Consider the following 57,671-nt stretch of genomic DNA (forward strand, 5'->3'; position numbering starts at 1 on the left):
GGCATTTCGGCGTCTATGGCGGACGGCATGTGCCGGAAGCTCTCATGGCGGTTATCGAGGAAGTCACTGCGGAGTACGAAAAGGCTCGCGCGGACGACACGTTCTTGAACGAACTCGATCGCTTGCAGCGCGATTACACCGGGCGTCCGTCGCCGATTTTCGAGGCAACGCGAATGAGCGAGTTCGCCGGCGGCGCGCGCATCATTCTCAAGCGTGAAGATCTGAACCACACCGGTTCTCACAAGATCAACAACGTTCTCGGTCAGGTTCTGCTGGCGAAGCGTATGGGCAAGACCCGCATCATCGCCGAGACCGGAGCGGGACAGCACGGTGTGGCATCGGCCACCGCCTGTGCACTGCTCGGTCTCGAGTGCGTCATCTACATGGGTGCTGTCGACACCGAACGTCAAGCACTGAACGTCGCACGCATGCGCCTGCTCGGCGCGGAGGTCGTCTCGGTCGAGACCGGTTCGCGCACGCTCAAGGACGCGATCAACGAAGCCTTGCGCGACTGGGTTTCCCACGCGGACAACACCTATTACTGCTTCGGTACCGCGGCAGGCCCGCACCCCTTCCCCACCATCGTTCGCGACTTCCAGCGAGTGGTCGGCCTCGAAACACGCGTCCAGGTTCAGGCACTGACCGGCCGCCTGCCCGATGCAGTCACAGCCTGCGTCGGAGGCGGCTCCAACGCAATCGGAATCTTCCACCCGTTCATCGACGATCTGTCGGTACGGCTGGTTGGCTACGAAGCAGCCGGCGACGGTGTCGAAACCGGAAGGCATGCAGCAACGTTCGCCGGCGGTACCCCTGGCGCATTCCAGGGTGCCTACTCCTACCTGCTCCAGGACGAAGACGGTCAGACCATCGAATCGCACTCGATCTCTGCTGGTCTGGACTACCCGGGCGTCGGACCCGAGCACGCTTACCTGAGCGATATCGGGCGTGCCACCTACGAACCCGTCACCGACAGCGAAGCGATGGATGCTCTACTGCTGCTCTCGCGCCGCGAAGGCATCATCCCGGCCATCGAATCCGCCCACGCCGTTGCCGGCGCGCTCCGACTGGGCAAGGAACTCGGCGAGGGCGCGATCATCGTCGTCAATCTCTCCGGTCGCGGTGACAAGGACATGGACACCGCCGCAAGCTGGTTCGGTCTCTTCGACGGCGCCTCGAGTCAGGCAACCGCTCCGGCTGATGCAGCAGACCAGAACGACAACACGGAAGGCTCGGACAAGTGAGCGAACGACCATCACGCCTCGCACCCACCTTTGCAGCGTGCAAGGCTGACAAGCGTGCCGCCCTCGTCGGTTACCTGCCTGCCGGTTATCCGACCGTTCCCGAATCGATCGACGTGTTCAAGGCGATGGTCGACGGTGGCTGCGACATCATCGAAGTCGGTGTCGCGTATTCCGATCCGGTCATGGACGGTCCGACCATCCAGCGTGCAGCCGAAACCGCACTCACCAACGGCGTTCGCCTTCGCGACATCTTCACCGTGATCGAGCAGATCAGTTCGGTCGGCGGCAAGGCCGTCGTGATGACCTACTGGAACCCGGTACTGCAGTACGGCGTCGACAAGTTCGCACGAGACCTCGCTTCCGCCGGCGGGCTCGGACTCATCACCCCCAACCTCATTCCGGAAGAAGCAGGCGCCTGGATGGAAGCATCCGAGGAGCACCACCTCGACCGGATCTTCCTTGTCGCCCCGTCCTCGACGGAAGAACGGCTCGCGATGACACTCGACGCGAGTAGTGGATTCATCTACGCGGCCTCGACAATGGGTGTCACCGGCGCTCGCGACGCCGTGTCGTCGATGGCTCCGGAACTGACCGCACGAATCCGCGCGCATTCCGACATTCCCGTCGGCGTCGGATTGGGTGTTCGGTCCGGCGCACAAGCTGCCGAAATCGCGGCATACGCCGATGCCGTCATCGTCGGCTCGGCTCTGGTCTCCGCGGTCGAGAACGGCTTGGGAGCGGTTCGCTCGCTCACCGAAGAACTCGCCGAGGGCGTCCGCTCGGCTACCGTGGCGTCGTGACCTCAACTGTGGACCTACTGGCCTATATCCCCAGCCCGCCCCAAGGCGTCTGGTACGTCGGACCGGTAGCGCTGCGCGCCTACGCGCTCTTCATCATCCTCGGCATCATCGTCGCGATCGTGTGGGGAGATCGTCGTTGGGTCGCCCGCGGCGGCGAGAAGGGGACCGTTCTCGACATCGCGATCTGGGCTGTTCCGTTCGGTCTGATCGGTGGCAGGCTCTATCACGTATTGACCGACTGGCCCGCCTATTTCGGCGAGAACGGTCAGCCTCTCGATGCACTCAAGGTGTGGCAGGGAGGCCTCGGAATCTGGGGAGCTGTGTTCCTCGGCGGCATCGGTGCGTGGATCGGCTGCCGTCGACGCGGCATTCCGGTTTCCGCGCTCGGTGATGCGATTGCGCCCGGAATCCTGCTCGCGCAGGCCATCGGTCGTATCGGCAACTACTTCAACCAGGAGTTGTACGGTCGCGAGACCACCGTCCCATGGGGCCTCGAGATCTTCGAGCGTGTGAACTCCTCCGGCCAGCTCGATCAACTGGCAGGTGTCTCCAACGGAGAAGTCATTCGGGTCGTTCACCCGACGTTCCTCTACGAAGCTGTGTGGAACGTCCTGATCGTGATCCTGCTGGTCCTCGTCGACCGCCGATTCAAGATCGGTCACGGACGCCTGTTTGCTCTGTACGTCGCGGGTTATTGCCTGGGCCGGTTTGTCGTCGAACTGATGCGCGACGATTTCGCATACGAGATCGCCGGCATTCGAGTCAACACATTCACTTCGGGGATCGTGTTCTTCGCCGCACTGGCCTACTTCTTCCTGGCGAAGAAGGGTCGTGAGGATCCGGCTGATTTGAAGTCGAAGGACTACGTCGCTGCGGTAGCTGCCGGCGAAGCAGGAGTCGCGGCGCCAGTTACCGAAACTGATTCGGCGAAGGCCGACGCGAAAGGCGCCGACGCTGAAGATTCTGAATCCGATGCTGCTGAATCCGCTTCCAGTGAGGCAAGCGCCTCCACGGCAGCGTCGGATGAGTCGTCGGACGCGGTGAAGCTGTCGAAGAAAGACAAGCCGTGACAGGTCCCTATTCGCAAGGGGGATTCCCCGAGGATCAGGGACCGGTCTACGGCGCGCCCAATCCGTACGGATATCAGCAGCCACTGCCCGCTCCATCGATGTACGGGTTCGGAGATCCCTATGCGCCGTACGGTCGGCACCCGGTAACGGGGGAACCGTATTCCGACAAGTCGAAAGCTACAGCTGGACTGTTGCAGATCTTGCTGGGCTTCTTCGGAATCTGTGGAGTCGGTCGTCTTTACATCGGGAGCGTCGGCATTGGACTGTGCCAACTGCTCGGCATGTTCTTCGCGCTGTTCATGTCCGCGTTCCTCATCGGAATTCCATTTGCCATCGGAATTTGGATCTGGGCGTTCGTCGACGGCATCGTGATACTTTCGGGCAATGCGCGGGACGGTGTTCGCCGGCCGTTACGAGGATGATCCGGGAGCACGAACCGAGGAAAGATCTGTGGGGGACCGGCCACGCGAAGGCCGAACCCGTCTCGTGGCCCGATAACAAAAGCTATTACGTACCGTCGTCGAATCGAAGGAAAGTACGTTGCCTAACTTGAACAAGAATCCGGAACCGTCCGAGTCGGGGGACTCGTCAGGATCGCAGCCGCCGGTTCCACCCCAGTTCGGGTCGCCGTTCGACTACGACGCGACGGCAGATGCGTCGTTGACGGAAACCTCGGCGCCAACGGAAAAGACTCCGTCGACGGAGACCACCGGCACCGGTCCAGGCTGGGACACGTATTCGGGAGTCGGGAACGGCCCGGGCTGGGGAAACCACCCCATCTACCCGCCGCCGACCGGAACCGAATCGACTACAGCGTTCCCCACTGCCGATTCTGATTCCACCCCGAATCAGCCCACGGCGCCGTACACGTCGCAGGAAAGCTACGCCGCCCAGAACTATCCGGCGACCGACTATCCGGCGCCGGACTACTCGAGGCCGACCCAAACCCCGACGGACGGTCCCGTTTACGGTGCGCCGGCAGATCAGACTCCGAATCCCTACGCGGCTCCGCCGCAGGGCTACCCCGCCGCTCCGCCGCAGGGAAGCCAGAATTACGGTCAGCAGCAGGGCTACCCCCAGCCTGGATATTCGCAGCCCGGTTACGGTCAGGCGCAGGGATACCCGCAAGGTCAGGGTTATCCTCAGCCTGGCTTCGGCCTTGTCGACCCGTCCGCACCGTACGGACGTGACCCGATGACCGGCGAACCGTATTCGGACAAGTCGAAGACGACCGCCGGATTGCTGGGCATTCTGCTCGGCGGTTTCGGAGCAGGACGTTTTTACCTCAACCAGCCCGGCATGGCTGTCGCACAGATCGCGGTCACTTGGTTGACGTGTGGAATCGGTGGCGTCTGGCCGCTCATCGACGGCATCATGATGTTGACCGGCAGTGTGCGCGATCAGTACAACCGACCTTTGCGTAGCTGATCGAAAACGATGTTCGGAACTGTGGCCCCCTGACGCTCGTCGTCAGGGGGCCACAGTTTTACTCTCGCGACCTGCGGTTATGTGCTGATAAACTAGCGAACGTCGGCTGCATGACCGTGTGGAGGTCGCCGAGTGCCGTTTTCTCGAATACCTGATCCTCGAGGCCTGTACGACCCCGATCAGGAAACCGATTCATGTGGTGTAGCCGTGGTAGCAGACACCTCTGGACGTCACCTGCATTCCATTGTCGACGAGGCGCTCGCGGTCCTGGCCAATCTCACCCACCGTGGCGCGGTCGGGCGCGAGTGCAACAGTGGTGACGGCGCGGGCATCCTTCTTCAGCTGCCGACGGAATTCTTCGATGCGGTGACCGCGTTCGAGCTTCCACCACCCAACGCGATGGGTGAGAACACCTACGCAGCCGGAAACTGCTTTCTCCCGGTGGATCAGGAAGCACGTCGGCGCGCGGTAGTTCGGATACACCGGTACGCAGCGGCAGAAGGACTGCGGATTATCGGGTGGCGGGCGGTCCCAGTCGACCGTGACTGCGTCGGAACCGTTGCCGCGCAGTGCGCTCCGTACATCAGTCAATGTTTTGTGACGTGCGCCGAGCCAAGAGATCGCAGTGTGGGCGGAATTGCCTTGGACCGACGAGTGTTTGCGCTCAGGAGACAAGTCGAGCGAATTCATTCGGCCGATGATGCGGTGTATTTCCCCTCGTTGTCCGCCCGAACCATCGTGTACAAGGGCATGCTCACGCCGACGCAGTTACCCGGTTACTTCACCGACCTACGCGATGCCAGAATGCGAACTGCCTTGGCGGTCGTGCACAGTCGGTACTCCACGAACACTTTTCCGTCGTGGTCACTTGCTCAGCCGTATCGCTGCATCGCTCACAACGGCGAGATCAATACGATTGTGGGAAACAGGAATTGGATGCGCGCTCGCGAGCCGATGTTGCGGAGCGCACTTTTAGGTGGGGACATCGATCGCATGTATCCGATCTGTACACCGGGTGGATCCGACTCTTCGTCGTTCGACGAAGTGCTCGAGTTTCTGACGCTCGGGGGCCGCAGTGTGCAGCACGCCATCGCGATGATGATTCCCGGTGCCTGGGAGAACGATTCTTCGATGCCAGACGAGATGAGGGCCTTCTACCAATTTCACGCTTGCCTGATGGAACCATGGGACGGTCCGGCGTCGGTGACGTTCAGCGACGGCACTGTTGTCGGGGCGGTGTTGGATCGCAACGGTCTTCGCCCAGGGCGATGGTGGCGGATGAGGAACGGCCGTATCGTGTTGGCGAGTGAGAGCGGTGTGTTCGACGCTCCGACGTCCGAGGTGTTGGAGAAGGGGCGCCTCGAACCGGGTCGAATGTTCCTCGTCGACACCGCTCGCCGTGGCATCGTTTCCGATGCGGAGATCAAATCCGAACTCGCGAGCACAGCCCCCTACCGGGAATGGGTCGACGGGGGATTGGTCGATCTCGAGGAAATCCCGGAGTCGGCGCCTGCCCGAGGCGATCCGGCTCCGCTGTTGCAAAGGCAGCTGCTCTTCGGATACCAGGCAGAGGACTTGCAGGAAGTTCTCCTTCCAATGGCTCGCTCAGGATCGGAGCCGTTGGGATCGATGGGAGTCGACACACCTATCGCCGTTCTCTCGGATCGGCCGAAGGTGTTGTACGACTACTTCGTCCAGCTCTTTGCTCAGGTGACGAACCCGCCTTTGGACGCGATTCGCGAGGAAGTCGTCACTACGCTTGGTGTCACCCTCGGCGCTGAGCAGAACTTGTTCGAGGCGTCGGCGCTGTCGTGCCGAAGGATTGTTCTCGATAAACCGGTGATCGGACCGGGGAAGATGGCGAAGGTCGCCGAACTATGCGACGCAAGAACTCCGAGAAGCGCTGTCCTACGGGGAGGTTTCGATCCGAGAGGCAGTCTCGCCGAAGGCGTCGAGAGGCTTCGTGAGTGCGCCCGAACGGCCGCCGCAGCCGGAATCGAGATTCTGGTGATCTCCGACCGTGGATCGGGCCCTGAGCAGGCTCCCATTCCGTCATTGCTCGCAGTATCTGCCGTGCACCACGATCTGGTTCGTCATGGCCTGCGAACCAAGGTTTCCCTCGTCGTCGAGTCGGGTGACGCGCGCGAAGTTCATCACATCGCGCTGCTGATCGGCTACGGTGCGGCGGCTGTCCACCCGTATCTTGCTCTCGAATCGGTAGAAGCACTCAGCGAGCAAGACGAACTTCCCGGGATAGATTCGAAAATGGCATCGGACAACTATCTGAGAGCGGCAAATTCCGGCGTGCTCAAAGTGATGTCGAAGATGGGAATCGCTACGGTTCACTCCTACACGGGCGCACAGGTATTCGAGGCCGTGGGCTTGGGCCGAGGATTGGTCGACGAATACTTCTGCAACACACGAAGCCGGATCGGCGGGATCGGTATCACCGAAGTCGCGCGAGAAGTTCTGATGCGTCACGCGGCCACGTATCGTACGGTGCGGCATCGTCAGTTGAGCAGCAGTGGAGAGTTCCGGTATCGCCGCGGTGGTGAATTGCATGTGTTCACACCCGAGTCCGTGTTCTTCCTTCAGCATGCGACCCGGACGGGGCGAAGTGAGATGTTTCGTCGCTACAGCGATGAAGTCGATCGACTGAGTGCGCAGGGCGGAACACTTCGGGGGCTGTTTCGATTTCGGCGTGGGATTCGTCCGCCGATTCCGCTCCGTCAGGTCGAACCCGTCGAGTTGATTCTCGCTCGATTCAACACCGGTGCGATGAGCTACGGCTCCCTCTCTGCCGAGGCTCACGAGACGATGGCGGTTGCGATGAATGCTCTCGGCGGACGTTCCAACACCGGTGAGGGCGGAGAGTCACCGGAGCGGTTGCGCGACAACAAGCGTCGAAGCGCAGTCAAGCAGGTCGCGAGTGGGCGCTTCGGGGTGACCAGCGATTACCTGGTCAACGCCACCGACATTCAGATCAAGATGGCCCAGGGTGCCAAGCCCGGTGAAGGAGGGCAGCTTCCGGGGTCCAAGGTGTACCCGTGGATCGCGGAAACCCGGTACTCGACACCTGGAGTCGGGCTCATTTCTCCGCCCCCGCACCACGACATCTATTCGATCGAGGATCTCGCCCAATTGATCTACGACCTCAGATGCGCAAACGATCGTGCGCGGATACACGTGAAGTTGGTCAGCGCAGTCGGAGTCGGGACTGTTGCGGCAGGTGTGGCCAAAGCGCACGCCGACGTGGTGCTGATCTCCGGTCACGACGGCGGGACGGGGGCGGCGGCACTCTCGTCCATCCACCACGCTGGTACGCCCTGGGAGATCGGGCTGGCCGAAACTCAGCAGACCTTGGTGCTCAACGGGTTACGCGATCGGATCGTCGTCCAGTGTGATGGGGGTCTGCGCACGGCGCGGGACGTCGTCGTCGCCGCGTTGCTGGGGGCGCAGGAGTACGGGTTTTCCACGGCGCCACTGATCGCGGCCGGCTGCGTCATGATGCGGGTATGTCACCTCGACACCTGCCCCGTCGGAGTAGCGACGCAGAATCCCGAACTGCGAGAGCGATTCACCGGCCGGCCGGAGTACGTCGAGAACTTCTTTCGCTTCATCGCCGACGACGTACGACGTTTGTTGGCAGAACTGGGGTTTCGAAGTATCGACGACGCTCTGGGCCACGCAGACGTATTGGAAATGTCTCCGGCGGTGGCGCATTGGAAGAGTCGCACGTTGGACCTCTCACCACTCTTCGACGTTCCGGCCGCGCCGACCGGCGCGGCCTACCCGCCGTGTGTACCTGTTTCGAGCGAACTCGAACGCACCCTGATCGAGTGCGCCGCGAACTCACTCGAGGACGCTCGACCCGTGCATATCGAACTGCCAGTACACAATACGGATCGGGCGGTGGGAACGAGGCTGGGCGCAGAGGTGACCAGACGTTACGGCGCCGTCGGGCTACCTCAAGGCACCATCGAGGTCGTGCTCAGTGGAACGGCAGGCCAGTCACTCGGTGCGTTCCTGCCGCCCGGCATCTCGCTGGTCGTCGTCGGCGATGCAAACGACTACGTGGGGAAGGGGCTCTCCGGTGGACGAATCGCGCTTCGGCCGAGTGAGGACGCGCCCTTCGTAGCGGAGGATCAGGTGATTGCCGGCAATACGCTGCTGTACGGAGCTACGAGCGGTGCGCTCTATGCCAGGGGGCGTGTCGGGGAACGATTCGCGGTGCGCAACTCGGGCGCGGTCGCTGTGGTGGAAGGCGTCGGAGACCATGCGTGCGAGTACATGACCGGGGGTCGCGTCGTCATCATCGGCCCAACTGGTAGGAACCTTGCTGCGGGAATGTCGGGCGGAATTGCCTTCGTACTCGACGTGAAGGCAGAGAAGGTCAACGGCGACATGGTCGTTCTGGAGCGACCTTCGGCGGAAGATTGCAGTCAGCTGGTCGAAATTCTCGGCGAGCATTTGGCTGCGACCGGCTCGCCGGTGGCGGCAAAACTGCTCGACGACTGGGTTGGCCAGAGTCCGAGATTCACCAAAGTTTTGCCTGTCGACTACCGGAAGGTCGTGGAACAGAACGAACTGGTGGAGCCGGCTCATGCCTGACGCACGCGGGTTCCTCAACGTGAAACGATCCGGCTCACCGACCAGATCGACCGATGTGCGTGTCGGTGACTGGGCGTCGGTATACGAGTCGCTGGATCCCGTCGTGCGAAATCGAGACGTATCTGCACAGGCCTCGCGTTGCATGGACTGCGCTGTGCCGTACTGCCATTCGGCCGACGTGGGGTGTCCGCTCGGCAATCTCATTCCGGAATGGAACGACCTGGTTCGGCGTGGACGGTGGTCCGAAGCCTCGGAGAATTTGCATTCCACCAACAATTTCCCCGAGTTCACCGGACATCTGTGCCCCGCACCGTGCGAAACGGCGTGCGTTCTCGCACTCGACGACGAGCACACGTCGGGGGGTGTCACCATCAAGCGCATCGAACAGGCAATCGTCGACAACGCCTGGGAGTCGGGTTGGTTGGGGCCGCAGGCACCGGTAGTTCACAGCGGAAACCGTGTTGCGGTTGTCGGTTCGGGACCGGCGGGACTGGCCGCGGCTCAACAACTGACACGAGCCGGACACAGTGTCACGGTGTTCGAGCGGAGCGATCGGATCGGGGGACTGCTTCGCTACGGAATTCCGGAATTCAAGTTGCCCAAGGCCCTCATCAACCGGCGGCTGGAACAACTGACCGCCGAGGGGACCAGATTCGTCACCGACTGCGCCGTCGGAGTGAACGTGAGCGCGCACGACCTCTCGACGGAATTCGAGGCGGTAGTCCTGGCGGTCGGGGCTGACCGTGCCAGAGACACAGACGTACCGGGTCGTAGTCTTCGCGGAATCCATCGTGCGATGACGTACCTGCGTGCGGCCAACCACGAATGCGAGGGTGACGGAGCCTCGAGCATCTCGGCGCGAGGTAAGAACGTCGTGATCATCGGTGGCGGCGACACGGCCGCCGACTGCCTCGGCACGGTGCATCGCCAAGGCGCCCTCTCGGTGACGGAATTGGATTACCACGTCCCACCTCCGGCACGCCGCGATCGAGATCGCGACCCATGGCCGTTGTGGCCGCGGGTCCTACGCAGCTCGCCGGCAGACGAGGAGGGCAGTGACAAACGATTCCGATGGGCGGCGCAGGAATTTCTCGACGACGGTGGGGGTGCGGTCCGCGCAATCCGGATGGTTCCGGTAGCCGTGTCACGAGCGAAGGACGGACAACGGACCCTGGTGGAGACCGGCGACGCGACGGATCTGGTGTGCGAGATGGTCCTGCTCGCTCTGGGTTTCGACGGCGTCGAAACCGCCCCACTGCTCACCGACCTTGATGTCGGCACCGATCCACTCGGCAGAATCGAGTGTGATGTCGGGTGGCAGACCCGGACACCCGGCGTATTCGTCTGCGGCGACGCGCATCGCGGGGCGTCGCTGGTCGTTTGGGCGATTGCCGAGGGACGGTCGGCCGCACGTGCCGTCGACGTGTTTCTCACAGGCGAGTCGGCGCTTCCGGCTCCGGTTCATCCAAAGGCATTTCCGCTGTTCGTGAGCTGACCAACTGAATCGAGTAAGTACAGAAAGTGCAGGTCGCAAATGCCGGATAGAAGTGCGGTGGGGTAGCGACTAGGCTCGAGCCGTGAACCGACGGACAAAAATTGTATGCACACTTGGACCTGCGACAGCTTCTGGCGACCGCATCCGTGAGCTCGTGGAGAGCGGCATGGACGTGGCGCGCCTCAACTTCAGCCACGGCGAGCATGCCGATCACGAAGAAAACTACATTCGCGTCCGCGCCGCGTCGGACGCCACCGGAAAGGCCGTCGGTGTTCTCGCCGACCTTCAGGGGCCCAAGATTCGCCTCGGCCGATTCAAGGACGAGCGGACCACCTGGGCCAACGGTGAAGAGGTTCGTATCACCGTCGACGACGTCGAGGGAACGCACGATCGCGTCGGGACCACGTACAAGGAATTGGCGCGCGACGCCAAGGCCGGCGATCGACTGCTGGTCGACGACGGAAAGGTCGGCCTGGTCGTCACGTCCATCGACGGCAACGACGTCGTCTGTCGGGTCACCGAAGGCGGTCCGGTCAGCAACAACAAGGGCCTCTCACTGCCCGGTATGAACGTCTCCGTTCCAGCCCTGTCGGGCAAGGACATCGCCGACCTCGAGTTCGCACTCAAGCTGGGTGTCGACTTCATTGCACTCTCCTTCGTTCGCTCACCGGCGGACGTCGAATTGGTTCACGCCATCATGGATCGAGTCGGGCGCCGCGTTCCCGTCATCGCGAAGCTCGAGAAGCCCGAGGCCATCGACAATCTCGAAGCCATCGTGCTCGCGTTCGACGCCGTCATGGTCGCCCGCGGTGACCTCGGTGTCGAGTTGCCGCTCGAGCAGGTCCCGCTCGTTCAGAAGCGCGCAATCCAGATTGCTCGTGAGAACGCGAAGCCGGTCATCGTCGCGACGCAGATGCTCGAGTCGATGATCGAGAACTCACGTCCCACTCGCGCAGAGGCATCCGATGTCGCCAACGCCGTTCTCGACGGCGCCGACGCAGTCATGCTCTCGGGCGAGACTTCGGTGGGCAAGTACGTCATGGAAACCGTTCGCACAATGGCCCGCATCGTCGAGGCCGTCGAGAACGAATCAACCCGTGTCCCACCGTTGACCCACGTCCCGCGCACCAAGCGCGGAGTCATCTCGTACGCAGCACGCGACATCGGCGAACGTCTCGACGCCAAGGCCTTGGTTGCGTTCACGCAGTCCGGTGACACGGTGCGTCGACTGGCTCGTCTGCACACGCCGCTGCCGTTGCTCGCCTTCACACCGCTGCCTGCGGTGCGCAGTCAGCTGACGCTGACGTGGGGAACCGAGACGTTCCTGGTCGATGCGGTGGCCACCACTGACGAGATGGTGCGTCAGGTGGACAGTGCGTTGCTCTCCCTCGGGCGGTACGTCAAGGGAGACCTCGTGGTCATCGTTGCCGGATCCCCTCCGGGAACTGTCGGTTCCACCAACCTCATTCACGTCCACCGTATCGGCGAAGAGGACCACTGAGTGACCCACGCGAACGCGTCCACCGACCTCGGTACTCTTCTCGGTCTGTTGGATCTGGAGCAGATCGGTGACGACGCGTTCCGTGGATACCACCCGAAACAGGTAGGTTCGCGGACGTTCGGCGGTCAATTGGTGTCTCAGGCACTGATGGCCGCCGGACGGACTGTCGACGGTGATCGCCCCATCCATGCCGTGAACGCCCATTTCATTCGGGGCGGAGATGTGAAGGCGCCTATCGAGTACCGGGTGGAGCGTCATCGTGACGGGAGGGCATTCGCCAACCGTCAGGTGACTGCCTATCAGGGTGAGAACGAATTGTTCGTGATGCTCGCGGCGTTCCAGGACTCCGGCAAGGGGCTCGACCATGCTGTCGAGATCCCGGATGTTCCACTTCCGGAGTCGTTGCCTCCCATCGGCGATCATCTGGTGGGGTACGAGGAAAAACTGCCGCATTTCAGTGCGGCGCTCAAGCCGATCGACATGCGGTACGCCAACGATCCGGCGTGGATCCTCAAGGGCACCGGCGAGAAACTCAACCACAATCGGGTGTGGATGCGCCCCGACGGTGATCTGCCGGACGATTCGCTCATTCACGCTGCGACGCTGGCATATTCGTCCGACACCACCGTGCTCGATTCGATTCTGACCACTCATGGTTTGTCCTGGGGTCATGATCGTATCGTCGCGGCGACGGTCAATCATTCGATCTGGTTCCATCGCCCGTTCCGGTTCACCGACTGGGTTCTGTACGCCACCGAATCGCCGGTCGCCGCAGGATCGCGCGGTCTGGCAACCGGACGGTACTTCTCGGTGGAAGGACTGCTGTTGGCGACGGTGGTCCAAGAAGGAATGATCAGGCATTTCCCGCGTAAAGGGGAATGAGATGCGGGCCCGAGACTGAACTCGGGCCCAGAATCAAGCAGACTTGCGATATTGCGGTGAGAGTTCGTCGGCGCGGTCCCACGGAGACCAGTCGACTTCGCGTCCATCGAGTTGGGCCGCAACAACTTCCAAGCCCGCGTGCCAGCCGGCGGCGTGGGCGTACGCGGACTCTTCGTCTTCCATCGTGTGGGTGAGGGTCAGCCAGCAACCGCCGGTGCCGTCCGGTGCCAGTTCCCAATGCAGAGTATCTGCGTCCCAGAGGAATTCGAGAATTCGGTGCGGGTGGACGCTGATGACCGTCCCGCGCGTCACGTGATCTGCGGGCAGTCCGAATCGCTCGACTTGTTCCGGGGTCACCTTGAACAGCAGATCCGCGCCTGGAGTGAGATTGAAATCGACGTCCGCCGGGAACCAGGCGTCGAGGTACTCGCGTTCCGTTATCACTTTCCAGACCTTGTCCGGTGCGTGCGGAATTGCCAGTTGGAAGCTCAGTGACACCCGACCGTCATAGGTCAGGTTTATCTTGCCGTTGTCCATCGGTGCCTCCAATGCTTGGTGCCCGTGCGGTTGCCCCCATCGTGCCATCTAATTGCTTAGGATGGAATAACTGCAGGTCAGATCGTTACCTATTGATAGGTTATGTCGATTTGTCTCGTTTTGAGAGCGGCGTTCCGGATGTGTTTCGTGGCAGTGAGACAAACGCGCGGTACGCTGACCACGCACGACTGGCGCGGGTGGGAATCACCACCGGGGAGTGCACATCGCGAGGCATCGACCGCCTGGGTGCTTCACACATCTTGTGTGAAGGGGGATTCATGTCTACCGAAAATCTGCCCAGCCAGAACGTGGCCGCTCGAATAATCAACGGACGCGCAATTGCCGATGCTGCGCTCGCCGACCTGTCAGTGCGCACCAGGCAGTTTCGTGATGAGACGGGGCACGTTCCTTGCCTGGCCGCCGTCATCGTGGGAGCGGACCCGGCCTCGAAGGCGTATGTACAGATGAAGGCCAAACGATCTGTCGCCGTCGGAATGACGTCGCGGACGGTCGAACTCCCGGTGAGTACAACCACCGAAGAACTAGTCGACGTGCTGAGAGCGCTGTCGGCGGACCCTTCGATCGACGGCATACTGCTGCAGCACCCGGTGCCAGGCCACATCGACGAACGGGCTGCGTTCGATGCCATCTCGGCCGACAAAGACGTTGACGGCGTTACCTCGGCAGCGTTCGCGGCAATGGCGTTGACCGGTGGGGGATTCGAATCATGTACACCGAGTGGCATCCTGCGCCTGCTCGACGCCACAGGCGTCGAACTCTCCGGGAAGCATGCTGTCGTGGTCGGCCGAAGCCCGATACTCGGATTGCCGATGGGAATGCTCCTCCTGCGTCGAGGCGCAACGGTGACGTACTGCCATTCGCGAACCGTCGACCTGGCCGCCCACGTCGCCTCGGCAGACGTCGTCATCGCGGCCGTCGGTGTTCCGGAACTGATCAAAGGGGCGTGGATCAAGCCTGGGGCAGTGGTGATCGATGCGGGGTACAACGAGGGCAACGTCGGAGACGTGGAGTACGCCGCTGCGCTCCCACATGCCGGTGCGATCACACCGGTGCCGGGTGGCGTCGGCCCCATGACGGTTGCCGTCCTGCTGGAACAAACACTGGCAGCAGCAGTTCGAGCAGCGGAAGTTCGGGCATGGAGTGAGAATCATGACAGTCGTGTTGGACCGGACCCAGCAATCGCCTCGGATCGATTGTGAGACCTCGGTTTCGAGACGGAGTATTCATCCGCCCCTCGATAACCGAATTACCGCGTCGAGCACCGCTGCGCTGGAATGGCTGAGCTGAGCGCGCAATTGGGTATTCGACAGTCAGCTGTCTGCCGTGGGGATGTCGATCATCAACTGGGACGGTGAATCGGATGTCGATACGGTGCATGCCGGACGGATGTCGACCGTGCCGACAAACGACTGCAGGATCGCACTGTTCCTGGCCGCACTGTCTATGCGCGTGATGTTTTCGCCCTCGTGAGATACGGAGTTGAGCGACGAATCCGATTGGACTCCCATCAGGTCGACTTGAAGTATCGATCGACTTCCGACGTCCACGACTGTGCTGTCACCCGCTCGGATTGCTTCGCTGACATATTCGGTTTTCCAGAACACTGATCCATTTCCGTCGAATCGGTAGGTGATTCGGGTGAAACCATCGTGATCGGTCACTTCGATCTCGGTCACGTCGACGCGCGGATTCGGTGAAGGGATCTCCGTGTTGTTCGGGAACGGAGCAAGCGTGGAGATCTCGGTTGGTGGGGCATCGATCGGGGGAGTGCCGACCTGAAGGGTGCCTGTCTGTGTTGCAGCATCGAGGACGGTCTGGGTGGAAGATTCGCCGGCAGTGTTGGATTCGCCGGCAGTGTCGGATTGGTCGTCAGTCTGACACCCGGTGAGCAGCGCGAAAACAGATATGGCTCCGAGCAGAGCAATCAGGCGACGACCGTTCATGGATCGAATCTAACTGCGGTCGATCTGGGGTACAGCCGAATGCCGAAACCTTGCGGTACGGCCAACTGCGGCAGGTGGTGCCCTCGGTGAGACTCGAACTCACACTGGACGGGTTTTGAATCCGTTTCCTCTGCCAATTGGGATACGAGGGCTTGTTGCGATGACTACATTAGAAGATGCGATTTCAATGTCAAACACCGGTACCCTCTAATCGTTCGCGTCTCGTGTCGGGGCGGTTCGATGGAGGAGGATGGTGGCCATGAATTCGCCGCAGCCGCAAGGCAATCAGCTCGCACCCCGTCGTGTTGTCGTCGCTGAAGACGAGGCGTTGATCCGCATGGATCTGGTCGAGATGCTCCGCGAAGAGGGCTACGACGTCGTCGGTGAGGCCGGTGACGGGCAGGTTGCGGTGGAGTTGGCCGAGTCGCTCAAGCCTGATCTGGTCATCATGGACGTGAAGATGCCCAGGAGAGACGGCATCGACGCCGCTTCGGAGATTGCCGCCAAGCGGATCGCTCCTGTTGTCATTCTCACAGCGTTCAGTCAGCGCGAGTTGGTCGAGCGCGCACGCGATGCCGGCGCCATGGCTTACTTGGTCAAGCCGTTCTCGATCAGTGACCTCGTTCCCGCTGTCGAATTGGCGGTCAGTCGTTTCCGCGAGGTGACGGCGCTCGAGCGTGAGGTCGCTGATCTTTCCGACCGGCTCGAAGCACGCAAGCTGATCGAGCGAGCCAAGAGTGTTCTGATGGTTCGCCAAGCGCTCACCGAACCTGAGGCGTTCAAGTGGATTCAGCGCGCCGCGATGGATCGGCGCTCCACGATGAAGGCGGTCGCACAGGTCGTACTGGAAACTCTGGGCGGTGAACCGGACGCTTGAGCAAAGTGTCCGGGTTATCCGGCTGCACTGAGTGGCTGCGTCGACCGTCGAAACGTCGCGCAGCGCTACAGCCGTGTAAACACTGTGCGCCTTCAGATAACAGTCAGGTCACAGGGCTTTCTTGAAGGATCGCGAAACGGTTCCAAGGTCTAGCGTCTGATCCCACAGCGAGCGCCAGTTCGGGTGGCGCGAGCACCGGCTGATCTTAGGAGCGTGGGATGGCTAGACGAACACTTGTGCGTACTGCTGCAGTTCTCGGCGCGGCATCACTGGCACTTGCAGGCTGTAGCTCGGACAAGTCGGATGACTCGTCTTCGAGTGGCTCTACGTCCGGCGCTTCCGCCGCGACGACATCCGTCACGACTGATTGCACCCCGGAGCAGGCCAAGGCCGGCGCCACCCCGTCCACGGAAGCGCTGCGTATCGGTACGCTTCTTCCCGATACAGGCAGCTTGTCGTTCCTCGGGCCGCCGATGGTCGCGGGCACCCAGCTGGGAGTCAACGACGTCAATGCTGCCGGAGGCGTTCTCGGCCAACCGGTCCAGCTGATTCCCGGCGATTCGGGTGACACCACAACGGACACCGCCAACACCACCGTCGACCGTGAATTGGCTGCAGGCACTCAGGTCATCGTCGGCGCCGCGTCGTCTTCGGTCTCGCTCAAGGTGATCGACAAGATCGCCAGCGCAGGCGTCGTGATGTTCTCGCCTGCCAACACCTCGGACCAATTCGTCTGCTACCCCGACAAGGGCATGTACTTCCGCACCGCTCCGACGGACGTACTGCAGGCTCAGGCCGTCGCACAGCTCATTTCGGACGACGGTGGTCAGCGCGTAGCGATCATGGCCCTCAACGACCCGTACGGGACGGGTCTGGCGGACAACATCGAAAAGAATCTGATCGATTCGGGCGTCCCCTCCGATCAGATCGAGAAGATCATCTACGACCCGAACGCGCAGTCGTTCAACTCCGAAGTCGATCAAGTCAAGAACTTCAATCCGGATGCAGTGGCATTGGTGGGCTTCGAGGAGTCGGCGAAGATCATCACGCGCATGCACGAAGTGGGCATCGGCCCGTCGGACGGAATGGCGATGTACGGCGTCGACGGCAACATGGGTAACGCGCTCGGCGAATCCGTGGCGAAGCCGTTGCTCGACACCATGCAGGGAACCACGCCCCTGACGGACGTCGGAGCTGCCTTCCAGGATCGTCTGAAGGCTGTGAACCCCTCTCTGATCGACTTCAACTACGCCGGAGAGTCGTACGACGCGGTGGTGATCTCAGCGCTCGCTGCCGAGCAGGCGAAGTCGACGGCCGGTACCGACATTGCAGCCAACATCAACAGCGTCACCGAAGGTGGCACCAAGTGCACGTCCTATGTCGAGTGCCTGCCGTTGGTGAAGGCGGGAACCGACATCGACTACGACGGCATCACCGGTGAGTTGGACTTCAACGATTCGGGAGAACCGTCCATCGGTTCGTACGGAAAGCTCAAGTTCGGCCCTGAGAACACGCTGACCACAGAAGGATTCGTGGTCGTGGGCAAGTAAGCAGCCAACGAGAATGGGCCAGGGTCGAGAGACCCTGGCCCATTCTCGTGTCTGTTCTACTTCTCTTTGCTGCCAGCGAGCGTTCCCAAGTACAACTCGATCACCTTGGGGTCGTTCATCAGATTGGCGCCGGTGTCGGTGTACGCGTTCTTACCCTGATCGAGTACGTAGCCGCGGTCGCAGATCTGAAGGCAGCGGCGCGCGTTCTGCTCGACCATGATGACCGAGACACCCGCAGCATTGATCTTCTTGCAGCGGATGAACACCTCGTCCTGGAACATGGGGGACAGGCCCGCGGACGGTTCGTCGAGCAGCAGCACCGACGGATCCATCATCAGGGCCCGGCCCATCGCGACCATCTGGCGTTCGCCGCCGGAGAGTGCGCCGGCCTTCACCTTTCGTCGTTCACTCAGAAGAGGGAACAGTTCACTCACGAAGGCGAATCGTTCCGCGAATGCCTTGGGCCGCAGATAAATGCCCATTTCGAGGTTTTCTTCGATGGTCAGAGTCTGAAAGACGTTCTGTGTCTGAGGGACGTACCCGACTCCCTTCTGAACGAGGACGTGAGCGGGCGCAGACGTGATGTTGTCCTCGCGTAAGGTGACCGACCCTTCGCGTACCGGTATCAGTCCGAACAGTGATTTCAGGAGTGTCGATTTGCCTGCGCCGTTCGGTCCGATGATCCCGACGATTTCCCCTTCCTTCAGGAAGAAGTTGCATTCACGCAGGATGTTGACGCCGGGAATGTAGCCCGCGACGAGGTTGTCGGCGCGGAGCAGGGCACCTGCCGACAGTCGCTGATGCTCCTCGGCCGTCGCGGCGAACTCTGCAGGCGTGAGTGAACGTGCGTGGTTCTCGCTCATGGCTTCTCGTGCCTTCCGCGCGGTTCCTCGGGACTCGATTCCAGCGTCGCGGCGAGATCGGCCGGAAGGTTGTCGACGTCGGGTTCCGACAGGTCCCCGCCCGACTCGAGGGTTTCGACCTCGGCTTCAGCCAGGGCGGCGGCCAGAACGGCCGTCTCGCCCACCGGATTTCCGTTGTCGTCGAACTCGAGGGCCTGGTCATGGTGGCTGCCCAGATATGCGTCGACGACGGCTGTGTTGGACGAGAGTTCGTCCGGGGTGGATTCGGCGATGACGCTGCCCTGCGCCATGACCACCACCCAATCGCTGATATCTCGGATCACGTCCATGTCGTGCTCGACGAACACGACCGTCATTCCGTCGTCGCGCAATGATTTGATGTGTCCGAGCAGGCTTTGCGTCAGAGCAGGATTGACCCCCGCCATCGGTTCGTCGAGCATCACCACCGAGGGCGAGGTCATGAGTGCGCGAGCCATTTCGAGCAATTTGCGCTGCCCACCGGAGAGTGAACCGGCGAGGTCGTCTGCCTTGGTGTCGAGTTTGAATCGTGCGAGGAGTTCGTTGGCGCGTTCGGTGATCTCGCGTTCCTGCCCTTTCCAGATCCACGGAACGAGGGATGCAAAAATGCGTTCACCTCGTTGGCCGGTGGCGCCGAGTCGTACGTTGTCCAGCACGGTGAGTTTGGAGAGCGCCTTGGTCAACTGGAACGTCCGTACCACTCCCTTCCTGGCTACCTGGTGGGGATACATGCGGCCCAGCGATTGACCGTCCATCGACCACGTACCGGTGTCCGGCCGGTCGAAACCGGTAAGAAGGTTGAAGAGCGTCGTTTTTCCGGCACCGTTCGGACCGATCAGACCCGTGATGCACCCTCGTTGAATCTCGAGGTGATCGACGTCGACGGCCTTGAGACCGCCGAACGTCCGCGAGACGTTGTCAGCGACCAACACCGGGTCGGGTTTCGCCGATCCGGGAAGGTGAGGAACGTCGGCAAAGATCTGTGCTCTGGTATCGGCGTCAAGCATTGAGTTGCACCTCCCGCTTGTTACCCAGTATTCCCTGCGGTCTGAAGACCATCAGGAGAGCAATCATCAATCCGAGCAGGACATACCTGGTGGCCCCGACTTGCTGTTCCGTGAGTGAAAGCAGCGGATTTTCGCCGGAGATCGCCTGACGCAGCAAGGCATCAGGTATGGCGAGGAGGAACCAGAACAACATTGCGCCGACCACCGGGCCGAATACCGTTGCCGCCCCGCCCAGAATCAGTGCGCCGAACGCGAAGAACGTCTGCGCGGTCGAGTAGAAGTCCGGGTTGATGGACTTGGTCTGCAAAGCGTTGAACACACCGGCCAGACCACCGATCACGCCGCCGAGAACCAGCGCCTGCATCTTGTACACGAAGACGTTCTTGCCCAACGATCGCGCTGCGTCCTCGTCTTCGCGAACCGCCTTGAGGACGCGCCCCCACGGACTGTGCGTCAACAAGTAGACAAATCCGCACAAGATCAAGACCAGCGTCCACCCCACGACCATCGACCAGAGGTCGTCTCCGTAGAACTTCACGCCGAGAAATGAGTACTGCTTGGCCGAGTCGAAGGGGCTCAGTGCGGTGAACGGGTCTGCGAAACCGAACAGGCCATTGGTGGAACCGGTCACCGAATCCGACGCGGTCGAGCGGAAGATCAGACGCAGGATCTCCGACGCGGCGATGGTCACGATGGCGAGATAGTCGGCGCGCAGACGCAGCGTCGGGATACCCAGCACGAGCGCGAGGAGCCCGGCTGCGGTAAGACCGACGAGGATGCCGAGCCACAACGGCTGGTCGTAGGTCACGGTCATGATGCCGACGCCGTAGCCGCCGAGGAGGGCAAAACCGATCTGACCGAAGTTGAGCAGTCCGGCGTAGCCGAAGTGCAGGTTCAGCCCGATTGCCAGCAGTGCGTAGAAGATTGCCGACGGCCCGATCAACTGGGCGAAGGAAACCTGGAAAGCTCCCATGATGTCCATGTTCGTCACCCGATCCTTTGTCTGGATCCGAGGATGCCCTGGGGGCGAACCACGAGGATCACGATCAAGACGAGAAGTCCGCCGATGTATTTGAGATCGGGGTTGATGATGAGCGTCGAGAGTTGGACCAGAAGTCCCACGATGACGCAGCCGAGTAGCGCCCCGTACGCGGTTCCCAGACCACCGAGGGTGATTCCGGCGAACATGAGCAGCAACAGTTTGAAGCCCATTTCCCACTGGACGCGTCCGCCGAGTTCGGAGATACCGAACAGCACACCGCCGAGGGCGGCCAATCCGCCGCCGAGCCCCCAGACGAACATGATCACGCGCTCGACGTTGATACCGGACGAAGCGGCGAGGTCACGATTGTCGGAGACGGCACGCATGGCCTTTCCGATGCGAGTCTTCTGCAGAAGCAGTGCGACGCCGACCAGGACGACCAGACTGACGATCATGACTATCGCGTTGGCGTCGGTCAGTGCGATCGGGCCCCAGTTCTTCTCGACCTGGCCCTGGTAGTCGTCGAACGGTTCGGCGCGGTCGGAGAAGAAGATCAGGATCAAGTAGCGCAATGAAATCGCGAGACCGATCGAGACCACCAATTGCGCGATCAACCCGGTCTTGCGCTTACGCAGTGGTTTCCAGACGATTCCGTTGGTCAGCAGGCCGATGCCGATGCCGACGAAGATCGCGAGGATCGTGGCGGGAATCAGCGGAACGCCGAAGGACGTGTTGATCACCCAGGCAGCTACGGCTCCTAACGTCACCATCTCGCCGTGAGCGAAGTTGGTCAGGCCAGTGGTGCCGTAGATCAGGCTCAAACCCACACCGGCGATCGCGATCACGAGGCCGAACCGCAGACCGTCGACCGTCGTGCGGATCAGCTTCTCGCCGAAGCTGACATTCGAGGCGGTACGTACCTCGCCGAACGAGAAGATCACGGTGTTCGCGCGGCCGGCCACCACCTCGCGTTCGACAGCGGCTTGCACACTGACCCCGTCGGGAAGTGTGTCGGCAACGATCTCGAAGGTGTAGGTGCCCGGTGCCACGGCCAGTTCCCAACGGCCGTTCGATGCCGATTCTCCGGTGGCGACTTCTGTACCGGAAGAATCGAGCGCACGGACGGTGACGCCCTCGAGGCGTGTGCCGCCGTTGTTGAGATTGCCGCTGACGGGGACAGCGTTGTCGGGAACCGGTGCTGTCGGTGTTGCGGATGCTGTCGGGGTCGGCGGTGTAGGGGAAGTGGTCGGTTCCTGAGCCGAAGCAGTTCCGGCCAGGCTGAGTAATGCGAAGAACGTCAGTAATGCAAAGGCCAGTAGTCGGCTGAGTGTCGCGAGGGTCTGCCGTTTCACTACGGGTGGGGCCACGTACGTCCTCCGAGCGGGTCGGGAATAGCGCGTCTGGACAAAGGTGCCGCGCAGCACAGGGATTGTTTCGTTGCTGCGATTTCCGGACTCTAACGGCTCCGTTCACTTCAGATGGGGTTCTGAGATTTCCGGGATGTTTCGGTTCCGTATCGAAGGCCGAAGGCTGCATCAATTGTCCGATTCTTGTGTCTGTTCCTGCGTAAACAACGGCGAAGGCGTCGATGTCGGTCGCGATCCCTAGACTGATGAACCGTGAGCCCCGCAACCACAACTCGGTCCAGCACGTCCACCGCTTCAGCCGGCACCGCCGGCAAGGCGGACGATCGCCCTCTTCTGATGCTTCTCGACGGGCATTCGTTGGCATTTCGCGCCTTCTATGCGCTGCCTGCAGAGAACTTCAAGACACACAGTGGGCAGGCCACCAACGCGGTGTACGGCTTCACGTCGATGTTGATCAACCTTCTTCGTGACGAGCAGCCCACCCACTTGGCCGCGGCTTTCGACGTGTCGCGTCAGACGTTTCGCGCCGACCTGTTCCCCGAATACAAGGCGCAGCGCGCGAAGGCTCCGGACGAATTCAAGGGCCAGATCGACATCACCAAGGACGTTCTCGGCGCGCTGGGCATCCCGGTCATGGCCGAGGAAGGTTTCGAGGCCGACGACGTGATTGCCACGTTGACCACGCAGGCGGAGGCACTCGGATACCGGGTTCTCGTCGTGACCGGCGACCGCGACTCGCTGCAGCTGGTGACCGACAACGTCACTGTGCTCTACCCGAAGAAGGGTGTCTCGGAGCTCACCCGATTCACGCCGACGGCAGTCGAGGAGAAGTACAGCCTCACTCCGTCGCAGTATCCGGATTTTGCTGCCCTGCGCGGCGACCCGAGTGACAACCTCCCCGGTATCCCCGGCGTCGGCGAGAAAACCGCTACCAAGTGGATCCGTGAGTACGGCGACCTGCAGGGACTGGTAGACAACGTGGACAAGGTCCGCGGCAAGGTAGGCGACTCGCTACGCGAGAACCTTGCAAACGTCCTGCTCAATCGTCAGCTCACCGAGATGGTTCGCGACGTTCCGTTGCCGTACACGCCCGAGCAGTTGGTGTTGGCCCCGTGGGACCGCGAGAAGATTCATGCGTTGTTCGACGATCTCGAGTTCAAGGTTCTCCGCGATCGACTGTTCGCGACCCTGTCGTCGTCCGAGCCCGAAGCAGAGGAAGGGTTCGAGGTCAGCGGCGACGCACTTGCCCCGGGTGCGGTTGCCGCGTGGCTCGACGCCCACGCGCGAACCGGTGAGCGTCACGGCGTCACGGTGCTCGGAACCAGAACTCCGTTTGCCGGCGACGTCACTGCACTCGCGATCGCGGCCTCCGACGGTGAATGTGCATACATCGCGGCGTCGACGGCAACACCGGAAGACGAAGCAGCTCTCGGTGATTGGCTCGCCGATGCATCGCAGCCGAAGGCGCTGCACGAAGCCAAGTGGGCGATCCATGCTCTGCGTGGGCGTGGTTGGACGCTCGGTGGACTGACCAGCGACACTGCTCTGGCCGCATATCTCGTCCGGCCGGGCCAGCGCAGCTTCAATCTCGACGACCTCTCGCTCCGCTACCTCAAGCGTGAACTGCGCGCCGAAACATCCGGCCAGGAACAGCTTTCACTGCTCGACGACACCGAACAGCTCGATGCCGAAGCAGCCGAGACCGCGATGCTCAGCGCTCAGGCCGTTCTCGACTTGGCAGCTGCACTGGACACCGAGTTGGAGTCGATCGAGTCCAAGTCGCTCCTCTCCGACATGGAACTGCCGTTGACGATCGAGCTCGCTCAGATCGAGGCCACCGGCATCGCCGTCGACAGCGCGCATCTGCACGATCTTCAGAGCCGTTTCGCCTCCCAGGTCGCCGACGCCGCAAACTCCGCGTATGAGGTGATCGACAAGCAGATCAACCTGGGTTCGCCGAAGCAGCTGCAGGTGGTCTTGTTCGAAGAACTCGACATGCCCAAGACGAAGAAGACGAAGACGGGCTACACCACCGACGCCGAGGCGTTGCAGGGTCTGTTCGACAAGACAGGACACCCGTTCCTCGAACACCTTCTCGCGCACCGTGATGCGACGCGTATGAAGGTGACCGTCGACGGTCTTCTCAAGGCCGTGGCCGAAGACGGTCGCATCCACACGACGTTCAACCAGACGGTTGCCGCGACCGGGCGTCTGTCGTCGACCGATCCGAACTTGCAGAACATCCCGGTGCGAAACGACGCGGGGCGCGAGATTCGCGACGGATTCGTAGTCGGGCAAGGTTTCGACGTTCTGCTCACTGCCGACTACAGCCAGATCGAAATGCGCATCATGGCGCACGTGTCAGGCGACGAGGGACTGATCGAGGCATTCAACACCGGTGAGGACCTGCACAGCTTTGTCGGCTCGCGCGCATTCGGAGTTCCGATCGAAGAGGTCACTCCTGAACTGCGTCGCCGGGTCAAGGCGATGTCCTACGGTCTGGCCTACGGGCTCAGTGCCTACGGATTGGCGTCGCAGCTGAAGATTTCGACCGAAGAAGCGAAGCAGCAGATGGATGCGTACTTCGCTCGTTTCGGCGGCGTGCGGGATTACCTCCACGCGGTGGTCGAGCAGGCACGTAAGGACGGCTACACCTCGACGCTCTACGGCCGTCGTCGCTACCTGCCGGACCTCAACAGCGACAACCGTCAGCGTCGTGAGGTGGCCGAACGTGCTGCCCTGAATGCGCCGATCCAGGGCACCGCAGCCGACATCATCAAGGTCGCGATGATCAATGTTCAGAAGGCTCTCGCCGAAGCCGGATTGAAGTCGCGCATGCTGCTGCAGGTGCACGACGAATTGGTGCTCGAAGTGGTCGCCTCCGAGTTGGAGGAAGTCACCGCACTGGTCAAGGACAAGATGGCCACAGCCATCGAGTTGTCGGTACCCCTGGACGTTTCGGTGGGAACCGGTCGAAGCTGGGACAGCGCGGCTCACTGAGTCGGCGCCAAGGCAGCCTGGCTACGAAAAGAGCGCGCTCCGAATCGAATTCGATTCGGAGCGCGCTCTCTTTCGCTATTCAGCTGAAGCGGTCTGCTCTGCGATCTGCTTGCGGACCTCGTCCATGTCGAGTGCCTTGACCTGAGTGACGAGCTCTTCGAGCTGAGCGGCGGGAAGAGCGCCGGCCTGGTTGAACACGAGTACGCCTTCGCGGAAGGCCATGATCGTGGGGATGGAGCGGATGTTGGCGGCCGCTGCGATTCCCTGCTCGGCCTCGGTGTCGACCTTGGCGTGAACGACGTCGGCGTGCTTCTCCGAAGAGGCTTCGAACGTCGGTGCGAACTGGCGGCACGGGCCGCACCAGGAGGCCCAGAAGTCCACGAGGACGACGTCGCTGCCGTTGATCGTTTCGTCGAAGTTCTGCTGGGTGAGTGTCTGGGTGGCCACAGGGGTCCTTTCCATTGTGCGGGCTGTTGGTGTGTGCAACGCCCCGGAACCGCTGATTCTTCCCTGAGCCGATTTCAGCTTGCGTTCTCGGTCGCCCGAAACGTCCGGCGGTAGGCCTGGGGCGTGGTGCAGCGAAGCCGGATGAAGTGCTGGCGAAGCACGGCGCCGCCGCCGAAACCGACGCGTTCCGCGATGACATCGACGGAGAGGTCCGAATTCTCCAGGAGTTGCTGGGCGGCCAGTACTCGCTGATCGCTGAGCCAGCGGGCGGGAGTTGTTCCCGTTTCCGCTTGGAAACGGCGGGCAAATGTGCGAGCGGACATGTTCGCTCGGGCCGCGACCATTCCGACAGTGAGGTCGAGGGCGAGATGCTCCGTCATCCAGTCGAGGAGTGGGGCAAGGGTTGCACTCGGCGTCGAGGTGAGGGGAGTGGCGACGTACTGGGCCTGCCCACCGTCACGGTGGGGTGGCACCACCATCCTTCTCGCGATGCCGTTGGCGACACGAGAACCCTGTTCCTTTCGCACGATGTGCAGGCACAGATCGATTCCTGCCGCGGTGCCTGCGCTGGTGAACACCGGATCTTCGTCCACGTACAACACGTCCGGATCGACCTTGGCTTCCGGATACGTCTGGGCAAGCCTCTCTGCGTGCCGCCAATGCGTCGTGCATCGCCTTCCGTCCAGTAGGCCAGCCGCGCCGAGGACAAACGCTCCGGTGCACAGGCTCGCCACCTTGGCGCCCCGAACTACGGCCTCGTTGAGTTTGACCAGCAGGGGATCGACACTCGAGTCGGGACTCGGTGAGCACATGTACGCGTCGCCGGCGTCGTAGGTTCCGCCGGCGGAAACGACGATGAGGTCGGCGTCGTCGAGAGAATCGAGGTTGTACGGAACATCGATGTTGTAACCGAACCGCGTTCGGATCGGGCCCGGAACTGCGGCGATCAGCGAGAAGTCGTACGTGGGGAGGCCGTCGTCGGATCGGTCGAAGCCGAAGACTTCACATGCCACGCCGAGTTCGAACGCCTCGGTCATCGGCATCAGTGGGACCACCACTTTCGCGAGCATCTTTCGAGTGTGACAGAAAAACGGGAAAGTGGCAGAAAATCGTCCAAGTCTGGCTTTTCTGCCACTACTGCCACGTGGGACATTCCGTCAGGCTGGACACATGGCAATCATCGTCGTCAGCCTCTTGGTCCTACTGGTCCTGAACGTACTAGCTCTTGCCGGCCGAACGCCCGACACTCGTCACGACGTCAGTCCGCACGGAGACTTCACCCTTTGAGGGCAAGTCTGGCCTTTCAATACACCGCAGCTGCGGTGGTGTGGGGAGCCAGTTTCCTCTTCATGAAGATCGGGCTCGAAGGTCTGTCCTTCACGCAGGTAGTTCTGTGGCGCTTGGTCTTCGGTGCGCTCGCGCTGGTTCTCGTGTCAGCGGTCAGCCGGATCGGCCTACCGAGGGAATTTCGTGTCTGGAAGCACCTGGCTTTTCTCGCAGCGACGCAATGCATCGTTCCGTGGCTGCTGTTCAGTTGGGCGGAGCAGGACATGTCCTCGGGACTCGCGAGCATCTACAACGCCACCACGCCACTGATGACTATGGCTGTCTCCCTTGCCTTTCTGCCGGGGGAGACGCTGACGCGATACAAGTCGCTGGGGTTGCTTCTCGGATTCGGTGGAGTGCTGATCGTGTTGGCGCCGTGGAATCTCGGCGTTGGCGGAACCCTCAGTGCGCAGGTGGCTTGCCTGGGAGCGACTGCGTCGTACGGTATTTCGTTTGTCTACCTCAGGCGTTTCGTGCTTCCTCTCGGCATCGACACTCGTACGGTCGCGCTTGTGCAGATCAGTATCGGTGCTTTCGTGATGGTTCTGGCCTCTCCGGTCGTCGCAAACACGCCGATGCACCTCACGCCGGCAGTTGTCCTGTCGATGATCGCTCTGGGCGCACTGGGGACCGGGCTCGCATTCATCTGGAACACCAATGTCGTTCAGGGGTGGGGGCCGACTGCGGCGTCCACCGTCACTTATCTCAGTCCAGTGGTGGGCGTCGCTCTCGGCGCAATAGTCTTGGACGAAAGCGTTGGCTGGAATCAGCCGGTTGGTGCGCTGGCGGTGATCGCGGGAATCCTGGTGACCCGACGTGCAACCCGCTCTGTCACACCGGCGGTGTCAGTAACCATTCCGTCTTCTGTTCGCCGTCCCAGCGCCTGATCCCGCCGCTGCGCCCTTGAATCACGTCGGTGCCCAGCAGGGCGATGGCTTCACCCAGACGTGCAGGTTCGACGCGTCGGGCGAGCGTCACATGAGGCGTCCACGCGCCGGGCTCGACGTGGGCGGGAAGTGCCGTCGAGCCAATTGTTGACTCGGCTATTTCTCGGTGCAGGTGAAGGAGTGCACGCGAAGGAACAACCGAGCGCGCCAAGACCATCTGCTTGCCGCCGAACACGACGTAGCCACCCAGCCGGACCTCGAAGTCCGGGGCCGAGAAGCGCCGCACCAACAGTTCGTCGATCTCCGCGGGGATCTCACGGGCGACGAACAGCGTGATGTGCGGACGGTTGGACGGGCTGTGATGAGAGGCCTGACTCGGTAATCCGGCGTCGGCGAGTAGCTGCCATTGTGCTCGCACTGCCGACTCACTCACCGGATCGAGGAGCAATTCCACCGACTGGACCATGGTGAGCAATGATTGCCTGATGACAGGTGCGAGCGCAATCGGTACTCCGGCCATGCGGCTGGGACTCATGCACGGCGACGGAATCGGCCACGAAATCGTCCCGGCGACACGGCAGATCGTGGATGCGGCGCTGTCATCGGTTCACGCTCCACCCGTCGAGTGGGTCGAGCTTCCGCTCGGGAGTACGGCCATCGACACTCACGGCACGCCGATTCCCGACGAAACCATCGATGCGTTGGGGCAGCTGCAAGGCTGGATCCTCGGACCCCATGACAGCGCGTCGTATCCCGAGAGGTTTCGCGGACAACTCACCCCCGGCGGCGTCATCCGGAAAAAGTTCGAGTTATTCGCGAACATCCGACCGGCAGCAGCGTTCCCCGGCGTCAAGGCGATGGTCCCCGACATGGATCTGGTGATCGTCCGCGAGAACACCGAGGGGTTGTACGCGGATCGGAACATGGCAGTGGGCAGCGGCGAATTCATGCCGACGCCAGACATCGCCCTGGCCGTCGGTGTGTTCACCCGCGCTGCATGCGAACGGATCGCACGCACTGCCTTCGCATTGGCGTCGCGTCGGCGCAATCACGTCACGATCGTCCACAAGGCCAACGTCCTGACACTGACCACCGGCCTCTTCCGCGACGCCTGCCGAACCGTCGCCGCGGAGTACCCCCACGTAGTCGTCGACGACGAGCACGTCGACGCGATGGCGGCGCACCTCGTTCGACGCGGCGGAGACTTCGACGTCGTGGTGACCGAAAACATGTTCGGCGACATTTTGTCGGATCTGGCGGGCGAGCTGTCCGGTTCACTCGGAACCGCGCCGTCGATCAACGCTTCCGAGACGCAGGTCATGGCTCAGGCTGCGCACGGTGCAGCACCCGACATCGCCGGGAAGAACCGGGCGAACCCGACGGCACTGTTCCTCTCGAGTGCGATGATGCTCGACTGGCTCGGTGATGCGCGCGGAGATCGGTTGTTGTCTGCGGCGGCACGCCGCATTTCAGACGCGGTTCGCACGACCATCGCGTCGGGTATCGCGACCGCCGACCTCGGCGGTTTGGCATCGACCAGCGAATTTTCCGAAGTCGTGTACGCACACACTCTGCGTCGCTGATTCTTGTACGACAGGCCGGAATCTTGCGAAGTCGGCGACGGTGGAACTCCTGCCGTAACCTACCGTTCGACTGAATTTCGGATGGACGTTGCAAGTGCGGCGATCGACGAGTGGAGAGCAGAGTCGTGGTCGATGAAAACGCACGGGCACCAAGGCCACGTGGCGTGGGTTATGGCTCGAGCAGTGGCGGGCGTATCCGCACCAACGTGGTGCGAGTCCTGTTGGTGGGCTTGATCGTCGCACTGTGCGGCGGATGTGTCACCAACAACGAGGGTCTCGTTCCGGAAGGGCCGCCACTTGATGTCCAGAAGGTGCCCGAGATCGCCGCACTTCTGCCGTCCAAGGTCACGGATTCGGGCAAGCTGCAGGTCGGCGTCAACATTCCGTACGCGCCAAACGAATTCAAGGACGCGGACGGCAACATCGTCGGTTTCGACGTCGACCTGATGAATGCCGTTGCCGCCGTGCTCGGTGTCGAAGCTGTCTTCAACCAAGCCGACTTCGACAAGATCATCCCCGCTATCCAGTCGGGAAGCTACGACCTCGGCATGTCTTCGTTCACCGACTCCAAGGAACGCGAGAAGACGGTCGACTTCGTCACGTACTACAGCGCAGGTATCCAGTGGGCGCAACGGCCGGACAAGCCAGTCGATCCGAACAACGCATGCGGGCTTCGGGTGGCGGTGCAGACCACGACCACCGAGGACATCGACGAGGTGCCTGCCAAGAGCGAGGTATGCGTGGCCGAGGGCAAGCCCCCGATCGACAAGATCAAGTACGACAGCCAGGACGACGCGGCCAACGCGCTCATCCTCGGTCGAGTCGACGCGCTGTCCGCTGATTCGCCAGTGACCGGCTATGCGATCAAACGGAGCAAGGGCCGGATGGAAGCTGCCGGAGAACCCTTTGATTCGGCGCCGTACGGCTGGCCGATCGTGAAGGGTTCCGCCCTTGGGCCCGCTCTGCAGCAAGCAATGCAGTACCTGATCGACAACGGCGTCTATCAACAGATCGCGCAGACCTGGAGTGTCGAGGCCGGCGTCATCGAAGTATCCAAGATCAACGGCGCGGAAAGCTGATGAACATGACAACAACTGAGACCGGCGATCCGGTGCCGATCAAGGCGATTCCACTACGCAGACCTGGTCGTTGGATTGCCGCGGTCGTCGTCGTGGTCCTCTTCGGACTGTTCGTTTACGGCGCGGCGACCAACGAAGCCTTTGCATGGGGGACTTACGGTCAGTATCTGTTCGACAAACGGATCTCCGCTGGTGCGTGGACAACGATCCAGCTGACGGTGCTGGCAATGGTGATCGCGATCGTCCTCGGTGTGATTTTGGCAGTCATGCGACTTTCTCCCAACCCGGTGCTTCGTGCCGCGGCCTGGGGCTATCTGTGGATCTTTCGAGGAACCCCTGTCTACGTGCAGTTGGTCTTCTGGGGCCTGTTCCCGTCGATCTACAAGAGCATCGATCTCGGTATTCCCTTCGTACATCAGTTTGCGCACATCAATCTCCAAGACTTGCAGGCAGCGTTTCTGTTTGCGGTGATCGGTTTGGCACTGAACGAGGCTGCATACATGGCCGAGATCGTCCGTGCCGGCGTGAGTTCGGTCAACGAGGGCCAGACCGAAGCATCTGTTGCATTGGGTATGACGTGGAGTCAGACGATGCGCCGAACCGTTCTACCGCAGGCGATGCGCGTCATCATTCCGCCGACCGGTAACGAAGTCATCAGCATGCTCAAGACCACCTCGCTCGTGACGGCGGTCCCTTACAGCTTCGAGTTGTACGGTCGAGCGCGCGATATCTCGGGCGCCAACTTCGAGCCGATTCCCCTGTTGATGGTGGCGGCAACGTGGTACCTCGCGATCACGAGTCTGCTCATGATCGGGCAGTACTACGTCGAGCGTCACTATTCGAAGGGCGCAACCCGAGCACTGACCACACGCCAGCTTCAGGCACTGGCCGACGCGCAAGGAAAAGCTACGGTAGTGGAAACGCTTCCGGATACCCCCGGAGGAGAACGCAAATGACACCCATGGTGAAAGCAGACCGAGTTTGTAAGAACTTCGGCGCACTGGAGGTCCTGAAAGGGATTTCGCTCGAAATCGACCCTGGCCAGGTCCTCTGCCTGGTCGGTCCGTCCGGGTCGGGCAAGTCGACGTTCTTGCGCTGCATCAATCACCTCGAGCAGGTCAACGCCGGCCGACTGTACGTCGACGGCGACCTGGTGGGTTACTCGGAGAAGAACGGCAAACTGTACGAACTCCACCCGCGAGCAGCGGCCAAACAACGCCGCGACATCGGGATGGTGTTTCAGCACTTCAACCTGTTCCCGCACCGCACCGCTCTCGAGAACATCATCGAAGCGCCGACGCAGGTGAAGCGCGTCAGTAAGAAGAAGGCTGTCGAACGAGCGAAGGACCTCCTCGATCAGGTCGGGTTGAGCGCCAAAGCCAACGCCTACCCGGCCCAGTTGTCGGGTGGTCAGCAGCAAAGAGTTGCCATTGCCCGCGCTCTCGCGATGGACCCGAAGCTCATGCTGTTCGACGAGCCGACATCCGCGCTCGACCCCGAACTCGTCGGTGAAGTTCTCACCGTGATGAAGCAATTGGCCAAAGAAGGCATGACGATGGTGGTCGTCACCCACGAGATGGGTTTCGCCCGCGAGGTCGCAGATCAATTGGTGTTCATGGACGGCGGAGTTGTGGTCGAGGCAGGCGAGCCCCGGGAACTCCTGGCCAATCCGCAGCACGATCGCACCAAGGCGTTCCTGTCGAAGCTGCTGTAGCCGTCAGGGTTTGACCGCGCTGAAAATTGCAGTGCCCGGAAAGAGTTGGCCGCGCAGGGGACTCCACTGTCCCCATTCGCGGTCCAACCACTCCGGCCATTCGGGCTCGATGATGTCGCGCACCTGAAGTCCGGCCGCGACGATCTCACGAACCCGGTCGCCGATGGTGCGGTGATGCTCGACGTAGGTGGGGACTCCGTTGTCATCGACCTCGACATACGGGGTGCGGTCGAAGTATGGGAGGGTCGCGGTCAAGCCCTTCGGCCCGGGATCGTCGGGGAAGATCCATCGGATCGGATGGTTGACGGCAAAGACCCACGATCCGCCGGGACGCAGAACCCGGGCGACTTCGTTCATCACTCGCTGCGAATCGGCAACGAACGGGACGGCGCCGAACGCGGAACAGACGATGTCGAAACTCTCGTCGGCAAACGGCAGGAGTTCCGCACTTGCCTGAATCAACGGGACTGCCGGTCCGCCGGCATTCATCGCGTCCTGCCCGCGGGCGAGCATCCCCATCGAGATGTCGAGACCGACGGCCCGGGCACCGTGTCCGGCGAGCCATCGGGCACACGGCGCCGAGCCGCAACCCACTTCCAATATGTCTTTGTCGACTATGTCGCCGAGCAAGTGGTGATCGCCCTCGTGCAGCCCTTCGGGGCACCAGACGAATTCACCTTCCGCGCTGTTCACGCCCAGAAACTCGCCGTGGGTTCGGTGGTAATCGTCGGCGTCGGCGTCCCACCACGCACGGCTGGCACGGTCGCTGGCACTGGAATCGACACGGACCCGGCCGACACCGCTGGTGCCGAGAATGGAATTGGCGGCGGCATGGCGCTCGTCAGACATGAACAACACAGTAGAACGGGCGATGCGGGCGCAGGGTACCCGGGTTTGCCCGGCAAGATAGCCGACGCGTAGTCTTACTCACGCGAGTGTCTGTCATCCGACCGATTGTCTATACGGGATCTTTACCAAGGTCTCGGAATCAGTTGGACCGAGGGAGCTCGCGGTGCGCTTCCGTGGTGTGGAATGTGATCCGGTATTCGGTTGTTCGTTATTGATGCAGCTGGGTACTTCGATCTAGTACTTCACAAAAGTACTTCCAACATTTGTACGCCACAGTTGCGCATCTCGTCCGACAAAATCCATCAACCGACCACAACTCGTCCGGAGCAATTCAACATATGCCCTCCACAACCGTCACCTCGCCGCAGGTTGCCATTAACGACATTGGCTCCGCCGAGGACTTCCTCGCCGCCATCGATGCCACGATCAAGTACTTCAACGATGGTGACATCGTCGAAGGAACCATCGTCAAGGTCGACCGCGACGAGGTTCTGCTCGACATCGGTTACAAGACCGAAGGTGTCATCCCTTCTCGTGAGCTCTCCATCAAGCACGACGTCGACCCCAACGAGGTCGTCTCCGTGGGAGATGCGGTCGAGGCTCTCGTCCTCACCAAGGAGGACAAAGAAGGTCGACTGATCCTGTCGAAGAAGCGCGCTCAGTACGAGCGTGCCTGGGGCACCATCGAGGAGCTCAAGGAGAAGGACGAGGCCGTCAAGGGCACCGTCATCGAGGTCGTCAAGGGCGGCCTCATCCTTGACATCGGTCTTCGTGGCTTCCTCCCCGCTTCGCTCGTCGAAATGCGGCGCGTCCGCGACCTCCAGCCGTACGTCGGCAAGGAGATCGAGGCCAAGATCATCGAGCTCGACAAGAACCGCAACAACGTGGTCCTGTCGCGCCGCGCATGGCTCGAGCAGACTCAGTCCGAGGTTCGCAGCGAATTCCTGCACCAGCTCCAGAAGGGCCAGGTCCGCAAGGGCGTCGTGTCCTCCATCGTCAACTTCGGTGCATTCGTGGACCTGGGCGGCGTAGACGGTCTGGTTCACGTTTCCGAGCTGTCTTGGAAGCACATCGATCACCCGTCCGAGGTTGTCGAGGTCGGCACCGAGGTCACCGTCGAGGTTCTCGACGTCGACCTGGACCGCGAGCGCGTCTCCCTGTCGCTCAAGGCAACGCAGGAAGATCCGTGGCGTCAGTTCGCCCGCACGCACGCCATCGGCCAGATCGTGCCCGGCAAGGTCACGAAGCTGGTTCCGTTCGGTGCATTCGTGCGAGTCGAAGAGGGAATCGAAGGCCTCGTTCACATCTCGGAGCTCGCTGAGCGCCACGTCGAGGTTCCGGACCAGGTTGTCGGCGTCGGCGACGATGCACTCGTCAAGGTCATCGACATCGACCTCGAGCGTCGTCGTATCTCGCTGTCGCTGAAGCAGGCCAACGAGGATTACAACGCCGAGTTCGATCCGTCCAAGTACGGCATGGCCGACTCGTACGACGAGCAGGGCAACTACATCTTCCCCGAGGGCTTCGATCCCGAGACCAACGAATGGCTCGAGGGCTTCGACAAGCAGCGCGAAGAGTGGGAGAACCGCTACGCCGAGGCTGAGCGTCGCCACAAGATGCACACCACTCAGATGGAGAAGACCGCTGCAGACGAGGCCGCTGAGGCTGCCACCGCTGCTGCCGGCTACTCCTCGGAGACGGCTGCTGCAGACGATGCTGAGGCTCCGGCTGCTGCCGGCTCCGCTCCGGCAGAGTCCGCTGGCGGATCGCTTGCCAGCGATGCGCAGCTCGCCGCACTTCGCGAGAAGCTGTCGGGCAACGCATAAGGATTACCGCTTGATCTGATCAAGCGAGATCTGTGAAGAACCCCGTCCCTGCACTTGCAGGGGCGGGGTTCTTTCTCGGTCAGGTATCAGTGGCACGCGAAGAATTCAGTGAGTGAACGCAAAAATGACCGGCACCGTAGGGTTGCCGGTCATTTTTTACTTCGTGAAAAAACTCAGTTTGCGGGAGCAGGCACCCAGTAGGTGGCGGTCGCTTCGGCTGTGCGCTTACGCATCGATGCGAAGCTGTGTCGGCCTTGGCTCACGAGCATCGTGAACCACGTACGACGGTGCTCTGCCAGGGCAAAAGCAACTTCGGGAAACTCTATGCAGTGCACGCCGTTCGGCATTCCGAGGCGGTGCTGACCGTGATGGTCGCGATCTGCTCGCATGGCGTCCACTTTCTCGAGAAGGTGCAGGTACAGGTGCGTTCGCTAGAACATAACCGCACGGTCACCGAAATTGTGGTATTTGAGCCTCGAACGCCCCGGCGTGTTCGATCGGTAGGCGTGTCTCAATCTCTCGGGCGCGGAGATGAGAGACTGTCGAGTGTGTTGAGAGTAGGCCTCACTGGAGGCATCGGAGCCGGTAAGTCGACAGTGTCGAAAATCCTCAGCGAACTGGGAGCCGTCATCGTCGACGCCGACCTGATCGCCCGAGAAGTGGTCGAGCCCGGTACTCCTGGCCTGGCCGCTCTGGTCGATGCATTCGGCGACGGGATTCTGTCCGAGGACGGCAGCCTCAACCGCCCCGCGCTGGCCTCGTTGGCGTTTGCCGACGACACGTCACGCGGAACTCTCAATGGCATCCTCCATCCACTTATCGGTGCGCGGACGATGGAGCAGATCTCGTCTGCGCCGTCGGATGGAGTGCTCGTTCAAGACATTCCGCTGTTGGTCGAGGGTTCGATGGCGCCGGCGTTCAACCTGGTCGTCATCGTCTACGTCGACGAGGAGGAACGAGTTCGACGCTTGGTGGGCTCACGCGGTATGCCGGAATCCGACGCTCGTGCGCGCATCGCAGCGCAGGCTCATGACGATCAGCGTCGTGCGGTTGCCGACGTGTGGCTCGACAACAGCGGAGAGCCGGGTTCACTCGACGACGTGGTCCGCGACCTGTGGGCGAATCGACTTGTACCTTTCGAGAAGAACCTCCGCGAGCGCACGGTAGTACGTGCACTGCCGGAGCTGGCTCCAGCTGACCCGTCGTGGCCGGCACAGGCCGAACGGATCATCGGCCGGTTGTCGCTGGCGTCCGGCGACCGCGCGCGCCGTATCGATCACATCGGATCGACCGCGGTGCCTGGTCTCGATGCCAAGGACGTGATCGACATTCAGATCACTGTCGAGCACCTCGGCGTTGCCGACGACCTCGCGGAAGATCTGGCCGCTGCCGGGTTCCCCCGGATCGAGCACATCGTCGCCGACGACCCGAAACCGTCGTACCTCGGTGGTGAAACCGATCCGGCGGTGTGGGCAAAGCGGATTCACGGCAGTGCCGATCCAGGGCGCCGCGCGAACATTCACATTCGGGTGGACGGTTGGCCCGGTCAGCAGTTCGCGATCCTCTTCCGCGACTGGCTTCGCGCCGATGCGTCGGCGCGTGCCGAGTATGCAGAACTCAAGGTCAAGGCAGCCGAGAGTGCCGCAGGCATCGACGACTACGCCGCTGCGATCGACGCCTACCTGGGAGTCAAGACGCCGTGGTTCGACGCCGCTTTCCACCGGGCGTGGGAGTGGGCCGAGAAATCAGGCTGGTCCCTCTAACCGCTCAGCGCCACGTGACCGGCATGCCCACAGAGGTGAGCCAGGCGTCGAGATCGTGACCGTGGGCGGCGATGCCGTCGATAGCGCGGGCCGCGTTCAGCATCGCGCGCTCTGACGTCTTCGGGTCGAGAATCCCGGCGGTGTTCGCCTCGAGCAATTCGTCGACGTCGAGCAATTCGATGCTGCGTCCGGTCTGCACGATCAGGTCGAGGTAGTGGTCCTCGGATGTCCAGACCTGCTCACCGCGGGTGAAGTCGCCGATGTCGACATAGAAATCCCAGTCGCGGACATGCTCTGGTGTGAAGTGGAAAATCGATGCTCGAATTCCGAGTTCGGGAATGATCCAGGACTCCAGGTAGTGAAACCGGGGATGGTCGGCGTGGCGCGCCATGTACAGCCCCCACGGTTCTTCGCGGTAGTGCTCGACCGGGCGAACGAAACCCTTGGGATCGACGTTGGTGCGAGCTGCGATGTCGAAGGTTTCGACCTTCGGCCGGTGAATGTGGGGACGTTCCTCGCTCATGGTCGAAGAACCTACCGCCGAACTGCATTTTCGGCTGAACGCGGACGAGCAGGCATTGTGTCGGTGGGTGCGCCTACCCTGGTTTCATGGCGTTTGCTTCCGAACATCCCGTGGTCGCGCATTCCGAGTTTCGGCCGGTTGGTGACATCGAGCGCTCAGACGCGCGCTTCGAGGTCGTCAGCCCGTACGAACCGGCAGGCGATCAGCCGGCAGCTATCGCCGAGCTTGAAAAACGGATCAATGAGGGAGAGAAGGACGTTGTCCTCCTCGGTGCGACCGGTACCGGTAAGTCCGCGACAACAGCGTGGTTGATCGAAAAGCTGCAGCGCCCGGCTTTGGTGATGGCTCCGAACAAGACCTTGGCGGCTCAGCTCGCGAACGAGCTTCGGGAAATGCTTCCCAACAACGCGGTCGAGTACTTCGTCTCGTACTACGACTACTACCAACCCGAGGCGTACATCGCCCAGACGGACACTTACATCGAGAAGGATTCGTCGGTCAATGACGACGTCGAGCGGCTTCGCCACTCGGCAACGTCCAGCCTTCTGTCACGACGGGATGTGGTCGTGGTGGCCTCGGTGTCGTGCATCTACGGCCTCGGTACACCGCAGTCGTATCTCGATCGCTCGATTCAGCTCGACGTCGGTGTCGAGGTACCGCGCGACGCGTTCCTCCGTCTGCTCGTCGACGTTCAGTACAACCGCAACGACATGGCGTTCACGCGAGGTTCGTTCCGCGTGCGCGGCGACACGGTCGAGATCATTCCTTCCTACGAAGAGCTGGCGGTCCGCATCGAATTCTTCGGTGACGAGATCGAGGCGCTGTACTACCTACATCCACTGACCGGGGACATCGTTCGCCAGGTCGACACGGTTCGCATCTTCCCGGCGACGCACTACGTCGCCGGTCCTGAACGCATGGAGCGTGCAGCCAAGGACATCGAGGCGGAACTGGAAGAGCGGCTCGCGGAACTCGAGGGCAAGGGCAAGCTTCTCGAAGCTCAGCGTCTGCGCATGCGAACGCAGTACGACCTAGAGATGATCAAGCAGGTCGGATTCTGCTCCGGTATCGAGAACTACTCGCGCCACATCGACGGCCGTGGCCCCGGGACTGCCCCCGCAACTTTGATCGACTATTTCCCCGAAGATTTCCTACTGGTCATCGACGAGTCACATGTGACCGTTCCGCAGATCGGCGCCATGTACGAGGGCGACATGTCGCGCAAGCGCAACCTGGTCGAATTCGGATTCCGGCTACCGTCGGCAACCGATAACCGCCCTCTGACTTGGGAAGAATTCAGTAAGCGGATCGGTCAGACCGTCTACCTGTCGGCGACGCCCGGTAAGTACGAGTTGGGTCAGTCCGGCGGTGAGTTCGTCGAGCAGGTGATTCGCCCGACCGGATTGATCGATCCCGAGGTCATCGTCAAACCCACCAAGGGGCAGATCGACGATCTCGTTCACGAGATCCGTGAGCGTGCCGAACGTGACGAGCGCGTGCTGGTCACGACGTTGACCAAGAAGATGTCGGAAGACCTGACCGACTACCTTCTCGAACTCGGAATTCGCGTCCGGTATCTGCACTCGGATATCGATACGCTCCGGCGAGTCGAGCTGCTCCGGCAGCTCCGCCTGGGCGAGTACGACGTGTTGGTCGGCATCAACCTCCTGCGTGAGGGACTCGACCTCCCCGAGGTGTCGCTGGTCGCGATCCTCGATGCCGACAAGGAAGGCTTCCTCCGTAGCTCCACCAGCCTTATTCAGACGATTGGTCGAGCGGCTCGAAATGTGTCCGGTCAAGTGCACATGTATGCGGACAAGATCACCGCATCCATGGCGCAGGCCATCGAGGAAACCGAGCGGCGGCGCGAGAAGCAGGTCGCCTACAACGAGAAGATGGGCGTCGACCCACAACCTCTACGCAAGAAGATCGCGGACATTCTCGATCAGGTGTACGAGGAGGCAGAGGACACTGCGGCGTCCGTGGACGTCGGTGGTTCGGGTCGCAATGCGACGCGTGGTCGGCGTGCGCAGGGTGAGGCCGGTCGTGCGGTCAGTGCCGGTGTGTACGAGGGGCGCGACACCAAATCGATGCCTCGGGCCGAATTGGCAGATCTGGTCAAGGAACTCACCGATCAGATGATGAACGCTGCACGCGACCTTCAGTTCGAGTTGGCTGGGCGATTGCGAGACGAAATCTCGGATTTGAAGAAGGAGCTCCGAGGGATGGACGCCGCGGGTCTCAAGTAGGTCGCCTCGCGTGGGTTCGTGCTCTCGACCGCTACGGTTTCAGGTATGGATGCACAGACTGCAGGCAAGACCGCGCGGACTCTCGAACTTCTCCACTCGTTGGCGTACTTCGTCCCGGAGACGGAGAAGGAGCTTGTCGGCGTCGGGTTGGAGCCCGGCCGAATGGTGTACTTCGCGGGGCGATCAGCACCGCTCGGCGCTCCACCCGCGACTGTCGTCACGGCCATCTTCTTCAACTTCAATCCCGAACTGATCGCCAGCGTCATCCCACGTGCCTGGGAATTGGCAAGGCCCACAGAGGTTGTCGCCGCGCGGTATCGGGCAATCGACGCGGCGTACGTCCGCCTGTTCGGTGCGGACATGACAGGATCGGCAGACATGGCCGAGGCCGCCGAACTCGTGTCGATCGCGGCTCAGAACATCCCCGGAGTGGACGGCCGCCCCCTGTACGCGGGTTGGGCGTCGCTCGACTGGCCGACCGAACCGCACCTGCGTTTCTGGCACGCGCTGACACTGCTGCGTGAGTATCGCGGCGACGGCCACATTGCGGCTCTTCAGACCGCGGGATTGAACGGCCTGGACGCGTTGATCACGCACACCGCGACGGGAATCGGGTTTCAGCGCAAGTTCGCGCAGACTCGCCGCGGATGGTCGCAGGAACAGTGGGACGAGGCCGTCGAGAGTTTGAAGGACCGCGAACTGCTGGATCGTTCGTCCGGTGCACTGACCGAGGACGGGCAGGAACTGCGTGACGTCGTCGAAGACCTGACAGACGACCTCGCTTTGGCTCCGTGGGATGCGCTGGGTGAGGAGGGTGCCAAGCGGTTGCTGGAATTGGCGACGCCGTGGCGTACCGCCCTGGTCGAGCAGGAAGTTTTTCCGGCGGCGCTGTTCGGGCCCCGCTTCGGCAAACTTCGCTGAGTGGTCACCGCCGCACAAATGTGTCTGTGACGAAGAATCACATTCATTGTGGGCTTGTGGCGTGTACTGCAAATAACACTATCCGCGGCACAATCCCGCTAATGTCAGCGCAGCGGTTGTCGAGCGGGCGCAACAGCGTTGCGCTCGGTGCCGGCCGTACCGTCCGTCCGTCCCGTAACCATGGAGGAATGAATGAGTGCCTACCGGACCGTTGTCGTAGGAACCGATGGCTCCGAGTCGTCACTGAAGGCAGTCGACAGAGCTGCCGCCATTGCCAGTGGCTCGGACGCTCAGCTCGTCATCGCATGTGCGTACTACCCGGCTGATCCCAAGGACGTGAGCGCTGCCGCTGATGCGTTGGGTAACGAGGCCTACCAGGTCACCGGTTCCGCTCCGACCTACGAGATCCTTCGCACCGCTCGTGAGCGCGCACATGCCCAGGGTGCCAAGGATGTTGTCGAGCGCGCTATCGTCGGCGCTCCCGTCGAATCGCTTCTCGCTTTGCTCGACGAGGTCAAGGGCGACTTGCTGGTCGTCGGAAATCGCGGATTGAACACACTGACCGGGCGTCTGCTCGGATCGGTGCCTTCCGATGCGGCGCGCAAGGCGACATCCGATGTCCTGATCGTGCACACCGTTCGCTGACCTACCGGCAGTAGTCGGCCTCGGCCGCATCGACGAACACTTCAGCCAGCTGATCGGCGCTGGGGGGCGTTGTCGATGCGGCCGAGTCGTTTCCGGTGGTGACCATCGGTTCGCTCGCGCCGTTCAGCGATACCGTCCGCAGATTCGCGATGATCATCGCTCGATCCGTGCCGGCCGCGAGCTGCTGGCAGACACCGTCACCGAGCGCCTGCAACATGTCGTCGGAAAAGGCTGGCTTGACCCCGGTAGATGCAAGCGCCGCCCGCAGCCGTTGTGCATCGTCTACCGGTTTTTCGGTCGGTGCGGCAGCAACAGCAGCGATGTCGTCGCTGCCTGCAGCAGCCGTTGAACTCGAATCATCCTCTGAACAACCGGCTGTCACCGCCGCAAGCATCCCGACACCGATCACCACGCGAGCGATCTTGTGGAAGGGTGCGGCGGAACTTGCGGGCAGGCCAAGCACGAGGGGTCATTCCTTCAGTCGTCGACACAAATTGGGGTGACACCACGATTCGTGGTGTCACGCACGAACCTACTCCGTGAGGCTCACGAATCGAAGGCCAACTCTGCTGCCGCGACGCCGTCGAGAACCGCGGGGAGCGACTCGACGTGAATGATGCCGAGCCTCTGGGTAGCGCGGGTCAACGCGACGTAGAGGTCGTTCATTCCGCGTGGTGACTCGTCGAGAATGTCGGCAGGTTCGACGATCAACACGGTGTCGAACTCGAGTCCCTTGACGTCCTTGACCGACAGGACACTTACGGTCTCACTCGCAATGCCCGCCAGATCGGCAACGACCTCGGAACCGGCGATCACTGCGGTGATACCGGGATGCGACTCGGACTCGATGCAACGGCGCACGGTCGATTCCAATTCTTCGGTCGTGGTCTTGTGTGCCCACGGCGCGAATCCGCTGTCGCGTACCGACCGGGGCACGGATTGCTCCGGGTCGATCTCTTCGAGCACACGGTGCGCGACATCCATGATCTCCGAGGGAGTTCGGTAGTTGACGGTCAGTTCGGTGAGCTTCCAGCGCTTGGCGACGTAAGGCTCGAGAATCTTCTGCCAGGACGAGGTTCCCGCGGGATCACCGGTCTGAGCTGTATCGCCGACCAACGTCATCCAGCGATTCGGTATGCGCCGCATCAGCATTCGCCACGCCATTTCGGAGAGCTCTTGGGCTTCGTCGACGATCACGTGACCGTAGGTCCAGGTTCGGTCGCCGGCAGCGCGTTCTGCCGTGGTCTGGCGCTGGCCCTGATCGTGGCGCTGGGCGAGTTGGCTGGCGTCGATCAAGTCGTACGCCATCAAGATCTCGGGGTCCATCTCGTCTTCGAGATCCTGTGGTGCAGAGCCGGTGAGGATGTCGAGGGCGCCCTGGGCGTCGGCGATCTGCGCGCGCCATTCACGTTGTGCGCGTTCGCGTTCCGCGGCATCGTCGACTCCGAGGATCTCGGCCAGTTCATCGAGGAGGGGAGCGTCTGCCGCACTGAAACCCGGTCCGACGCTCTGCAGAAGCTCGTCGCGTTGGGCGTCGTCGAGTTGCGGCGCTGCCTTGGCCAACCTTGCCGGAGAGGTCCACAGTTCCGCGAGGATTTGCTGCGGCGACAATTCAGGCCACAGCTTTCCGATGGCGGACATGATGTCCGCGTCCTCACGCATCTCGTCGCGAATGTCGGCGATGTCGTCCCGACTGAGGAGTGAGCCGCCGTCGACGAGGTTGCCGCCGATGAGTTCGGCCATCTGCAGTGCCAACGCCTCGATGACTGCTGCCACGAAGATCGGGCGCGCCAGGTTGTGTGGGCGACGCGACGACCGAGCACGTCCGCGAGCCTTCGTGACAGTCTTGCGATCCAGCTTCAAGTCGTACGTGTCGAATCGAAGGGTGATCGGCTTCGACGGGACTTCCTGCCGATCCCGGACGGCGTTCTTGAGTACGTCGAGGATCGCGAGGGAACCCTTGATCTCACCGGCGGCGAGGGAATCCGTACGAGTCGCACGCACTCCGGGGTACAGGTCCCCGATCGTCGAGAGCAGAACTCCGGTCTCACCGAGTGAAGGAAGGACCTGGCTGATGTAGTCGAGGAACGTCGCGTTCGGCCCGATGATGAGAACACCGGCCTTGGCCAGTTGCTGGCGGTAGGTGTAGAGCAGGAACGCGGCACGGTGAAGGGCGACTGCGGTTTTGCCGGTACCCGGACCGCCCTGGACCACCAGAACGCTTTTGTGCTCGGAGCGGATGATGGCATCCTGCTCACTCTGAATGGTCTCGACGATGTCGTTCATCTGACCCGTACGCGCTGCGTTCAGCGCGTCCAGGAGTGCGCTCTCACCGGCGACGCCGCCGGCTTCGGTCACCACGCCGGCGGCTCGGGCAGCGTCGAGGTCCAGGTATTCGTCGTTGATTCCGGTGACTGTTCGGCTCCGACTGCGGATATGGCGTCGTCGCTTGACGCCCTCAGGTGCCGCGGGCGTCGCCAGATAGAACGGTCGTGCCATCGGAGCTCGCCAGTCGAGCAGTAGCGTTTCGTAGTCGTTGTCGGTGTCCAGAATTCCGAGTCGGCCGACGTAGCGTCGCTCGTCGTCGAAGTCGATGCGTCCGAAACACATTCCGTTCTCGGCTGCGTCGTACTTGGCGAGATCCTCGGTGTACATGGCATTGAAGGATTCGCGTTCACTGCGTGCTTGCGGGGTTCCGCCGGTCTCGAGGAGGACCGTGCTCAAGCGAGTTTGGGCATACTTTCGAAGATCGTCGAGACGGGAGTACAACATCGTCACGTACTGCTGCTCGAGCTCTTGCTCGTTCAGTGACGGGTCCGCGTCGGGCAAAGGATCTCCTAGGCTTGATGAGAAATTCACGCGCTGCAAAAGCGCCAAGACAGTCTAGTTCCCCCAGATGAACTGCCGCATAGATACAGGTCAGGCCACCCGAAGGTGGCCTGACCGTGTTTTTCGGTGCACTCAGTGCGTCAATTCGTCCTTCTTGGCGCGAGCCTTTTCGAGCGCCTTCTCGGCGCGCTTTCGGGCACGCTTACCCAGCACCTCGGTCTGCTCCGACGCCGTTTCTGCCCACTCGTTGCTCTTTTCGAGCGCGAGTTCGGCGAACTCGGAGCTGCGCTTGCTCGCCAGCTCTGCCAGTTCGGCGCTGCGCTCACGTGCGGTCTCGGCCAGTTCGGAGCCGCGCTTCTGCGCGACTTCGAGGATGTCCGGGCCGCGTTCTTTGGCGACCTCTCCGAATTCCGCGGCACGCTTGCTCGCGATCTCCGCGAACTCGGAGCTGCGCTCCTTGGCAAGTTCGAGCCAATCCGTGCCGTGAGCCTTTGCGGTTTCGGCAAGTTCGGAACCGCGTTCGGACGCCACCGACAGAGCGTGTTCGACGCGATCGCTCGTGTGATCGGTCTGCGATGCGACCAACGGAAGTGCCGCGGCGATAGACGTCTGAGCCTTCTTCGCGGCGCGGCGGCCACGCCAGCCGAGCGACGGCTTGCCCTCTGTGTCGACGGACGCGATCATCAGTCCGCCGAGCAGGCTGACGTTCTTGATGAAGTTGGTCCGCTGCATCGCTCGCAGTGACGGATCGGTTTCGTTCCAGAAGTCGTGACCGGCAAGCGTGGTCGGTACCAGGCTCCCCGCGAGGACCAACGACGCGAGACGCGGCGCCTTGCCGGTGGCCAGCAGGGCACCGCCGCCGATCTGGACGGCGGCGTTGATCTTGACGAGTGTTTCCGGATCAGCAGGCACCTTCTGCGTCACTGCTCCTGGCAGCGTCTCGACGGATTTGTCGATCAGCGGTGACGCTTTGGCTGCTCGCTGAGCGGGGTTGCGCAAAGCATCGATTCCCCCGGCGATGAAGATCGTGGAAAGCAGTGGACGAGCAATTCGACGTACCAGCATGTTTCAAGCCTCCCGATGTAGGTTCGTTTTCCACCCTAGCGATCTCACAAGGAATTGGTCCGGTTCGGCGATCCCGCGACGCCTGACCCGGTTGACGGATTCCTGGTCGCCGAAGCGCGCTGTACTGCGTCGATGACTTCTCCACCGATCCGGACACACCGTTCTGAAGTATCCGTTACCGCGTATCCGCATACGGCGTGTTCGAAGGTGTCACACAATGCGCACCGTTCGAGCACGATGGTGTTGTGACCACCAAGATGACTCAGAACTTCGGCTCGACCCTTCCTGCCGGCTGGGGACAGCTGTCGGATGAGGAGAACGAGAGAAACTGGGCGATCTTTCGTGTGCGCTTTGGGTTCACTCCCGGCATCGACGCACGATCTTGGCCCGCCATCGCCGAGCCCATCCCGTCCGTGGTCTTCGATTTGGGTGCGGCGCCAGCTGCGACTCCAGGGGCGTGGGCCGCTCGCGTGGATGCGATCAACGCCGAAGCGTTGCGCTGTTTTGTCACCGATTGGAACGACGATCCCAACTTTGTCGTTCTGGATTGGCAGCATCCGGGCTACACCTTCGACGCGGAGGCGCATGCTGCCGCGAAAGAGTTGGCGGAGTGGCGTGTCCCGATCTATCCGAACGGCGACTACTACATATTCAGTCGTGACGACTTCACGGAAGGGACCTTCGGCCATCCGTGGGAACGCACGCTGTGTGTGTTCGGGGAACGGATGGTCGAAGGACTCGGCCGGACTCTGTCGACCTGGCTTCCGCGACTTCGCGTCGACGGTGAACAGGTCGATAGTCAGGAAGTCGGTTAGCGGGGTCCAGTACGGAACAGGTGAAACGTCACCAACCGCGCTCGCGCCATTCCGCCAGGTGCGGGCGCTCGGTACCCAGCGTCGTGTCCTTGCCGTGCCCGGGGTAGACGACAGTCGCGTCGTCGTACCTTCCGAACAGCTTGTTTTCCACATCGTCGAGCAGGGAAGTGAACTTCTCGGGGTCGGCGGTCTTGCCTACGCCGCCGGGGAAGAGTGAGTCGCCGGTGAAGAGGTGAACCTGCCCGTTCGGTTCGGTCAGAGCCAACGCAATGGAACCGGGCGTGTGGCCGGACAGGTGGATGACGTCGAGGCTCAGATTGCCTACTGTCACCTTGTCGCCGTCTTCGAGGAGTACGTCCGGGGTGACGGGAAGGACCTCCGCGTCGAGAGGGTGAGCGGCGGTCGGCACCTTGGTGGCAGCGTGGACGTCCTGCAAAGCCAACCAGTGATCGCCGTGTTGATGGGTGGTGACGATGGAATCGAAAACAGGTGCTTCCTGTTCGATGAGCGCAATGATCTTCTCGGCCTCGTTGGCCGCATCGATCAGGAGAGATTTCCCGGTCGCGGAACAGACGACGAGGTAAGTGTTGTTGTCCATGGGGCCGACCGACATCTTCGTGATGACGGCACCGTCGACTGTGCGCCGCTGAGGGGCAGAATCGGGGGAGACCTGACCGGTGTAGGAGTCGTCGATCACGATGGGCTGATTCGTCATGAAACGCAGGCTACCTTCGAATAGGGGCAGGTAGAGCGATGGGCTCGCCTGGTGAGAAAAACGTGTCGGTGGCTCGGCTTACGATGACGATCGCTCGAGGACTCGCGTTTGCGAGGCCACTCGAGACTTCTCCGGGGGGACGGCCCCGGACGATTGACAATGAAGGGAATTGGTGTGGCGGATCGCCTGATCGTGCGGGGTGCGCGTGAGCACAATCTGCGAGGAGTCGATCTCGACCTCCCGCGAGACAGCCTGATCGTCTTCACCGGGTTGTCCGGCTCCGGCAAGTCCAGCCTCGCGTTCGACACGATCTTTGCCGAAGGTCAGCGTCGCTACGTCGAGTCACTCTCGGCATACGCGCGTCAGTTCCTCGGTCAGATGGACAAGCCCGATGTCGATTTCATCGAGGGATTGTCGCCGGCGGTGTCCATCGACCAGAAGTCGACCAACCGCAACCCCCGTTCGACGGTGGGCACGATCACCGAGGTCTACGACTACCTCCGGCTCCTTTATGCCCGCGCAGGTTCGGCGCACTGCCCGGTGTGTGGTGAGAAGATCGCACGTCAGACGCCTCAGCAGATCGTCGACCAGGTGCTCGAGATGGAGGAGGGCATCAAGTTCCAGGTCCTCGCACCAGTGGTCCGTACTCGTAAGGGCGAGTTCGTCGATCTCTTCGATCAGCTCAACACCCAGGGCTACTCGCGCGTGCGCGTCGACGGAGTCGTCCATTCGCTGGCCGATCCGCCGAAGCTCAAGAAGCAGGAAAAGCACGACATCGAAGTAGTGGTCGACCGATTGCAGGTCAAGGCGAGCTCGAAGCAGCGCCTGACCGACTCGGTCGAGACCGCACTTCGATTGGCCGAAGGCATCGTGGTCCTCGACTTCGTCGACCGTGAAGAAAATGCACCTGATCGTGAGCGTCGTTTCTCCGAGAAGCTGGCCTGCCCGAATGGCCACGCACTCGCGATCGACGATCTCGAACCGCGCTCGTTCTCCTTCAACTCGCCCTACGGCGCCTGCCCGGAATGCACCGGCCTCGGTATCCGCAAGGAGGTCGACCCGGATCTGGTGGTTCCCGATCCTGACCTGAGTCTCGAAGACGGTGCAATCGCGCCGTGGTCGATGGGCCAGAGTTCCGAGTACTTCGGACGCCTGCTGTCCGGCCTCGGCGACATCCTCGGATTCGACATGAAGACGCCGTGGAACAAGTTGCCGGCGAAGGCCCGCAAAGCGATCCTCGAAGGCAGTGAGGAGCAGGTGCACGTCCGGTACAAGAATCGGTACGGCCGTACCCGTTCTTACTACGCGGAGTTCGAAGGTGTGATGCCCTTCCTGCATCGCCGCCTCGAGCAGACCGAATCCGATCAGATGAAGGAACGCTACGACGGGTACATGCGCGACACCCCGTGCCCGGCGTGTGGTGGTGCTCGCCTGCGCCCCGAAATCCTGTCGGTAACTATCGCGGCGGGAGACTTCGGCAGTAAGTCCATCGCCGAGGTCTGTGAACTGTCGATCTCCGATTGCGCGGATTTCCTGAACAGCCTCACTCTCGGCTCGCGTGAAGAAGCAATCGCGGGTCAGGTCCTCAAGGAAGTTCAGGCGCGCCTCGGCTTCCTGCTCGACGTCGGCCTGGAATACCTTTCCCTCTCGCGAGCCGCGGGCACGTTGTCCGGTGGCGAAGCCCAGCGAATTCGCTTGGCAACACAGATCGGATCCGGACTGGTCGGCGTGCTTTACGTACTCGACGAGCCGTCCATCGGCCTGCACCAGCGTGACAACCGGCGACTGATCGAAACCCTGACGCGCCTGCGCGACCTCGGCAACACGCTGATCGTCGTCGAACACGACGAAGACACGATCCGTACATCCGACTGGGTGGTCGACATCGGACCGTACGCCGGCGAGCACGGCGGCAAGGTCGTCCACAGCGGACCGTACGAAGAACTGCTGACGTGTGAAGAGTCTTTGACCGGGGCCTACCTGTCGGGTCGCAGCTTCATCGAGGTTCCGGCCATTCGTCGGCCGGTGGATCGCAAACGCCAGGTCACGGTCGTCGGAGCTCGCGAGCACAATCTCGACGGCATCGACGTGAGTTTCCCGCTGGGTGTTCTCACCGCTGTCACCGGTGTCTCCGGTTCGGGCAAGTCGACGTTGGTCAACGACATTCTCGCGACCGTCATGGCGAACAAGCTCAACGGTGCACGCCAGGTGCCTGGCCGTCACACACGAATCAACGGTCTCGATCAGCTGGACAAGCTCGTGCAGGTCGATCAGTCTCCGATCGGCCGGACTCCGCGATCGAATGCGGCGACGTACACCGGTGTGTTCGACAAGATCCGAACCCTGTTCGCGGCCACCACGGAAGCGAAAGTCCGCGGTTACCAGCCCGGCCGATTCTCGTTCAATGTCAAGGGTGGACGCTGCGAGGCGTGCTCCGGCGACGGAACCTTGAAGATCGAGATGAACTTCCTGCCGGACGTGTACGTGCCCTGCGAGGTATGCCACGGCGCTCGGTACAACCGCGAAACGCTCGAGGTCCACTACAAGGGCAAGTCGATCGCCGAGGTACTCGACATGCCCATCGAGGAAGCCGCCGAGTTCTTCCAGCCGGTGACCTCTATTCACCGGTACCTCAAGACGCTGGTCGACGTCGGACTGGGCTATGTCCGACTGGGTCAGCCGGCTCCGACCCTGTCCGGTGGTGAGGCGCAGCGCGTCAAGCTGGCCGCCGAGTTGCAGAAGCGGTCCACCGGTCGCACGGTGTACATCCTCGACGAGCCCACCACGGGTCTGCATTTCGAGGACATCCGCAAGCTCCTGATCGTGATCAACGGTCTGGTCGACAAGGGCAACAGCGTGATCGTGATCGAGCACAACCTCGACGTGATCAAGACGTCGGACTGGGTCGTCGATATGGGGCCCGAAGGTGGATCCGGCGGCGGAACCGTTGTGGCGCAAGGTACCCCGGAGGACGTTGCCGCGGTCCCCGAGAGCTACACGGGCAAGTTCCTCAGTGAGGTTCTCACCGCACAGCACGCGCCCGTCAAGGCCAAGCCGATCACCAAGAAGCGTGCAACGAAGGCAGTTGCCGCAAAGAAGGCGGCGCCACGGAAGAAAGCTGCTTCCGTGAGCTAGTAGAAGGTGAGCAAGTAGAAGTCGGTCAGTGATGCCGGGTCGGAATCCGATCCGGCATCACTGCTTTGTCGATCAGGAAGCGGCGGCCTCGAGGATCACCTGGGCGACGTCTTCGGGGCGCGACCACATCGGCCAATGGCCGGTCGGGAGGTCGACGTACGTCACGGGGAGTTTCGCCAGTTCTGCGGCCATCGGATGACCTCCGTCGGCCATCTGGGCAATCACCGCGGACGGGAACGTGCTGCAAACGACGGTTGACGGCACCTGGTAGCGCTTTTCGTTCGTCAGGACAATCGGCTCACGCGCCGGCCCGGCCGGTTCGGGGACGGCGTTGGCGCGAAACGCCTCGAGAGCCTTCTCGTCGAGTCCTTCGAGGCTGCTGCCGTCTGCTTCAAGTTCTGCCCACGTCGGCAGCGGTATCTCGACGACGTCAGCGGCCAGATCCGGTCGCAGCGCCGCGCCGTCGGGCATGGGACCTGAATCGACGTAGACGATCCGCGCGACCCGATCCGGGATGCGATCGGTTACCGCGTATCCCACCGGGCCGGCGCCGCTGTGCACGACCAGGACCGTACGTTCGTCTGAATCCGATACAGCGTCGATGACTGCGCGGACGTGGGCGTCGAAGGTGACCGCTGATCTATCTGCATCGACGGCGTCGAGTCCGGGCAGCGTCAGGCTGGTCACGCGGGTGGTTTCGGAGCGCTCGAGGTGGGGGAGGACTGCGTCCCAAGCCCATGAGCCGAGCCAGAATCCGGGAACAAGAACGATGTGAGTTTTCATGGACTCACTGTGCAATCAGGTTGGTGACAACAGAGTGTCACCAATTATGTCACTGTTTGGTATCGAAATCTGCGACACTGGTGAACGTGAATCGAGCTGCGAGATTGCACGCTCTCGTCGAAGAGCTTCGGCGACAGGGCGATCGAGGGGCTACGTGTTCCCGATTGTCCGAGGAATTCGGTGTCACCACCCGGACGATCAAGCGGGATATCGAGACTCTGATGATGTCGGGCGCGGCGATCGAGGCGCGCTCGGGCCCCGGGGGTGGATACCGACTCGTAGGTCGCGCCACGCTACCGCCGGTCAATTTCACTGTTCCGCAAGCAGTTTCAATCGCGTTGGCCTTGACGGCGGCCGGTGACGCCCCGTTTGCGCCGGACGGACGAGCAGCTCTGGCGAAACTGCTCGACGTGATGGACGAGGAGAGTCGTCGTAAGGTCGCCGAACTCGGTGGCCGTGTGTGGATTCGCGGCGACGGCGGGGTAGTAGCGGATTCGCGCACGAACCGGCGGGCCGTCGAGCAGGGGCTCGAACAGAGTCGCGTCGTGTCGTTGCACTACGTGGATGGGGACGGTGCGGAGACGGTGCGGGCAGTTGAGCCGCACATTCTGGCGCAGGACCGTGGGCAGTGGTTTCTCATCGGCTGGTGTCGCCAGCGCGACGCGGTGCGGTGGTTTCGACTCGATCGAATGCGTCGGGCCACGCTCACGAACGATCACTTCCCACCACGGGATTCGACCCTGTTCGGCCAACCGCCCGAAGACGCTCGGCCTGTAGCCCCACGAAGGTGACCTGTTCAGTCGATCATGTTGCGGGCTGCGGCAACGGAATCCGCGATCAGTTCGGTCAGGACTGCCATGTCGACGTCGCTCAGCCGTTTGACGTACAGGCAGCCCTTGCCGATCTTGTGCTTGCCGAGGCGCGCCAGTGTGTCGGTGTAGTCGTCGAAGTTCAGCGACAAATACAACGTGAGCGCGGTGGCCCTGGGGGAGAACCCGATCAGTGGGGTGTCACCTTCGTGGCCACTCGCATACCGGTAGTGCCGTGCCCCGAAACCGATGATGCTCGAGCCCCACATGACGGCAGGCTCGCCGGTCGCGGCCGACAGCAAGGAGATCAACTCCACGCTGTCGGCACGCTTGCGGTCGTCGACGCGTGAAATGAATGCGTCGACGTCCTCGGGCATCGGTTGAGTTTTGTTGGCGGTTGCCAACTCAGTAGACCGGACCGGTGAACTTCTCGCCCGGTCCCTTTCCTGGCTCGTCCGGGTGCGAGGAGGCCTCACGGAATGCGCGCTGCAGGGCTTGAAGGCCTTCACGGATGGGTCCGGCGTGGGGGCCGAGGTATTCGACCGACGCAGTCACGAGTCCGGCAAGCGCCGTGATGACTCGACGAGCTTCGTCGAGGTCCAGATAGGGACTGGAAGACGGATCGGCGTCGGAGAGGCCGAGTTTTTCGGCAGCCGAACTCATCAGCATCACTGCGGCGCGGCTGATGACCTCGACCGCGGGAACTTCGGAGAGTTCGCGGACGTCGGGGTTCGCGCCGTCGGTGTTCTGATCTGCCTCGAAGTTCTCACTCATGGTTGTAAGGATTCCATCAGGCCGTGGTGGTGTTGAATCGGGCCTCTCGCGGCAGCACTGGGAGCGGCACCGATTTCTTTCATCTGTGGCGACCTGTTACTCTTGTTGCAACGACCGCCTCCGACTTGTTCGGGGGCAGCAAGTGGAGTCCGACTCCCACCTCTGCACGGCAGGTGAAACTGCAGTTCAGTGGTTCCGGTCACCTGTTATCGGAGATCAATTCTTCGTCAGGTTCCTCGCTCAGTCGAGGAGATAGGTTTCGGCGTGAGCTGGATCTTATGTGATCGGTCGACATCGGGCCCCGCGGATGAGCAATCATCACAGCGGGGCTTTTTTGTTGGGGTGCGGGCGGTACGGGCTGCGTGCGGTCATGAAGACCGCACCGTTCAACCTAGGAGGCCCCATCAGCACTGAGACCCGCATCAACGATCGTATCCGCGTTCCCGAGGTTCGTTTGGTCGGACCTGGCGGGGAACAGGTAGGCATCGTGCGTGTTGAAGATGCACTCCGCTTGGCCCTTGAGGCCGACCTCGACCTGGTCGAGGTAGCTCCTGATGCCCGTCCACCGGTCTGCAAGATCATGGACTACGGCAAGTTCAAGTACGAGGCTGCACAGAAGGCACGTGAGTCACGTAAGAACCAGCAGCTGACGGTCATCAAGGAGCAGAAGCTCCGACCCAAGATCGACGACCACGACTACGAGACCAAGAAGCGCAACGTCGTTCGCTTCCTCGAAGCCGGTTCCAAGGTCAAGGTCACGATCATGTTCCGCGGACGTGAGCAGTCACGCCCCGAACTCGGCTACCGCCTTCTGCAGCGTCTGGGAGCAGACGTCGCAGATCTCGGATTCGTCGAAACCTCGGCAAAGCAGGACGGCCGAAACATGACGATGGTCCTGGCACCGCACAAGGGCGCCAAGACTCGCGTCAAGGCGCAGGAGAGCGCTCAGGCGCCAGTGGCTCAGGCTGCTCCGCGTCCGGCTCCGGCCGCACCGGCTTCCAGTGAAGCAGCTCCGGAAGCACCGGCGACCGGCGATGCCGCTCCCGAGGCTCCGGCCAGCTAGTCGATTTCCCAAGATCCACCACGTAACAAGAACTGAGGACTCCATGCCCAAGATGAAGAGCCACAGCGGCGCCTCGAAGCGATTCAAGGTGTCCGGCAGCGGAAAGCTCATGCGCCAGAAGGCCGGCCGTCGCCACCTTCTCGAGCACAAGTCCAGCAGGGTTACCCGTCGTCTCGACGGTGTCGCTGTTGTCAGCCCTGACGACGCTCCGCGCATCAAGCGCATGCTCGGCATCTGAGTCGCCCCCTTACTGACCACCCGGGGCCGTACTTTCAGCCCCTAGATTGACAGGATTTTTCAAGTGGCACGCGTAAAGAGGGCGGTCAACGCCCAGAAGAAGCGTCGTTCAATTCTTGCTGCATCCAGCGGCTACCGTGGACAGCGTTCGCGTCTGTACACCAAGGCCAAGGAGCAGCAGCTCCACTCGCTCACCTACGCGTACCGCGACCGTCGTGCGCGCAAGGGCGAGTTCCGCAAGCTGTGGATCACGCGTATCAACGCTGCAGCTCGCGCAAACGACATCACGTACAACCGCCTCATCCAGGGCCTGCGTCTGGCAGAGGTCGAGGTCGACCGCAAGATCCTGGCCGAGCTCGCTGTCTCCGATGCCGAGGCCTTTGCCGGCCTGGTCGCACTCGCGAAGGCCGCTCTGCCGGCTGACGTGAACGCTCCTGCCGGAGAAGCAGCCTGATTCACGCATCACAGCAACGGCCCGTGGACCCGCTCACCGAGCGGACCCCGCGGGTCGTTTCTGCTGTCAAGCTCCTGCGCACAGCAGAACGACGCAAAGCAGGACGTTTCCTCGTCGAGGGCGAGAACTCGGTCACCGAACTGTTGAACGGTGCACTCTCGAACGGCGAGGCCCGCCCGGTACACGACCTCTTCTACACCGAGGACGCAGCCGAGCGCTATCAGCACGTCATCGATCGGGCGCTGACCGCTGGAGTTCGTGTTGCTCTTGTGACCGATCGAGCAATCAAAGCTCTGAGCGATACCGTCACGCCGCCCGGTCTCGTTGCCGTCAGCGATCTACTGGATGTACCGCTGAGCGCAGCCGTCCATCAGGAGACCCGCCTGCTCGCAGTGCCGGTCGAGGTCAACGAACCAGGTAACGCGGGCACCGTCATTCGCATCGCCGACGCAGTGGGTGCCGATGCGGCAATCCTCGCCGGTGACAGCGTCGATCCGCACAACGGCAAGGTCGTTCGTTCGTCGGCGGGCAGCCTCTTTCACCTGCCAGTCGTCCGCGATCGAGACACGGTGTCGGTGATCGAGCAGATTCGCGCAGCCGGCATTCAGATTCTCGCGACTGCAGCTGACGGCGAGGTCGATCTCGACGAGGCCGACGAGTTGCTGAGCAAGCCGACGGCTTGGCTGTTCGGGAACGAAGCTCACGGTCTCGATCCGGCGATCGCCGCGCAGGCTGATCATCGGGTCAGGATTCCGATCCATGGCCGCGCCGAAAGCTTGAACCTCGCGACAGCGGCGGCAATTTGCCTGTACGCAAGCGCGCGGGTGCAAAATCGCGCCACCGATCACGGCTGAAAACGCACGCGAAGACCTCACGGAATCCCATTTGCGGAAGCCTGAGACAATACAAGAGCAGAGACAATGCTCGAGCGAGTTCGAATGCTCGCTCGCAGTACAAGAAGTAAGCAGTACAAGAAGCACGCAGTACGAGAAGTAAACCGAGAAGCGACAGGAGCGTCACAGCCGTGGCCAAAAATGAGGGCGCGACACCGCCGGAGGTCGACGCGAGTGTACTCACCGAAGAGGCGTTGACCGCTGCGGCTGAGAACGCCGAGAAGGCGCTGGCGGACGCCGCTGACCTGGACGCGCTGGCGCACGTCAAGGTGGAGCACCTGGGGGACAAGTCCCCGATCGCCCTCGCGCGCCGGGGACTCGGCAGCCTTCCGGGCAAGGAAAAGGCGGACGCCGGTAAGCGCGTCAACATCTTCCGCACTCGGATCAACAACGCGTACGACGCTCGTCGTGAGGTTCTCCTCGCCGAGCGTGACGCTGCGGTGTTGGTTGCCGAGGCAATCGACGTCACTCTGCCTTCCGATCGCCACCCCGTCGGGGCTCGTCACCCGATCAGCCTGATTTCCGAGCAGGTCGCCGACGTATTCGTCGCGATGGGTTGGGAAGTTGCCGAGGGTCCGGAGGTGGAGACCGAGCACTTCAACTTCGACGCACTCAACTTCTTGCCGGATCACCCTGCGCGCACGATGCAGGACACCTTCCACCTGGCACCTGAGAACTCTCGCCAGGTGCTGCGTACCCACACCTCGCCGGTGCAGGTCCGCACCATGCTCTCGCGTGAGGTGCCGATCTACGTGGTGTGCCCGGGCCGCACGTTCCGCACCGATGAACTCGATGCGACCCACACGCCTGTCTTCTCGCAGGTCGAAGGCCTGGCCGTCGACAAGGGCCTGACCATGGCCAACCTGCGCGGGACTCTCGACGCGTTCGCTCGTGCCCTTTTCGGCCCCGAGACGCGTACCCGTATGCGCCCCAACTACTTCCCGTTCACGGAACCGTCGGCCGAGGTCGACGTCTGGTTCGCGAACAAGAAGGGCGGCGCCGGCTGGGTCGAGTGGGGCGGCTGCGGCATGGTCAACCCGAACGTTCTGCGCGCCAGCGGTATCGATCCCGACGAGTACTCGGGTTTCGCATTCGGCATGGGCCTCGAGCGGACCCTGCAGTTCCGCAACGGTATCCCGGACATGCGCGACATCGTCGAAGGTGACGTGCGTTTCACGCTGCCCTTCGGTGTCGCAGGCTGACCGATCCGGTCCGCGGAACCTTCACAAAGACTTATCGACAAACGAGAGAGCTGAGCAGACGTGCGAGTAGCGCAATCCTGGCTGACCGAGATCCTGCAGCGGGCAACTCCGGACTGGGAGGTGACCCCGGAAGAGCTGGACGCCGGGTTCGTCCGGGTGGGACTCGAAGTCGAGGAACTCGACACACTCGAGGCGATCGACGGCCCGTTGGTCGTCGGCAAGGTCGTCTCCATCACCGAACTGACCGAGTTCAAGAAGCCGATCCGCTTCTGCCAGGTCGAGGTCGGCGAACCCGAGCCTCGCGGCATCGTCTGTGGCGCACGCAATTTCAACGAGGGTGACCTCGTCGTCGTTGCGCTGCCCGGCGCGGTGCTGCCCGGCGGATTCGAAATCGCCACTCGCAAGACGTACGGCCAGGTGTCCGACGGCATGATCTGCTCCGTCTCGGAACTCGGTATCGGCAAAGACCATTCGGGCATCTTGGTGCTCGAGCCTGGTACCGCCGAACCCGGCGCCGACGGCAACGAGTTGCTCGGTCTCGGTGACACGATCATCGAACTGAACATCACCCCGGACCGTGGCTACTGCTTCTCGGTCCGTGGTCTCACGCGAGAGCTCGCGTGCGGCTTCGATCTCGAATACGCCGATCCCGCTTCGGTTCCCGCGCACCCGGCTGAGGGTGAAGCCTGGCCGGTGCGCCTCGAACCGGAGTCCAAGGCTTCGCGTTTCGTGATGCGGAAGATCACGGGTATCGATCCGCAGGCAGTGAGCCCGTGGTGGCTGCAGCGTCGACTTCTGCTCTCGGGTGTTCGCCCGATCTCGCCGGCCGTCGACGTCACCAACTACGTGATGCTCGAACTCGGTCAACCTCTGCACGCGTTCGATGCGACCTCGGTGCAGGGCGACCTGGTGGTCCGTCGCGCCAAGGCGGGGGAGAAGCTGACGACGCTCGACGACGTCGAACGCACGCTCGATCCCGAAGACGTTGTCATCGCTGACGATTCCGGAGTCATCTCGCTGGCTGCCGTCATGGGCGGCGCAACCACCGAGGTGGGAACGGCAACGACGGACATCCTCCTCGAAGGAGCTACTTGGGATCCGCTCGCAGTCTTCAAGACGGCGCGCCGGCACAAGCTGCCGAGTGAGGCGAGCAAGCGTTTCGAGCGCGTCGTCGATCCGGCGATTCCGCTCGCGGCCGTCGACCGCGCAGCCGCTCTGCTGGTCGAGATTGCCGGCGGACGGATCGAGCCGGTCCTGACCGACGTGGGCGATGTCGCCCCTCGCGCTGCCATTCGCATGGATATCGACCTGCCCGATCGTGTCGCCGGAGTCACGTACCCCAACGGCACCGCAGCTCGCCGCCTCACCCAGGTTGGCTGCAACGTCGAGGTCGGCGTCAGCGAAGAGGGACACGGCCAGTTGGTCGCGACGCCGCCGTCGTGGCGTCCGGACCTGGTGCAGCCTGCGGACCTCGTCGAGGAAGTTCTTCGCCTCGAAGGTCTCGAGCAGATCCCGTCGGTGCTTCCCGCCGCTCCGGCCGGACGCGGATTGACTCCGTCGCAGCGGCGTAAGCGCACGGTGTCGAAGGCCGTGGCTCACGCCGGTTACGTCGAGGTACTTCCTCCGGTCTTCCTGCCCACCAACGTCTTCGACGTCTGGGGCCTCGACGCGGATGATCCGCGCCGCAACACCAGCAAGGTCCTCAACCCGCTCGAAGCCGATCGTCCGGAGTTGGCGACCACGCTGCTCCCGGGTCTGCTGGAGATCCTGGCTCGCAACGCTTCTCGCGGTCAGCGTGATCTTTCGCTGTACGGCATCGCGCAGGTTGTCCTGCCGGGCCCCGATACCAAGCCGGTGGATGCATTGCCGGTGGATCGTCGCCCGACGGACGA

51 protein-coding genes, 1 tRNA gene and 1 riboswitch (2 of these 53 cut by a window edge) are annotated in these 57,671 nt (G+C 62.1%); of the genes, 32 read left to right on the top strand and 20 right to left on the bottom strand.

Annotated features, from left to right (window positions below):
* The 9 genes from trpB to H351_RS16205 form a co-directional block, all read left to right on the top strand.
* On the top strand, positions 1–1,241 hold the 3' portion of the coding sequence (trpB, locus tag H351_RS16165; protein WP_019748657.1) for a tryptophan synthase subunit beta. The gene continues 109 nt to the left of window position 1, outside the view; 1,241 of the gene's 1,350 nt are visible here — the last part of the coding sequence; the start codon falls outside the window, past its left edge; it ends in the stop codon at positions 1,239–1,241.
* Positions 1,238–2,041, top strand: a complete 804-nt coding sequence (trpA, locus tag H351_RS16170; protein WP_003944010.1) for a tryptophan synthase subunit alpha — start codon at positions 1,238–1,240, stop codon at positions 2,039–2,041. The genes trpB and trpA overlap by 4 nt, the downstream gene beginning before the upstream one ends.
* A complete protein-coding gene (gene lgt, locus H351_RS16175; RefSeq protein ID WP_019748656.1) occupies positions 2,038–3,111 on the top strand; it encodes a prolipoprotein diacylglyceryl transferase in 1,074 nt (357 codons plus the stop codon). Before trpA ends, lgt begins: the two co-directional genes overlap by 4 nt.
* The gene (locus H351_RS16180) at positions 3,108–3,533 is read left to right on the top strand and encodes a TM2 domain-containing protein (protein WP_029255475.1); all 426 of its coding nucleotides are present in this window, start codon (positions 3,108–3,110) and stop codon (positions 3,531–3,533) included. The genes lgt and H351_RS16180 overlap by 4 nt, the downstream gene beginning before the upstream one ends.
* 127 nt (positions 3,534–3,660) lie before the next feature.
* Positions 3,661–4,539 carry a TM2 domain-containing protein gene (locus H351_RS16185; RefSeq protein WP_029255474.1) on the top strand — a complete coding sequence of 293 codons (879 nt, stop codon included), beginning with the start codon at positions 3,661–3,663 and terminating at the stop codon, positions 4,537–4,539.
* A gap of 132 nt (positions 4,540–4,671) precedes the next feature.
* The gene (gene gltB / locus H351_RS16190; protein ID WP_029255473.1) at positions 4,672–9,150 is read left to right on the top strand and encodes a glutamate synthase large subunit; all 4,479 of its coding nucleotides are present in this window, start codon (positions 4,672–4,674) and stop codon (positions 9,148–9,150) included.
* A complete protein-coding gene (locus H351_RS16195; protein ID WP_029255472.1) occupies positions 9,143–10,645 on the top strand; it encodes a glutamate synthase subunit beta in 1,503 nt (500 codons plus the stop codon). Before gltB ends, H351_RS16195 begins: the two co-directional genes overlap by 8 nt.
* Positions 10,646–10,727: 82 nt before the next feature.
* Complete coding sequence (gene pyk / locus H351_RS16200) at positions 10,728–12,146, top strand: pyruvate kinase (protein ID WP_003944038.1); 1,419 nt, start codon at positions 10,728–10,730, stop codon at positions 12,144–12,146.
* Positions 12,147–13,028 carry an acyl-CoA thioesterase gene (locus H351_RS16205; protein ID WP_019748651.1) on the top strand — a complete coding sequence of 294 codons (882 nt, stop codon included), beginning with the start codon at positions 12,147–12,149 and terminating at the stop codon, positions 13,026–13,028.
* 33 nt (positions 13,029–13,061) lie between these two features.
* Here the strand turns inward: H351_RS16205 and H351_RS16210 are convergent, their stop codons facing one another.
* Positions 13,062–13,565 carry an SRPBCC domain-containing protein gene (locus tag H351_RS16210; protein WP_003944006.1) on the bottom strand — a complete coding sequence of 168 codons (504 nt, stop codon included), beginning with the start codon at positions 13,563–13,565 and terminating at the stop codon, positions 13,062–13,064.
* 174 nt (positions 13,566–13,739) lie between these two features.
* A riboswitch (ZMP/ZTP riboswitch) is annotated at positions 13,740–13,820 on the top strand.
* A gap of 23 nt (positions 13,821–13,843) precedes the next feature.
* On the opposite strand from H351_RS16210, the gene H351_RS16215 reads away from it, so the two are divergent.
* The gene (locus H351_RS16215; RefSeq protein WP_020969745.1) at positions 13,844–14,785 is read left to right on the top strand and encodes a bifunctional methylenetetrahydrofolate dehydrogenase/methenyltetrahydrofolate cyclohydrolase; all 942 of its coding nucleotides are present in this window, start codon (positions 13,844–13,846) and stop codon (positions 14,783–14,785) included.
* 111 nt (positions 14,786–14,896) lie between these two features.
* Here the strand turns inward: H351_RS16215 and H351_RS16220 are convergent, their stop codons facing one another.
* Both H351_RS16220 and H351_RS16225 read right to left on the bottom strand, forming a co-directional pair.
* Positions 14,897–15,529: an AMIN-like domain-containing (lipo)protein gene (locus H351_RS16220; protein WP_020969744.1), complete on the bottom strand. Its 633-nt coding sequence runs from the start codon at positions 15,527–15,529 to the stop codon at positions 14,897–14,899.
* Between the two features lie 75 nt (positions 15,530–15,604).
* Positions 15,605–15,681: transfer RNA gene (locus H351_RS16225), tRNA-Leu, on the bottom strand.
* A 107-nt stretch (positions 15,682–15,788) separates the two neighbouring features.
* Here H351_RS16225 and H351_RS16230 point away from each other — a divergent pair.
* Both H351_RS16230 and H351_RS16235 read left to right on the top strand, forming a co-directional pair.
* A complete protein-coding gene (locus H351_RS16230; RefSeq protein WP_003944029.1) occupies positions 15,789–16,406 on the top strand; it encodes an ANTAR domain-containing response regulator in 618 nt (205 codons plus the stop codon).
* A gap of 218 nt (positions 16,407–16,624) precedes the next feature.
* Positions 16,625–17,956 carry an ABC transporter substrate-binding protein gene (locus H351_RS16235; RefSeq protein ID WP_003944031.1) on the top strand — a complete coding sequence of 444 codons (1,332 nt, stop codon included), beginning with the start codon at positions 16,625–16,627 and terminating at the stop codon, positions 17,954–17,956.
* 56 nt (positions 17,957–18,012) lie between these two features.
* Here H351_RS16235 and H351_RS16240 read toward each other — a convergent pair whose 3' ends face one another.
* Genes H351_RS16240 through H351_RS16255 form a run of 4 tightly spaced genes read right to left on the bottom strand, consistent with a single transcriptional unit; the run spans position 18,013 to position 22,142 of the window.
* Positions 18,013–18,819, bottom strand: coding sequence for an ABC transporter ATP-binding protein (locus H351_RS16240; RefSeq protein ID WP_029255471.1), 807 nt, complete (start codon positions 18,817–18,819; stop codon positions 18,013–18,015).
* On the bottom strand, positions 18,816–19,844 hold the full coding sequence (locus tag H351_RS16245; protein ID WP_029255470.1) for an ABC transporter ATP-binding protein: 1,029 nt from the start codon (positions 19,842–19,844) through the stop codon (positions 18,816–18,818). Before H351_RS16245 ends, H351_RS16240 begins: the two co-directional genes overlap by 4 nt.
* A complete protein-coding gene (locus tag H351_RS16250; protein ID WP_003944088.1) occupies positions 19,837–20,826 on the bottom strand; it encodes a branched-chain amino acid ABC transporter permease in 990 nt (329 codons plus the stop codon). The genes H351_RS16245 and H351_RS16250 overlap by 8 nt, the downstream gene beginning before the upstream one ends.
* Before the next feature lie 5 nt (positions 20,827–20,831).
* Positions 20,832–22,142, bottom strand: a complete 1,311-nt coding sequence (locus tag H351_RS16255; RefSeq protein ID WP_037120375.1) for a branched-chain amino acid ABC transporter permease — start codon at positions 22,140–22,142, stop codon at positions 20,832–20,834.
* A gap of 303 nt (positions 22,143–22,445) precedes the next feature.
* Between H351_RS16255 and polA the strand changes: the two genes are divergently transcribed.
* Entirely contained in the window at positions 22,446–25,193 is a 2,748-nt protein-coding gene (polA, locus tag H351_RS16260) for a DNA polymerase I (RefSeq protein ID WP_029255469.1), read from the top strand.
* Between the two features lie 75 nt (positions 25,194–25,268).
* Here polA and trxA read toward each other — a convergent pair whose 3' ends face one another.
* Complete coding sequence (trxA, locus tag H351_RS16265; protein ID WP_003944106.1) at positions 25,269–25,640, bottom strand: thioredoxin; 372 nt, start codon at positions 25,638–25,640, stop codon at positions 25,269–25,271.
* 74 nt (positions 25,641–25,714) lie between these two features.
* Positions 25,715–26,710, bottom strand: a complete 996-nt coding sequence (locus H351_RS16270) for a helix-turn-helix domain-containing protein (protein WP_029255468.1) — start codon at positions 26,708–26,710, stop codon at positions 25,715–25,717.
* Positions 26,711–26,923: 213 nt separating this feature from the next.
* On the opposite strand from H351_RS16270, the gene H351_RS16280 reads away from it, so the two are divergent.
* Positions 26,924–27,853: a DMT family transporter gene (locus H351_RS16280; protein ID WP_020969740.1), complete on the top strand. Its 930-nt coding sequence runs from the start codon at positions 26,924–26,926 to the stop codon at positions 27,851–27,853.
* On the opposite strand, the gene H351_RS16285 is transcribed toward H351_RS16280, so the two are convergent.
* Positions 27,798–28,373: a 2'-5' RNA ligase family protein gene (locus H351_RS16285; protein WP_244891361.1), complete on the bottom strand. Its 576-nt coding sequence runs from the start codon at positions 28,371–28,373 to the stop codon at positions 27,798–27,800. The two genes, H351_RS16280 and H351_RS16285, sit on opposite strands and share 56 nt — an antisense overlap.
* Here H351_RS16285 and H351_RS16290 point away from each other — a divergent pair.
* The 4 genes from H351_RS16290 to H351_RS16305 all read left to right on the top strand — a co-directional run bounded on the left by H351_RS16290 (position 28,339) and on the right by H351_RS16305 (position 32,229).
* Positions 28,339–29,436 carry an isocitrate/isopropylmalate dehydrogenase family protein gene (locus H351_RS16290; RefSeq protein WP_021334021.1) on the top strand — a complete coding sequence of 366 codons (1,098 nt, stop codon included), beginning with the start codon at positions 28,339–28,341 and terminating at the stop codon, positions 29,434–29,436. The genes H351_RS16285 and H351_RS16290 overlap by 35 nt on opposite strands.
* A gap of 206 nt (positions 29,437–29,642) precedes the next feature.
* Positions 29,643–30,515 carry an ABC transporter substrate-binding protein gene (locus H351_RS16295; protein ID WP_029255466.1) on the top strand — a complete coding sequence of 291 codons (873 nt, stop codon included), beginning with the start codon at positions 29,643–29,645 and terminating at the stop codon, positions 30,513–30,515.
* Positions 30,515–31,471: an amino acid ABC transporter permease gene (locus tag H351_RS16300; protein ID WP_019748635.1), complete on the top strand. Its 957-nt coding sequence runs from the start codon at positions 30,515–30,517 to the stop codon at positions 31,469–31,471. Before H351_RS16295 ends, H351_RS16300 begins: the two co-directional genes overlap by 1 nt.
* On the top strand, positions 31,468–32,229 hold the full coding sequence (locus tag H351_RS16305; protein WP_019748634.1) for an amino acid ABC transporter ATP-binding protein: 762 nt from the start codon (positions 31,468–31,470) through the stop codon (positions 32,227–32,229). The genes H351_RS16300 and H351_RS16305 overlap by 4 nt, the downstream gene beginning before the upstream one ends.
* A gap of 3 nt (positions 32,230–32,232) precedes the next feature.
* Here the strand turns inward: H351_RS16305 and H351_RS16310 are convergent, their stop codons facing one another.
* Positions 32,233–33,078, bottom strand: coding sequence for a class I SAM-dependent methyltransferase (locus H351_RS16310; protein WP_007728737.1), 846 nt, complete (start codon positions 33,076–33,078; stop codon positions 32,233–32,235).
* Positions 33,079–33,416: 338 nt separating this feature from the next.
* On the opposite strand from H351_RS16310, the gene rpsA reads away from it, so the two are divergent.
* On the top strand, positions 33,417–34,904 hold the full coding sequence (rpsA, locus tag H351_RS16315; RefSeq protein WP_019748632.1) for a 30S ribosomal protein S1: 1,488 nt from the start codon (positions 33,417–33,419) through the stop codon (positions 34,902–34,904).
* A gap of 173 nt (positions 34,905–35,077) precedes the next feature.
* On the opposite strand, the gene H351_RS31440 is transcribed toward rpsA, so the two are convergent.
* Positions 35,078–35,293 (bottom strand): hypothetical protein, encoded by a 216-nt coding sequence (locus H351_RS31440; protein WP_003944056.1) that lies wholly within the window; start codon positions 35,291–35,293, stop codon positions 35,078–35,080.
* Positions 35,294–35,452: 159 nt separating this feature from the next.
* On the opposite strand from H351_RS31440, the gene coaE reads away from it, so the two are divergent.
* Positions 35,453–36,667, top strand: a complete 1,215-nt coding sequence (gene coaE, locus H351_RS16320) for a dephospho-CoA kinase (protein WP_020969737.1) — start codon at positions 35,453–35,455, stop codon at positions 36,665–36,667.
* A gap of 4 nt (positions 36,668–36,671) precedes the next feature.
* On the opposite strand, the gene H351_RS16325 is transcribed toward coaE, so the two are convergent.
* Positions 36,672–37,190 carry a ribonuclease FAU-1 family protein gene (locus tag H351_RS16325; protein WP_020969736.1) on the bottom strand — a complete coding sequence of 173 codons (519 nt, stop codon included), beginning with the start codon at positions 37,188–37,190 and terminating at the stop codon, positions 36,672–36,674.
* Positions 37,191–37,276: 86 nt separating this feature from the next.
* On the opposite strand from H351_RS16325, the gene uvrB reads away from it, so the two are divergent.
* From uvrB to H351_RS16340, 3 genes are all read left to right on the top strand, one after another.
* Positions 37,277–39,439 (top strand): excinuclease ABC subunit UvrB, encoded by a 2,163-nt coding sequence (uvrB, locus tag H351_RS16330; protein WP_019748629.1) that lies wholly within the window; start codon positions 37,277–37,279, stop codon positions 39,437–39,439.
* A gap of 45 nt (positions 39,440–39,484) precedes the next feature.
* On the top strand, positions 39,485–40,360 hold the full coding sequence (locus H351_RS16335; RefSeq protein ID WP_029255465.1) for an SCO6745 family protein: 876 nt from the start codon (positions 39,485–39,487) through the stop codon (positions 40,358–40,360).
* 192 nt (positions 40,361–40,552) lie between these two features.
* Positions 40,553–41,005 carry a universal stress protein gene (locus H351_RS16340; RefSeq protein ID WP_019748627.1) on the top strand — a complete coding sequence of 151 codons (453 nt, stop codon included), beginning with the start codon at positions 40,553–40,555 and terminating at the stop codon, positions 41,003–41,005.
* A 1-nt stretch (position 41,006) separates the two neighbouring features.
* Here H351_RS16340 and H351_RS16345 read toward each other — a convergent pair whose 3' ends face one another.
* The 3 genes from H351_RS16345 to H351_RS16355 all read right to left on the bottom strand — a co-directional run bounded on the left by H351_RS16345 (position 41,007) and on the right by H351_RS16355 (position 44,899).
* Positions 41,007–41,468, bottom strand: coding sequence for a DUF732 domain-containing protein (locus H351_RS16345; protein ID WP_029255464.1), 462 nt, complete (start codon positions 41,466–41,468; stop codon positions 41,007–41,009).
* Between the two features lie 83 nt (positions 41,469–41,551).
* On the bottom strand, positions 41,552–43,834 hold the full coding sequence (locus H351_RS16350) for a HelD family protein (RefSeq protein ID WP_029255463.1): 2,283 nt from the start codon (positions 43,832–43,834) through the stop codon (positions 41,552–41,554).
* Positions 43,835–43,966: 132 nt separating this feature from the next.
* Positions 43,967–44,899 (bottom strand): DoxX family protein, encoded by a 933-nt coding sequence (locus H351_RS16355; protein ID WP_029255462.1) that lies wholly within the window; start codon positions 44,897–44,899, stop codon positions 43,967–43,969.
* A gap of 245 nt (positions 44,900–45,144) precedes the next feature.
* On the opposite strand from H351_RS16355, the gene H351_RS16360 reads away from it, so the two are divergent.
* Entirely contained in the window at positions 45,145–45,714 is a 570-nt protein-coding gene (locus H351_RS16360; protein WP_241896145.1) for a DUF2716 domain-containing protein, read from the top strand.
* A gap of 28 nt (positions 45,715–45,742) precedes the next feature.
* Here the strand turns inward: H351_RS16360 and H351_RS16365 are convergent, their stop codons facing one another.
* Positions 45,743–46,429: an MBL fold metallo-hydrolase gene (locus tag H351_RS16365; RefSeq protein ID WP_020969731.1), complete on the bottom strand. Its 687-nt coding sequence runs from the start codon at positions 46,427–46,429 to the stop codon at positions 45,743–45,745.
* Positions 46,430–46,603: 174 nt separating this feature from the next.
* Here H351_RS16365 and uvrA point away from each other — a divergent pair, with 174 nt between their 5' ends.
* Positions 46,604–49,564: an excinuclease ABC subunit UvrA gene (uvrA, locus tag H351_RS16370; protein WP_024487477.1), complete on the top strand. Its 2,961-nt coding sequence runs from the start codon at positions 46,604–46,606 to the stop codon at positions 49,562–49,564.
* Positions 49,565–49,636: 72 nt separating this feature from the next.
* Here uvrA and H351_RS16375 read toward each other — a convergent pair whose 3' ends face one another.
* On the bottom strand, positions 49,637–50,347 hold the full coding sequence (locus tag H351_RS16375; RefSeq protein ID WP_029255460.1) for an alpha/beta fold hydrolase: 711 nt from the start codon (positions 50,345–50,347) through the stop codon (positions 49,637–49,639).
* Between the two features lie 80 nt (positions 50,348–50,427).
* On the opposite strand from H351_RS16375, the gene H351_RS16380 reads away from it, so the two are divergent.
* On the top strand, positions 50,428–51,138 hold the full coding sequence (locus H351_RS16380) for a helix-turn-helix transcriptional regulator (RefSeq protein WP_029255459.1): 711 nt from the start codon (positions 50,428–50,430) through the stop codon (positions 51,136–51,138).
* Positions 51,139–51,143: 5 nt separating this feature from the next.
* On the opposite strand, the gene H351_RS16385 is transcribed toward H351_RS16380, so the two are convergent.
* Positions 51,144–51,560 (bottom strand): DUF1801 domain-containing protein, encoded by a 417-nt coding sequence (locus tag H351_RS16385; protein ID WP_029255458.1) that lies wholly within the window; start codon positions 51,558–51,560, stop codon positions 51,144–51,146.
* A 1-nt stretch (position 51,561) separates the two neighbouring features.
* Positions 51,562–51,930 (bottom strand): DUF1844 domain-containing protein, encoded by a 369-nt coding sequence (locus tag H351_RS16390; protein WP_020907885.1) that lies wholly within the window; start codon positions 51,928–51,930, stop codon positions 51,562–51,564.
* 370 nt (positions 51,931–52,300) lie between these two features.
* Between H351_RS16390 and infC the strand changes: the two genes are divergently transcribed.
* The 6 genes from infC to pheT form a co-directional block, all read left to right on the top strand.
* The gene (gene infC, locus H351_RS16395; protein ID WP_003944008.1) at positions 52,301–52,993 is read left to right on the top strand and encodes a translation initiation factor IF-3; all 693 of its coding nucleotides are present in this window, start codon (positions 52,301–52,303) and stop codon (positions 52,991–52,993) included.
* Positions 52,994–53,036: 43 nt separating this feature from the next.
* Entirely contained in the window at positions 53,037–53,231 is a 195-nt protein-coding gene (gene rpmI, locus H351_RS16400) for a 50S ribosomal protein L35 (protein WP_003944043.1), read from the top strand.
* Positions 53,232–53,294: 63 nt separating this feature from the next.
* Positions 53,295–53,684, top strand: a complete 390-nt coding sequence (rplT, locus tag H351_RS16405) for a 50S ribosomal protein L20 (RefSeq protein WP_019748616.1) — start codon at positions 53,295–53,297, stop codon at positions 53,682–53,684.
* A 23-nt stretch (positions 53,685–53,707) separates the two neighbouring features.
* On the top strand, positions 53,708–54,538 hold the full coding sequence (locus tag H351_RS16410; protein WP_007736261.1) for a TrmH family RNA methyltransferase: 831 nt from the start codon (positions 53,708–53,710) through the stop codon (positions 54,536–54,538).
* A gap of 170 nt (positions 54,539–54,708) precedes the next feature.
* Positions 54,709–55,779: a phenylalanine--tRNA ligase subunit alpha gene (gene pheS, locus H351_RS16415; RefSeq protein ID WP_003944109.1), complete on the top strand. Its 1,071-nt coding sequence runs from the start codon at positions 54,709–54,711 to the stop codon at positions 55,777–55,779.
* A gap of 60 nt (positions 55,780–55,839) precedes the next feature.
* Positions 55,840–57,671: the 5' portion of a phenylalanine--tRNA ligase subunit beta gene (gene pheT, locus H351_RS16420; RefSeq protein WP_029255457.1), read on the top strand. It continues 655 nt past the right edge of the window; the window shows 1,832 of its 2,487 coding nt (coding positions 1–1,832); the start codon lies at positions 55,840–55,842; the stop codon falls past the right edge of the window.

The sequence above is a fragment of the Rhodococcus erythropolis R138 genome (assembly GCF_000696675.2).
In the GTDB taxonomy this organism is placed as follows: domain Bacteria; phylum Actinomycetota; class Actinomycetes; order Mycobacteriales; family Mycobacteriaceae; genus Rhodococcus_F; species Rhodococcus_F erythropolis.

Bases quoted from the DNA above. Each gene is read 5' to 3' on its own strand.
- uvrB (WP_019748629.1), top strand. From the start codon at position 37,277: ATGGCGTTTGCTTCCGAACATCCCGTGGTCGCGCATTCCGAGTTTCGG.
- H351_RS16285 (WP_244891361.1), bottom strand. From the start codon at position 28,373: ATGGCCGGAGTACCGATTGCGCTCGCACCTGTCATCAGGCAATCATTG.
- rpsA (WP_019748632.1), top strand. From the start codon at position 33,417: ATGCCCTCCACAACCGTCACCTCGCCGCAGGTTGCCATTAACGACATT.
- H351_RS16340 (WP_019748627.1), top strand. From the start codon at position 40,553: ATGAGTGCCTACCGGACCGTTGTCGTAGGAACCGATGGCTCCGAGTCG.
- H351_RS31440 (WP_003944056.1), bottom strand. From the start codon at position 35,293: ATGCGAGCAGATCGCGACCATCACGGTCAGCACCGCCTCGGAATGCCG.
- H351_RS16335 (WP_029255465.1), top strand. From the start codon at position 39,485: ATGGATGCACAGACTGCAGGCAAGACCGCGCGGACTCTCGAACTTCTC.
- H351_RS16310 (WP_007728737.1), bottom strand. From the start codon at position 33,078: ATGTCTGACGAGCGCCATGCCGCCGCCAATTCCATTCTCGGCACCAGC.
- H351_RS16365 (WP_020969731.1), bottom strand. From the start codon at position 46,429: ATGACGAATCAGCCCATCGTGATCGACGACTCCTACACCGGTCAGGTC.
- H351_RS16290 (WP_021334021.1), top strand. From the start codon at position 28,339: ATGACAGGTGCGAGCGCAATCGGTACTCCGGCCATGCGGCTGGGACTC.
- H351_RS16305 (WP_019748634.1), top strand. From the start codon at position 31,468: ATGACACCCATGGTGAAAGCAGACCGAGTTTGTAAGAACTTCGGCGCA.
- H351_RS16325 (WP_020969736.1), bottom strand. From the start codon at position 37,190: ATGAGCGAGGAACGTCCCCACATTCACCGGCCGAAGGTCGAAACCTTC.
- H351_RS16195 (WP_029255472.1), top strand. From the start codon at position 9,143: ATGCCTGACGCACGCGGGTTCCTCAACGTGAAACGATCCGGCTCACCG.
- H351_RS16230 (WP_003944029.1), top strand. From the start codon at position 15,789: ATGAATTCGCCGCAGCCGCAAGGCAATCAGCTCGCACCCCGTCGTGTT.
- infC (WP_003944008.1), top strand. From the start codon at position 52,301: ATGAAGACCGCACCGTTCAACCTAGGAGGCCCCATCAGCACTGAGACC.
- H351_RS16240 (WP_029255471.1), bottom strand. From the start codon at position 18,819: ATGAGCGAGAACCACGCACGTTCACTCACGCCTGCAGAGTTCGCCGCG.
- H351_RS16390 (WP_020907885.1), bottom strand. From the start codon at position 51,930: ATGAGTGAGAACTTCGAGGCAGATCAGAACACCGACGGCGCGAACCCC.
- H351_RS16270 (WP_029255468.1), bottom strand. From the start codon at position 26,710: ATGCTCGCGAAAGTGGTGGTCCCACTGATGCCGATGACCGAGGCGTTC.
- H351_RS16220 (WP_020969744.1), bottom strand. From the start codon at position 15,529: ATGAACGGTCGTCGCCTGATTGCTCTGCTCGGAGCCATATCTGTTTTC.
- H351_RS16215 (WP_020969745.1), top strand. From the start codon at position 13,844: ATGTCTACCGAAAATCTGCCCAGCCAGAACGTGGCCGCTCGAATAATC.
- rpmI (WP_003944043.1), top strand. From the start codon at position 53,037: ATGCCCAAGATGAAGAGCCACAGCGGCGCCTCGAAGCGATTCAAGGTG.
- H351_RS16210 (WP_003944006.1), bottom strand. From the start codon at position 13,565: ATGGACAACGGCAAGATAAACCTGACCTATGACGGTCGGGTGTCACTG.
- H351_RS16355 (WP_029255462.1), bottom strand. From the start codon at position 44,899: ATGCTGGTACGTCGAATTGCTCGTCCACTGCTTTCCACGATCTTCATC.
- H351_RS16245 (WP_029255470.1), bottom strand. From the start codon at position 19,844: ATGCTTGACGCCGATACCAGAGCACAGATCTTTGCCGACGTTCCTCAC.
- H351_RS16300 (WP_019748635.1), top strand. From the start codon at position 30,515: ATGAACATGACAACAACTGAGACCGGCGATCCGGTGCCGATCAAGGCG.
- H351_RS16250 (WP_003944088.1), bottom strand. From the start codon at position 20,826: ATGGACATCATGGGAGCTTTCCAGGTTTCCTTCGCCCAGTTGATCGGG.
- H351_RS16375 (WP_029255460.1), bottom strand. From the start codon at position 50,347: ATGAAAACTCACATCGTTCTTGTTCCCGGATTCTGGCTCGGCTCATGG.
- H351_RS16235 (WP_003944031.1), top strand. From the start codon at position 16,625: ATGGCTAGACGAACACTTGTGCGTACTGCTGCAGTTCTCGGCGCGGCA.